Raw genomic sequence first — 57,014 nt, forward strand, 5'->3', positions numbered from 1 at the left:
AGGCGAAAACAGGCGAGGAAGCGGAGTTTGCTGGTTGCAAATGAGCATTCCGAGCCTGTTTTCAACGCAGCATGATCGTCGCGCAGGCACTTTTCCTAAAAAGCCTAGGAAGACATCACGGCAAACTGACAGGATCCCTTGATGGTCATCCCCACCGCTGCGCCCCATTCACCTGCCCCCAAACGCAAGCTGTGGCTGCGCTGGCCTGTCTGGCTGGGTGCCTTGGCAGTGATCGCCTACGGCGTGGCCATGGCCATGCACTGGGACGACCGCGGGTTGCTGTGGCTCAAGGAGCGCTTTCAAAGCGCTGCCGTGCGCCAGGAAAGCATCTGGCTGCCGGATTACGTGGTGGATATCGACGCCAAGCCGCTGCCGGGCATGGAGCGGGATGAAGCCTCGGACCTGTCGTTCAACCCGCATACCCGTACCCTGTTCGCGGTGATGGGCAAGCACCCCTTCCTCACCGAGCTCGACCTCGACGGCAACGTGCTGCGCAAGATCTCGCTGGAGGGCTGGTCCAACCCGGAAGCCGTGGCGGTGATGGAAGACGGCCTGATCGGCATTGTCGACGAGCGCCAGCACGACCTGGTGATGGTCAAGGTCGATGCCACCACCACCTCGCTCAAGCGCAGCGACTACCAAGGGTTCGAGCTTGGCGATGCCGGCAAGGGCAACAAGGGCTTCGAAGGCCTTGCCTGGGATGCCATGCGCCAGCGCCTGCTGGTTGGCGCCGAGCGCCCGCCGCAGCTGTATGCCTGGAGCAGTGACGGGCGCAGCCCGCCCAAGGGTGAAAAACAGGCCCTGCCCAGCGATCAGCTGGACCTGCGCAACCTGTCGGCACTGGCCGTCGACCCACGTACCGGGCACCTGCTGGCGCTGTCGGCAGACTCCAACATGCTGCTGGAGCTGGACGAAAAGGGCGACCAGGTCAGTTTCATGGCCCTGCTGGGTGGTTTCAACGGCCTGAAGGCCGGTATCCCGCGTGCCGAAGGCGTGACCATGGATGACCAGGGCAACCTGTATTTCGTCAGCGAACCCAACCTGTTCTATCGCTTCAGAAAGAACTGACAAAACTGCCAGTTGTTTCCCACGCAGGCTTTAAGCTTTGCTTCAGTCGTTAATGGTTAGATTCGCACCTTTACCAGTCCGAGCCTGCCCTGATGCGCCGAAGCTACCGCCTGATCATTGCTGCCCTGTTGTTTTCAACCCTGGCCCTGCTGGGCGTGGCGGGGCATGAGTTTCGCTTGTTTGAGCGTGGCTGGTTCAACCTCAAGGCCTGGTGGCAGCCGAGCGAGCAGGGCATCGGCCTGGATCGCTATCGGGTAATGCTCGAGGCGCAGCCCATCGACGGGCTGCATGACGATGTTTCGGCGCTGACCTACGACCCCGACCGCAAGACCCTGTTCACCGTGACCAACTCCAGCCCCGAGCTGATCGAGCTGTCGCTGGACGGGCGTATTCTGCGGCGCGTGCCGCTGACCGGCTTCGGCGACCCCGAAGCGGTGGAATACGTGGGCCCGGGCAGTTACGTGATCACCGATGAGCGCCAACAGCGGTTGATTCGTGTGCGCCTGGACGAAAACACCCTGTTCCTCGATGCCAGCGATGCCGAGCAGCTCACCCTGGGCATCGGCCTGAACGGCAACAAGGGCTTCGAAGGGTTGGCCTACGACTCGGCGGGCCAGCGCCTGTTCGTGGCCAAGGAGCGCGACCCGATGCTGATCTACGAGGTGCATGGGTTCCCCCACACCAACCCCGAGCAGCCGTATGCCGTGCATGTAGTGCAGGACCGCAAGCGTGATGGGCGGCTATTCGTGCGCGACTTGTCGAGCCTGCAGTACGACGAGCGCAGCGGGCACCTGCTGGCCTTGTCGGATGAATCGCGCCTGGTGCTGGAGCTGGATGTCGAGGGCCGGCCGCTGAGCACCTTGTCGTTGCGCAAGGGCTTTCAGGGCCTGAAGAAAACCGTGCCGCAGGCCGAGGGCATGGCCATGGACGAGGCGGGCAGGCTGTACCTGGTGAGCGAGCCGAACCTGTTCTACGTGTTCGAAAAGCCCCAGGACTGACGTACCCCAGGATATAAACCTGAAGGCTGACGCGACCCCTGTAGGAGCCGGCTTGCCGGCGATGGCGCCCGACCGGGCAACAACTTTGCCTGATCGGGCCCTATCGCCGGCAAGCCGGCTCCTACAGGGGGCTGTTTACTCGGCCTTGAGCGTCTTCACGCCTTCGGCAGTACCCAGCAGCAGCACATCGGCCGGGCGGGCGGCGAACAGGCCGTTGGTGACCACGCCGACGATGGCGTTGATCTGCGCCTCGAGCTCCACCGGGTTGGTGATCTGCAGGTTGTGCACGTCCAGGATCACGTTGCCGTTGTCGGTCAGCACGCCTTCGCGGTACACCGGGTCGCCGCCCAGCTTGACCAGCTGGCGCGCCACGTGGCTGCGGGCCATGGGGATCACCTCGACCGGCAGCGGGAAGGCGCCCAGCACCGGCACCAGCTTGCTGGCGTCGGCGATGCAGATGAAGGTCTTGGCCACTGCCGCGACGATCTTCTCGCGGGTCAGGGCCGCGCCGCCGCCCTTGATCAGGTTCAGGTGCGCGTCGCTCTCGTCGGCGCCATCCACGTAGAACTCCAGCTCGCTGACGCTGTTCAGCTCGTACACCGGAATACCATGGCCCTTCAGGCGCTGGGCGGTGGCCTCGGAGCTGGCCACGGCGCCGTCGAAGGCGGTCTTGTGCTGGGCCAGGGCGTCGATGAAGAAGTTGGCGGTGGAGCCGGTGCCGACGCCGACGACGCTTTTGTCATCCAGCTTGGGGAGGATGAGGTCGACAGCGGCCTGGGCGACGGCCTGTTTCAGTTGGTCCTGGGTCATGCGGGCTCCGGGAAGGGGCAGGGCGGATTGCAAAGTCGCCTAGTATAACGGCTTGCGCGGCTTTGCTGTGGTCGCCCGACAGCCCGCTGCGGTAGACTCCCAGCCCTTGTCCCGCGGCCCAGTGATGCTTTCCCGATGCTCGAACAGTACGTCAAGAAGATCCTCACCTCGCGCGTCTACGACGTTGCCGTCGAAACCCCGCTGCACAGCGCCGGGCAGTTGAGCAAGCGCCTGGGCAACAACGTGCTGCTCAAGCGCGAAGACCTGCAGCCGGTGTTCTCGTTCAAGATTCGCGGGGCGTACAACAAGCTGGCGCAGCTCAGCGCCGAGGAGCTGGCCCGCGGCGTGGTCACGGCCTCTGCCGGCAACCACGCCCAGGGCCTGGCCCTGGCAGCACGGGAGCTGGGTATCAAGGCCACCATCGTGATGCCCAAGACCACCCCCGAGATCAAGATCGAAGGCGTGCGCTCGCGCGGCGGCAAGGTGGTGCTGCACGGCGACTCGTTCCCCGAGGCCCTGGCCTACTCGCTGAAGCTGGTCGACGAAAAGGGCTTGGTCTACATCCACCCCTACGACGACCCGCACACCATCGCCGGCCAAGGCACCGTGGCCATGGAGATCCTGCGCCAGCACCCGGGCCGGCTGGACGCGATCTTCGTGCCGGTGGGCGGCGGCGGGTTGATTGCCGGCATTGCTGCCTACGTGAAATACCTGCGCCCGGAAATCAAGGTGATCGGCGTCGAGCCGGACGATTCCAACTGCCTGCAGGCCGCGCTGGCTGCTGGCGAGCGGGTGGTGCTGCCGCAAGTCGGGCTGTTCGCCGACGGCGTGGCGGTGGCGCAGATCGGCCAGCACACCTTCGATATCTGCCGCCATCATGTGGATGAGGTGATCACCGTCAGCACTGACGAGATCTGCGCGGCAATCAAGGATATCTACGACGATACCCGCTCGATCACCGAGCCTGCCGGCGCCTTGGGCGTGGCGGGCATCAAGAAGTACGTCGAGCTCAAGGGCGTGAGCGGGCAAACCCTGGTGGCCATCGATTCGGGTGCCAACGTCAATTTCGACCGCCTGCGCCACGTAGCCGAGCGCGCCGAGCTGGGTGAGAAGCGCGAAGCGATCATCGCCGTGACCATCCCCGAGCGCCCGGGCAGCTTCAAGGCGTTCTGCGAGGCCATCGGCAAGCGCCAGATCACCGAGTTCAACTACCGCAAGCACACCTCGGACGAAGCGCATATTTTCGTCGGCGTGCAGACCCACCCGGAAAACGACCCGCGCGCGTTGCTGGTGCAGCAACTGACCGAGCAGGGCTTCCCGGTAACCGACCTGACCGACAACGAACTGGCCAAGCTGCACATCCGCCACATGGTCGGCGGCCATTCGGCCGGGGCCAGCGACGAGATGGTGCTGCGCTTCGAGTTCCCCGAGCGGCCGGGGGCGTTGTTCAACTTCCTCAACAAGCTGGGTGGGCGCTGGAACATCTCGATGTTCCACTACCGCAACCATGGCGCGGCTGACGGGCGCGTGGTGGCGGGGCTGCAGGTGCCGGAGGAAGAGCGCCACCTGGTGCCGGCGGCGTTGGCCAAGATCGGTTACCCGTATTGGGACGAGACCGAGAACCCGGCTTACAAGCTATTCTTGGGCTGATGGCGCCATCGCCGGCAAGCCGGCTCCTACAGGTTATTCACGGGCATAAGGGCCTGTGCGGTCCCTGTGGGAGCGGGCTTGCCCGCGAAGAAGCTGCTGCAAAAAGGCCTGCTTAAGGACAACCAAGACATGGAACACCTGACCACCCTCAAGACCCTGCACATCGCCGCCACCGCCATCCTGCTGCTCGGCGCCTTGGGCCTGGCCATCTGGACCGTGCTGGCCCGCCGCAAGGGCGACAGCGAGGCCTACGCCAAGCTGCTGCGCCGGCCGCTGGTGTTCGTCTGGTTGCTGATGGGGCTGTGCCTGGTGAGCATGCCGTTCACCGGCTGGTGGCTGGTGCACCTGGTGGGCTGGCCGCTGGGGCAGACCTGGGTGTTGGCCTCCAGCGTCATCTATACCTTCGGCGCCTTTGCCGTATGGTGGCTGCTGGTGCGCCTGAACCGGCTGCGCAAGGCTGAGTTGGTGGGGCTGAAGTTCACCCTGGCGCTGGCGGTGTTCAGCGGGGTGTGCTTTTTGTCGATTGCCGGGCTGATGGGTGCCAAGCCGGTCTGACAGGCTGTTATCGCCTGGGCGGGCCTCTTCGCGGGTAAACCCGCTCCTACAGGGATCTCACAGGCTTGAAGGCTTGTGCAGTACCTGTGGGAGCGGGTTTACCCGCGAAAGGGCCGTAACAGGAAAGCCTCAATCCCTCAACGAAATCACCGGCCACCCTCGCATCTCGGCCTCGGCGCGCAGCTTCGGGTCCGGGTCCACGGCCACCGCGTGAGTGACCTGCTCCAATAAAGGCAGGTCGTTCATCGAGTCGCTATAGAAGTAGCTGTCCTGCAGGTCGAAGCCGTTCTCCAGCATCCAGCGGTTCAGCCGCGTCACCTTGCCTTCACGGAAACAGGGTATATCGGTACTGCGCCCGGTATAGCGCCCGTCGTGCATTTCGCATTCGGTGGCCAGCAGCACGCGCACGCCCAGGCGGCGGGCGATGGGCGCGGTGACGAAGCGGTTGGTGGCGGTGATGATCACCAGCTGGTCGCCCGCCTCGCGGTGCTGCTGCAGCAACGCCAGGGCCTTGGGCAGGATGATCGGCTCGATGCAGTCGCGCATGAATTCGCGGTGCCACCGGTGCAGCTGTTCAGGCTCGGTGGCGGCGAAAATTTCCATGGAGAAGGCCAGGTAGGCCTGCAGGTCCAGGGTGCCGTTGAGGTAGTCCTGGTAGAAGGCATCGTTGCGTGCCTTGTACGCGACCGGGTCGAGAATGCCCCGTTCGCACAGGTAGTCACCCCAGGCGTGGTCGCTGTCGCCGCCGAGGAGGGTATTGTCCAGGTCGAATAAAGCCAGGCGCATGTGCAAGTCTCGCGCAAATCTTCGGGAGGCCCCGCAGAATACGGCGTTTTCACCTTGCTGCACATAAGCTTGCGGGTGCGTTGCTGCGCTCGCAGGCTTTGTGGAACAATGCGGTGACATGCGTTTGCGAGGTTGCTGCCGTGATCGACCCGGATGGTTTTCGCCCCAATGTCGGGATCATTCTTACGAATGATGCCGGGCAGGTGCTATGGGCTCGCCGGATCAACCAGGATGCCTGGCAGTTCCCCCAGGGTGGCATCAACCCTGACGAGACCCCAGAAGACGCCCTGTACCGCGAGCTGAACGAAGAAGTGGGCCTGGAACGCCAGGACGTGGAAATTCTTGCCTGCACCCGTGGCTGGTTGCGTTATCGTTTACCGCAGCGCCTGGTGCGTACCCACAGCCAGCCGCTGTGTATCGGCCAGAAACAGAAGTGGTTTTTGCTGCGCCTTGTTAGCAACGAGCAACGGGTGCGCATGGACCTCACCGGCAAACCGGAATTCGACGGCTGGCGCTGGGTCAGCTACTGGTATCCGTTGGGCCAGGTGGTGACATTCAAGCGCGAGGTGTACCGGCGCGCCCTGAAAGAGCTAGCCCCGCGCCTGCTGACGCGCGACTGACGACGGAGTCCGACCCCGAGCCATGCTCAATACGCTGCGCAAGATCGTCCAGGAAGTGAACTCCGCCAAAGATCTCAAGACGGCGTTGGGTATCATTGTCTTGCGCGTCAAGGAGGCCATGGGCAGCCAGGTCTGCTCGGTGTACCTGCTCGACCCGGAAACCAACCGCTTCGTGCTGATGGCCACCGAAGGCCTGAACAAGCGCTCGATCGGCAAGGTCAGCATGGCCCCCAACGAAGGCCTGGTGGGCCTGGTGGGCACCCGCGAGGAGCCGCTGAACCTCGAAAACGCCGCCGACCACCCGCGTTACCGCTACTTCGCCGAAACCGGCGAAGAACGCTTTGCTTCTTTCCTCGGTGCGCCGATCATCCACCACCGCCGCGTGGTAGGGGTGCTGGTCATCCAGCAGAAGGAGCGCCGCCAGTTCGACGAAGGCGAAGAAGCCTTCCTGGTCACCATGAGCGCCCAGCTTGCCGGGGTTATCGCCCACGCCGAGGCCACCGGTTCCATCCGTGGCCTGGGCCGCCAGGGCAAAGGCATCCAGGAGGCGCGCTTCGTCGGCGTGCCGGGCTCGCCGGGCGCTGCCGTGGGCCGAGCCGTGGTGATGCTGCCGCCGGCCGACCTCGAGGTGGTGCCGGACAAGACCGTCGAAGACATCGACACCGAACTCAAGCTGTTCAACAACGCCCTCGAAGGCGTGCGCGAAGACATGCGCAAGCTGTCGGCCAAGCTGGCCACCCAGCTGCGCCCCGAAGAGCGCGCGCTGTTCGACGTGTACCTGATGATGCTCGAAGACGCCGCCCTTGGTGGCGAGGTGGTCGCAGTCATCAAGACCGGCCAGTGGGCCCAGGGCGCCCTGCGCCAGGTGGTCGGCGAGCACGTCAACCGCTTCGAACTGATGGACGACGACTACCTGCGCGAGCGCGCCTCCGACGTCAAGGACCTGGGCCGGCGCCTGCTGGCCTACCTGCAAGAGGCCCGCTCGCAGGCAATGGTGTACCAGGACAACACCATCCTGGTCAGCGAAGAACTCACCCCGGCCATGCTCGGCGAAGTGCCTGAAGGTAAGCTGGTGGGCCTGGTTTCGGTACTGGGCTCGGGCAACTCCCACGTGGCGATTCTGGCCCGGGCGATGGGCATCCCCACCGTCATGGGCCTGGTCGATTTGCCGTATTCGAAGGTCGACGGCATTGAGCTGATCGTCGACGGCTACAAGGGCGAGGTGTTCACCAACCCCGGCGAAGTGCTGCGCAAGCAGTACAGCGAAGTGGTCGAGGAAGAACGCCAGCTCGCTCAAGGCCTGGATGCGCTGCGCGAGCTGCCGTGCATCACCCCCGATGGCCACCGCATGCCGCTGTGGGTCAACACCGGCCTGCTGGCCGACGTCGCCCGCGCCCAGCAGCGCGGCGCCGAGGGCGTGGGCCTGTACCGCACCGAAGTGCCGTTCATGATCAACCAGCGCTTCCCCAGCGAGAAGGAACAGCTGGCGATCTACCGCGAGCAACTGCAGGCCTTCCACCCGCTGCCGGTGACCATGCGCACCCTCGACATCGGCGGCGACAAGGCGCTGTCGTACTTCCCGATCAAGGAAGAAAACCCGTTCCTCGGCTGGCGCGGCATCCGCGTCACCCTTGACCACCCGGAAATCTTCCTGGTGCAGACCCGCGCCATGCTCAAGGCCAGCGAGGGCCTGAACAACCTGCGTATTCTGCTGCCGATGATCTCTGGCATTCACGAGCTGGAAGAAGCCCTGCACCTGATCCACCGCGCCTGGGGCGAGGTGCGTGACGAAGGCACCGACGTGCCGATGCCGCCGGTCGGGGTGATGGTGGAAATCCCCGCCGCGGTGTACCAAACCAAGGAGCTGGCGCGCCAGGTGGACTTCCTCTCGGTGGGCTCCAACGACCTGACCCAGTACCTGCTGGCGGTGGACCGCAACAACCCGCGGGTCGCCGACCTGTACGACTACCTGCACCCGGCGGTGCTGCAAGCGCTCAACACCGTGGTGCGCGACGCCCATGGCGAAGGCAAGCCGGTGAGCATCTGCGGCGAGATGGCCGGTGACCCGGCGGCGGCGATTCTGCTGATGGCCATGGGTTTTGACAGCCTGTCGATGAACGCCACCAACCTGCCGAAGGTGAAGTGGATGCTGCGCCAGGTGAACATGAGCAAGGCCAAGGAACTGCTGGCCGACGCCTTGAGCCACGACAACCCGCAACTCACCCATAGCGCGCTGCAGCTGGCCCTGAAGAACCTGGGCCTGGCGCGGATGATCGGGCCTGGGGCCAACAAGAGCCTCTGAAGCCTGCACCGGCCCTATCGCGGGGCAAGCCCGCTCCCACGCTATGGCACACGGCGTGGGAGCGGGCTTGCCCCGCGATCAGATTTCCAGGCTGACCTCCCCCAGATGCCCCCCAAACGGCCCGAAGCTGCGCTCCAGCATGTGCCGCCGCCCTGACTTATCCACAATCAAAACCGTACTCGCCCGCGTGCCATAGTTCTGGCTGGCAATGAACACACTCGACAGCAGCTTCTCGGTAGCCAGCCCCACGCCGGTTTCCGGCAGTTCGCTGTCCGCCGCCGGCTCACCATCGGCCAGCAATTCCAGCAAGCGCTGCGGGTCGGTCGATTCAAGCAGCCCCTCCAGCCCCCTGCGTGCCTTCACAAGCTTCGGCCACGGTGTATCCAGCCCGGCATTGGACAACCCGTACACCCCAGGTGCCAGCAAGCGCGGCGCGGCTTCGCGGGCATGCAGGTAACCCAGCTGTTGGCCATCGCCCACCAGCAGGTTGAACCCGGAATACTGCCCGGCACGGCTGGCTACTTGGCCCAGGTATGCCTCGACGCCCAGCTCGCCGCTCAGAAAGCTGGCCACCAGCTCGCCCCGCGAACGCGGCCCCAGCGCCTGGCCCGGGTCGCGGATATTGGTCAGCGCCGCAAAGCGCCCCTGCGGCCCGACCCCCAGCCAGGTACCGCCGGCCTCCAGATCACGCCCGGCGTGCACCCCCGGCGTGTCTTCCCAGGCCGCCAGGGCCTGGGTGGGGCGGGCGTAGAACTCGTCACGGTTGGCCGCAACGATCAGCGGCCGGGCGGTCCCGGGCCGCCAGGCGAAGACGATCAGGCACATAGCTTGCCCCTTGTGTTTTTCGCCACTCTACCCGCGCCCCCGGCGCCAGGCCATCACCTGACACAGAGTTCACTAGAGCCACAGGCGCGGCTTCCGTTACCATGCCGCATCGTTTTCACTGGGGCGGCGAATGGAATTCGTACTCTACCTGCTGTTGGGAGCCTGTGCCGGCGTGCTGGCCGGGCTGTTCGGCGTGGGCGGCGGCATCATCATCGTCCCGGTGCTGGTGTTCAGCTTCACCCTGCAAGGCTTCGACCCCGCGGTGCTCACCCACCTGGCGGTCGGCACCTCGCTCGCGACCATCGTCTTCACCTCGATCAATGCCGTGCTCGAGCACCAGCGCAAGGGCGCGGTGCAGTGGCCGATCTTCGCCTGGATGACCCTCGGCATCCTGCTCGGCGCGCTGGTCGGGGCCAAGACTGCTTCGCTGATCCAGGGCCCGATGCTGCAGAAGATCATCGGCGTGTTCGCCCTGGTGATCGCTGTGCAGATGGCCCTGGACGTCAAGCCCAAAGCCAGCCGCGGCATCCCCGGCAAGCCGGCGCTGACTGCTGCAGGCGGGGTGATCGGTTGGGCCTCGGCGATTTTCGGCATCGGTGGCGGCTCGCTGACCGTGCCGTTTTTGACCTGGCGCAGCCTGCCGATGCAGCAGGCGGTGGCCACCTCGTCGGCCTGCGGGCTGCCCATCGCCGTGGCCAGCGCCCTGAGTTTCATGTGGCTGGGCTGGCACGAGCAGCACCTGCCGGCCCACAGCCTGGGTTACGTATACCTGCCCGCGCTGGTCGGCATTGCCGTGACCAGCATGTTCTTCGCCCGCTTTGGCGCGCGCCTGGCGCACAAGCTGTCGCCGCGCCTGCTCAAGCGCCTGTTCGCCGCGCTGCTGTTCTGCGTCGGCGCAAGCTTTCTGATTTGAACCAAGAGGACTAACCATGCTGCCTTACCCGCAGATCGACCCCGTGGCCGTGGCCCTCGGGCCGCTGAAAATCCACTGGTACGGCCTGATGTACCTGATCGGCATCGGCGGCGCGTGGCTGCTGGCTTCGCGCCGGCTGAACCGCTTCGACCCCACCTGGAACCGCGAAAAACTCTCCGACCTGGTGTTCTGGCTGTCGATGGGGGTGATCGTCGGGGGCCGCCTGGGCTACGTGCTGTTCTATGACCTGCACCAGTACCTGGCCAACCCGACCCTGATCTTCGAGGTGTGGAAGGGCGGCATGTCGTTCCACGGCGGTTTCATCGGTGTGATGCTGGCGGCGCTGTGGTTCGGCAAGCGCAACAACAAGTCGTTCTTCGAACTGATGGACTTCGTCGCCCCGCTGGTGCCGATCGGCCTGGGCGCCGGGCGTATCGGCAACTTCATCAACGCCGAGCTGTGGGGCAAGCCCACCGACGTGCCATGGGCGATGATCTTCCCGCCGTTCAGCGACCCGGCCCAGCTGCCGCGTCACCCGTCGCAGCTGTACCAGTTCGCCCTGGAAGGCGTGGCGCTGTTCCTCATCCTCTGGCTGTTCTCGCGCAAGCCGCGTCCGACCATGGCGGTTTCCGGCATGTTCGCGCTGTTCTACGGCATCTTCCGTTTCATCGTCGAGTTCGTCCGCGTACCGGACGCCCAGCTGGGTTATATCGCCTGGGGCTGGCTGACCATGGGTCAGATTCTCTGCGTGCCGATGATCCTGGCTGGCCTCGGCCTGATCTGGTGGGCTTATAATCGCAAGCCAACGGCGACACCCGCCCAATGAACCCACCACGGCAGGGGCGATCCCCCTGCCGTGTTCGCTACAGGTAAGCCATGAAACAGTATCTGGACCTGGTCCGTGACGTCATCGAAAACGGCACGCTGCAGGCAAACCGCACCGGTATCCGCACCATCAGCCTGCCGGGCGCCATGCTGCGTTTCGACCTGCAAAAGGGCTTCCCGGCCGTTACCACGCGCAAGCTGGCGTTCAAGTCGGCGATCGGCGAAATGGTGGGCTTCTTGCGCGGCGTGAAAAACGCCGGCCAATTCCGCGAGCTGGGCTGCAAGGTCTGGGACCAGAACGCCAACGAGAACGCCCAGTGGCTGGCCAACCCGTTCCGCCAGGGGCATGACGACCTCGGCGAGATCTACGGCGTGCAATGGCGCCAGTGGCCGGGCTACAAGCGCATCCCGCTGAGCAACCCGGCGGCTATCGAAATGGCCGAAAAGGCCGGCTTCCGGCAGATCGCCAAGGACGAGGAGGACGGCCAGGCGTTCGTCATCCTGTACAAGGCCATCGACCAGGTGCGCCAGTGCCTGGACACCATCGCCAACGACCCGGGCAGCCGGCGCATCCTGTTCCACGGCTGGAACTGCGCCCAGCTGGACGAAATGGCCCTGCCGCCGTGCCACCTGCTGTACCAGTTCCACCCGAATGTCGAGACCAAAGAGATCTCCCTGACGCTCTACATCCGCTCCAACGACCTGGGCCTATTATACCCCCTCGAAGAACCTGCACAGTACGCAATGGCTGCGTAGTAAGGCTTTACCTTCCAAGCTCATTTATTGTGCCCCAGTACGAAATGCACATTGTGTATAGTACGGGCCGCTTTGAAGAGAGAGGAAGCCGTGAAGGTCATTGCAGTTAGGGGCGCCCCCCTAGATTTCAGAGAGTCCCCAACCAGGCGGGACGACCCCTCCGAAGAATCCCCAATTCAGGAAGCCGTGAACGTCACAGGGACAGCCGTCTTTGATGACGATGAGCGCCTGATGCCCTTGATATCGGGTTACCTATCCTACGCGCTCCGGGAAGCCGATATATCCCAGCAGACGGCCATCACCTATGGTCGCAACCTCGGGTACACCTGCGAGTACCTGATGAACCGCCGTGAGTTCCGTGATTGCGAGCGTGACTCAGGGTTCTTGGAAATCCGCACCCACGTGATCGAGGAGTACTTCGCTCACCTGCGCGAGGCAGAAGGCCTTTCCAAGAAGACGGTGCGCAACCGGGATTCGGCTTTGATGGCGTTTTTCAACGATTCTCTATGCCGGGGAGTGGACGACGTACCCGCGCCTCGTACCGCGCCTAACCCTTACACTGCCGGGTACCTATCTCCCCGTCCTAACAAGAACTTGGTGGTGGCCTGTTCCCTGAATAATCTCAGAGAGCTCATCCTGGCCACGCAGAGTGAGCGTGAGCGTTGCTTGCTCCAGTTCATGTACGACGCAGGCGTGCGCCGCTCAGAAGTCCCGAGAGTGACCCTCAAGGCCATCGATGATGCCCTTCAATTCCAGGACACGTTGTTCATCTCACCTGGTGTCTCAGAACCGGTGAACGCGGACTACTGCCCGCTGCATATTGATGGAAGCAAAGGCCCTGCGGACTCCTTCAAGCCCCGCCAGACATTGGTCAGCCGCGCCACGCTGCTGCGCATCAAGAAGTACCATGCTTCGCCGCTGTACAAAATGACCAAGCGTCAATTCAAGGGAGCTGAGAACACCCCTGCTTTCCTGAATGCGGAGGGTGGTGAGTACACCCCTCGTTCGATCTCCAAGCTCTTGGAGCGCACATCCGAGCGAGCGCTGAACCTGCTGAAAATCGACAGGATGATCTCTCCCCACAAGTTGAGGCACGGGAACGCCTATGCCCTGTTGAGGACGCCAGACATTGGTAGTGATTACCTTGACCGGCTAGTGACCGTGCAAAAGACGCTGGGTCATTCGCGCCTCAGCACGTCGGAAACCTATACCCAGATCCCCTACGACCTCTACCAGAAGCTCGTACGCCCCGGAACTGAAACCAAGACGAAAGCAGGCGAGATGGCTGAGCTATCCCAACAGACGCGCCTGAAAATTGATGCGGGAGATATGAAATGAGTCGGCTGACTAGCGCTCAGGTAGATGCTGTCATTGAATCGTTTGTGGCCCGCGTCACTGATGATCGTGAATCATTGCTCAGGGTATGCCTAAGCAGGGGGGAGGACTTGGCCGTAGCTCCTAGCTACGTCATTGAGCAGACCAACCTCAGCCAAATGGCGATCTCCAAGCGCACTTCATACTTTGAGCCGATCTTCGATGCGATGCGAGCCGAAGGCATCATCATCTCTGGTCATCCCTCGGGCGCCTGTGAATGGCGTCGCCGGATCCTTGCCTGGTACGAAGGTATGTCTATGGAGGAGAAGCTGGCCATTCCGGTGTTTGGCAATAACATCAAGGATCGGGGCTACCTCAGCGAGATTCCAGAGTTAGCAGGCTTCAGTGGGGTGAGGACGAAATATGAGCTCGTGAGGATCACATTTGGGGAGATCCTTGACGACCTTCGAAAGCTCGGCGTACTCGATCCTGAATACCAAACTGTTGAACAACGGATTGCCTCTAAACCAGAGAGCAAACCCACGGAATCTTTGCGATACGCCTTCAACGCTTTGCGCTCAGTCCGCATCCATCGCCTGTCCGACCTCGTAAGTCCGGAACCGGAGCGCCCCTTCCAGCACCTGCTGCACCTCTTCAGTGCTTCATCAATGAAGAGCAGTAGTGCGTCAGGGCAGTCGAATTTCATCGAAGCTTTCAAATACTACCGAGCCTATCTCATAGAGGCCAACTACACAGGCATGGAGGATATCCGGGAGCTCGTAACCCCCTATACCCTTCCCAAGTTCAGAGCATATCTCCAGGACAAGATCCTTGAGCGTTCGCTGTCGACCAGCCACAGCAGTTCGATGATGAGCTCTGCACGGAAAATGATGGCGCGCGCAGTCCAAATCGAAGGACTCGGACTGACCAGTTTCGTCAACGCTGCGGGGTTCGATGCTGAGCGTGAAACTGATCAGTACAAGCCTTATCCCCAGGCTGTGAGAAACCGTATTTCGGAAGTCATTGAGCAAGAGATTGAGGAAACCAATCGCTTGGCCCAACCTTACGTCCTAAGCCGCGTAGGGGAAGACCCACTAAGCCCTGACGGGAGCATGCGCAGAGGCCTCAAAACCATGGATAACGCTCGGTGGATTTTTGAGAACAAACTCGACTGCAAGCCCCTGAGCTTCGAATCCGTAGATAGAAACGACCCTTATCAAAAGGCGTTTATGTCGATTATCTCGGCTTCGTCAATTTCGATCTTCGAGGTTTATAAAAGCTGGGGCGTGCAGTATCAGGTTGATGGTCGAGTCATTGCGCCATACATCGCTCGGCTTGCCCAAGTTACCGGGATGAACGCTGACTCGCTACTGGGACTGGAGCTGGATGATTTCATTGAGCGCCATGATTTAACCGATCGCCCTTGCTTGCTGTATTGGAAAGAGCGTTCGGAAGGCGCAAAGATGCTTCCCCTTGATATTTTTCATGCGGAAATCTCTTGGCTGACGAGCTCTCAAGGCCGTGTGGTCAAGCAGATCTTTGACGATGTGAAGCACCTGACCCGTGAGATCCGCTTGAATGCGCCTGTCGAGGCTCAGAACAAGCTCTTCATCTACCGCTCAAGCTCTCCCAGGAAATACGGAGTTGTAGATTCCTTTGAGAACTCAGGTTCCAACCGGCTCAATACGACCCTGGAGAAGTTCTCTCAGGATCACGGGCTGCTTGACGAAGATGGCAACCCCCTCAAACTCTCACCGTCACGTTTCCGACCGAGCTTTGTGAGCGAGTTGATCGAACGCGGCGTGTCTCCACGCGAGATTCAGGTGCTCCTAGGCCATAAGAGCCTTAGCACCACCATGGCCTATCTGGATCAGATGGACTTCAACCCCATGGCGCGCCGAATGCTGAATAAGGTTCTCCATGAAATGCAGCAAGACACGTTGCAGGAGGCTCCAAAGCTCATCCCGACTACAACTATCGAGTCGGCGCCAGAAGCGATCCCGCTTCGGTCTGGCCTAGCGACCTGCATGAACGTCTTTGATCCACCAGCATTCATCAAGGCTTTGGCAAGCTACGACCCTAAAAAGCCCTGCACGCTGTTCAACATGTGCCTTTCATGCAGCAACAGCATCATCACGGTGTCGCACCTGCCGGAGCTCTTCGCCATGCGGCGCGACTACCAGCGGATGATTGAGGTCAACCGGGTGCTCGATACGCCCTACGGAGCCGTCATCCTGGACAACCTTGATGTGCTCAACAACCTTCTAGATCCTGAGACATCGGACTTTTCCGCAGAGGAGCTGAACAAGGCTGAGCGCCTCTCTGAAAACCTGCAGGTCAGCATTCTGACCGAGGGAGTAACGCTGTGAACCACGCCCTGATCCCTGAACTTGCTGCGTACAAACAGTGGCGTACAGCTGCTCACACCCTGATGCTTGAGTTGCACAAGAACGTTGCCGTTCCGGCCCCTGTTTCGATGGAGGCCCTCTCTTGGTACCAGGCGCTGATGGCGTTGCCTGTCAGTAAGACTTCCGTCTTGGGCGACGCCGTCTGGGACTTCAATGACGATCATCCGAACGCCGCCAGGAACGTCCAGGGAGCCAAGCTACGGCTCAATTTTGAAGCATACCCATTGCTCAATCGGTCGGCGGTCTTGGAGATCAAGGTGGCCATGTATTGCTGGCTTAAAATGCCTTCGGCACTGCGCACGTTTGCCTCACCTAGAAGCATCAAGGCCAACACCGCCATTTCATGCATGAAGGCGGGATTGAGCTTTCTGGATACGATGTCAGGGCAGGCGCGTCAGCTGATGACGGATGAGTTCTTCGAGGTTGGATACCATGGTCTGACGTACTTCGACGCGGGCATGTACCGGGAGGCAGCGCTCATTCATCCCTACGCCTTTGGCCCTGATCTCAAGAAGTTCTTTACCTTGGTCAGGTCGCCATTTTTCGAGGAGCAGATTTTCGAAGAGCCACTGCCTTACGTTCAACTGGAATCGCTCGTCTGGGCCAAGGTACTCAAGCACGTCGCTGATTCTGAGCGCACATACCGTATTCTGCCGAACGATGTTTTTGAGAAGGCTTCTCGCGAGGCGTCGTTCGCAGTGGTCGATTTCCTAAGCACTATGGGGGAGCCTGTGGATGACCTGGTTGCCCTTACCCGCCAAAACGCTAGCGGCTACTCGTTAGCCAACGCTCAAGAGCTGTCGCGGTACAACTTCGATCTCTACGTGGCTCTGCGGCTCCGTAGGAAAGGCTACGAATCCAACGCGATGGCTGAGGCGTTAGATGAGGTTCGACCTGAATATCTGTCGGAGATCGGTCAGCATGATTTCAAGGCACCTGAAACCTTGATCAAGCTCACCAGTGCGAAATTGGACGATGAATTTCGTCGGTACATCAACTTCGTCTCGTACAGTGCCTGCTATCTCGTGGCGCAGTACACCGGCATGCGGCCCTCAGAGCTCTCCGAGATCCTGGTCGAGTCGTGCATGGAGCAAGAGAGCGACTACTGGTTGCTGATCAGCAATGTGATCAAACATCGCCAAGGCTTGGCCAAGCTGTTCGACGACAAGTGGATCGCGATCCCGATTGTGCGTGACGCTATCCGTGCGGCTTGCCTCATCGCTAAGGTAAAGCAGAATCCTTACCTATTCTCCAATGTGGATACTGTCGCGCAGGACGCCGAACCAAACTCAATGTCCTCGCTTGGAATCACTCACCAGTTCAGAGCTTTCTTCGAGGATATTCTGACGGACGAGGAGTTCGAGTCGCTGGAATTCTCGCCTTACACATTGCGGCACACGTTGGCCTATCAGATGGCTAGGGCAGAGCTTGGTCTTCCGTTCATCTCTCACCAGTTGAAGCATTTTGGTGACCTTATCGGTAGTGCTGGCCAGAACAAGGCATTCAGTGCGGTGACGCTTGGGTACGGAGCAATCGCTGAGATCTTGTCCAAGGGTGGGCGTTCATCTAGCAAGACGCCGACGCAAATGGCCGAGGAGGAGTACATCCAGAGCTACTGCGATCCCGACGGAAACTACGCCGGCCCCAATGCGGAGAGCCACAAGGCGCGGATGAAGAAGGTGTTCAGCGGGTACATGGCTGCTGGCTACACCAAGGAGCAAATCATCGCCCAGATGGCCAAGAAGCGCATGGCGATCATCAATGTGGGACAAGGCTTCTGCTATGGCGGTCAGCGCGAGGTATTTGACGAGTCTCTGCCCTGCATCGGATCACTGCGTTGCAATCCGAATCGGTGCAAAAACGCCGTGGTCACAAAGGCTCACGCTCCTAAATGGCGGGAGATCTATGTGCAGAACAGGTTGGCCTTGAGCTCTCCGAACTCAGCAGGCGCGGAGGAAGAATTGCGTGCGGCGATGGAGGAAGCCAAGGGTGTATTGGAGCACCTGGGTGAGGAGGTCGAGGTATGACAGGCCAGGCGTTTGATGCCAAAAATAAGCTCGACTATGACCGGAACACTGAGCTGCTGGCTCAGGGGCTCATGCAGATCGCCTCTGATCCGAAGTTGAAGCCGACGATGGCGGAGCTGAGCCGCATCACAGGCATTCATCGCAACACTATCCGGCAGCGCGACTTCCCGGCGCAGCGGCTTGAGGCGATCAAGGACAATCGCCGCATTGAAGTGCTCGCTCAGAAGGTCAAGGCTGAGAAGAAGCAGGATCCCAAGACGATTCTGATGCAACGCCTTGAAAAGAGTCGATTGGAAGTGCTTTATTGGTTCAATAGGTATCAGGAATCTGAGAACTCTTGTGCCACGCTAGACAAGAGATTGGACACTGTCCGCGAGTCTAGGGACTACTACGTCCAAGTCGCAGATGAGCTGCGCCGGAAGATCAAAGAGCAAGATGCCGAAATTTTGAAATTACGTGACGCGCTGGATTTGATCAGCGCGAACCTTGAGGAACCGAAATGAAGATGTACCACGATTTGCTGGCCGACGTGCTAGAGAATGGCGTCGAGAAAGGCGATCGCACCGGCACAGGCACGCTGAGTGTCTTTGGTCGCCAATTCCGCCACAACCTGGAGGATGGCTTCCCGCTCCTCACCACCAAGAAGCTGCATTTCAAGAGCATCATCAACGAGATGATTTGGTTCTTGAACGGTGACACCAACACCAAATGGCTCAAGGAGCACGGTGTCAGTATCTGGGATGAGTGGGCGACTGAAGACGGTGACCTCGGCCCGATCTACGGCAAGCAGTGGACGGCCTGGCCCACCCAGGACGGCAAGACCATCAATCAGATCGACTACGTCGTCAATACGCTTAAGACGAACCCAAACAGCCGTCGCATCCTCTTCCATGGGTGGAACGTCGAGTACCTTCCCGATGAGTCGGTTAGCCCACAAGAGAATGCACGTAACGGGAAGATGGCGTTGCCACCGTGCCATTTGCTCTATCAATTCTATGTGGCTAACAATAAGTTGTCGGCGCATCTATATATTCGGTCGTCAGATCTACTGCTCGGAAATCCCTATAATCTGGCTGGGGTTAGTTTCCTAACTCATATGCTCGCACAGCAGTGCGATTTGGGAGTTGGTGAAGTTGTAGTTACCATGGGTGATGCGCATATTTATTTGAATCATATTGAGCAAGTTAAGTTGCAACTAACTCGTGATCCTCGCCCTCTGCCTAAGTTGCAGTTTAAGCGTAAGCCAGACAGCATCTACGATTACAAGTTTGAAGACTTTGAGATTGTGGGCTATGACCCACATCCTCATATCCCTGCTCCCGTATCGATCTAACTGAGTCGATGCCTGGCTAGCCAAATTTTGGTTGGCCAGGATGGGGATGTTGAATGGCAAGTCTAGGCCTCGCCTCATCGCTTTAGGCTTCGGGTTTTGCAGGACGCAATCAGGCAACCGACAAGGAGTTCACATGTACCTCACGATCATGAAGCCACAAGCGCTTCAGCAAATCGCTGTCTTAGCCCGTGGATTATGGATCGTTGAAGGCCCTGAAGGCTTCGTGCTGGTAATCAAGGCCGGGAAAGAACTGATCCTGGCCGCTCAGCAAAGGCGTGAATTGAAGCTTTACCTCGCGCCATACAAGGCAGACGAAACGAAAGGGCTTACGCTTCTCACCGCCTGCTTTGATGACCCACAAAGTCCGCTATTGATCAAAACCCCACTCATCCCTGGTGACCCTCTCACCGAGGCACTGCAGAGCTTCCCTGACGAATTCAGTGTGTGCTTTTTCGACGAGCACAACCGTGAGCTGTTCAGTTGTAAGGGCCAGGCCAAGCTAGGTCAGCTCCGCAAGGAGCTCGGTACACTCAGCCCCATTGGAGCAGATCACTGGCCCAAGATGTATGAGCAGGCGGAAAGATGGTTCAGCCTCACGACCTATGAGGACGACGCTCGTGCCACAACGGTGTTCCTACAGGAGGATCTGTTCCCCTCGGACTATTTGATCACCGACCTGACCCGCCAGGACTTTCGAGGCTCCAAAGGCTTCTCCAATACACAGTTGGAGCGCACTGAGCCGGGCACGTTTCAGGAGTTGGACATCATCTATCTTCTCCAGCGCGCATACACCTCCGAGCGGATCATCCATGGCCCCTTGAAGGTCTCCGATGGCGAGGAGCTGGCTGACGTAGTGGTGATGGGCGATGAAGTGACTTTGCTGCTGCAGGCGAAGGACAGTCCCAATACGCCAGCAATGATGAACACAACGCTTGAGAGAAAGCGAAAGAAGGCCATAAGTCAGTTGAAGAACGGCCTGCAGCAACTACGTGGCGCCATCTCAACGATCAGGCGAGAAGGCAATCCAGCCTTAGCGCTTGTGGACGGCACGCCCTTGGACATTGATCTTGCTGCACGCCCCCTGGTGGGAGTTGTCGTGGTCAGAGAGCTTTTTATCGACAACTACGATGAATACAGCGCCATGATTTTGAAATTCATGGATGAGGTCGGCGTTCGCGTCCTAGCCTTCGATTACAACGAGTTCGAGGTCATGACCCGCCACTGCCCTTCGGAAGATGCACTGCTGTCAGCGTTCTTGCAGATTTCCAAATGCGCTGAGGAAAGGCGGATCTATCCCCGGCTGCGCTTCACGGATCTGCCGCCACGCTAAATCGAATCGGGCAAGTGGAGAGCTTCTCTGCTCTCACCCCACAACTCCCTTTCTAACCAGGCAGTTCTTTGAGCCAGTAACGCCTGACAGTCGCTTCAGGCAACCCCAGCGCTCGCCCCACTTCCGCCTTCGACATGCCAGTGGCCTTGAGCTCCAGTACCGCCCGGATTCGATCTGGGCTGCTGGGTTTGCCTCGCGTGCGCTTCACCAGCCCTTCACCAGCGTCCCAGTGCCTCTTCAGGCCCTGCAAGCCTCCCTGGGCTACGAAGCCTTCCAAGTCCTTTGAAGCCTTCGCCATGACATCGATAGGTGATGCCCCATTCTGGAGGGCCTGACATAGGGCGACGAGAGCGACGAGATCGAAATCCAGGGTGCGCGCAATCTTGCTCAGCTTGACCAAAGAGACCTGCGTTTTCCCCTGCTCCAATCGCGACAGATTGGCTTGGGAGCTGATCTCGGCAAGCTCCTCCTGGGCCGATCCTCTAAGGTCGCGCAGAGCTCGGACTATTGCTGCTATCTCGTTCTGCATGCTGAGCGCTCAAAACGAAGAATAGGGCCACAGCGCCATGCGTCGATAAATATCGAAAGCTAGCAATAATGGCGATCATCGTTTATCGTGGGCCTACTGATGGCAGCCTCGCCGCGTCCGAGCGACCGGGCCAGGGAATGATCAATTTATTAGAAAGTCGACGTCAGCAGGCTTGGGATGAAGCTTCATATACTGTCTGATCTACATTGTGAGTTCGCCGATTTCGTCCCCCCTGTGGTGGACTGTGACGTGGTCGTACTAGCTGGCGACATCCACGTGAAGTCCAGGGGGGCCAGATGGGCCAGCCTGACCTTCAGCACGCCTGTCATATATGCCATGGGCAATCATGAGCACTACAGCGGGAATATAGATCGAACCCACAGCAAGCTGCTTGACGCTGCTGAGGCGCACGTCCACGTATTGGAAAATCAGGTTTTAGAACACCGTGACGTGCAGTTTCTCTGCGCTACGGGTTGGACGAGCCTGGCCGCAACCGGAGACCCAGAAGCTGCTTCTTGGTGCGCTCGTAACTCACTGAATGACTTTCGCGCAATCCGTGTCGGTGAACAGTATCGGCGTTTGCGCCCTGATGATCTGATCGCGAGAAATCGAGAGACGAAGGAGTGGTTGGAGGGCCAGCTGTCGCTGCCATTCAACGGTAAGCGCGTAGTTGTAACTCACCATCCGCCCCTTATGAAGTTCGTGAGTGACCAAGGAGCCGATCTTCACTTGCGAGCAGCCTATGGCAACAATTGGGATGGCCTGATGGATTTTAAGATCGATCTATGGATCTTTGGCCATACCCACGAAGCCGTGGATGAGGTGGTTAATGGCGTCCGGTTTGTGAGTAATCCTCGTGGTTATCCCTCTGAACAAACTGGCTTCCGGCCAGACCTAGTTATCAGTGTATGAAGACTGATAAGGCTGCTGGTGTTTAGATTTGTTCAGCAGTGAGTAGGTTTCAAATTCGAACGTGATGGAGAATCCATGAGTTGTCTGAATTCCCAGGACTGGACGGCTGAGGGCGGGGTACGACTGCCCAGTCTGGTGTCAGCTAAGTTGGCGATTGCGCAGGCCCATGATTGGGGTGCGCTAGTGGACGCGTACCTGGTAGATGCAGCTGAAGTTGGCGATCGTTTCGTTGCGTATGTGTATGGCGATCTTTCAGGGCAACTGGTTGATGGGATGACAATTGTGACACCCCCTAGTGAGGTGATAGCGGAGGTCGAAGGCATGGCGTTATTGCGGACAGTGTCAGGCAACGATCATTACGTCATGGTCAGCCGATTGCCTGTCGCCGCTTGAGTGCCCCCGCGTCATTGAGGCCGCTGTCTCAGCCCGATTCATTAGGCCCCATCGTCATCTAAATCATTAATAGTTAACGTGTGTTTAAGGGAAGAAGCATGTCCGAGTTAAAGAAAATGACATTGACTGTTAAGAACTATGATGCCCAGGTGAGCGGTGATCTAGACGCTCTCTATCGACGTGTTAGATATGAAGATGAGCACGGCGCTACGCACTATTTCAAAGAGGTTGTGATGTTGAAGTATCTTGCGAAACATGGTGCTTTGGCGACTGATGTTCCGCGAACTTGGTACTATAAGCATGCCTCAAAGAAATCGATAATTGTTGTCGCTTTTGAGAAGGCAGGTGGAAAAGTTGAGTGCGACTTGGATGATCTGCGAATCATCGCAAGGTCGACTTTGATAAAGGGTGTAGTTGTTTCGCTAGCAGCGGTTCCGGCTGGAATTATTGCTGCGACGGCCACCTTTGGAGTTGGGCTTGTCATTATTCCTATGTTTTTGTGGTATGGGTACAGGAACGTCTTCAAGCTTCCGAAAATGCTGGGTCGAAAAACGCTGGTGGATGATTTTTCAAAGTTTGGCGTTACTCTTCGATAGCTTGGCTTTCCTCGTCAGATTGGCTGACTGTCTTGCGGACGCTGACCAGAGAAGGAAACTCAGATGAAGACCAGTGCTGTAATCTTTGATGCCTTCGGAACGCTGGTAGAGATACGGCAGCCAAAACACCCATTTCGACAGTTGCTTCGAGAGGGGCGACGCCAAGGCCGTCTGCCTCGCGCTGATGACATTCGAACGATCATGACCCGTTGCGTTTCTCTAAGCGAGGCTGCTCTGTCCTTTGGTATCAGGATCTCGCCCTCCCAACTGGCATTTCTCGATCAATGCTTGGAGGAAGAGCTGGCAAGCATCCGGCCCTATCCAGACGCGGTTGAGGCCGTTGGGCTACTGCAAGCTGCAGGGCTTAGACTGGCCGTATGTTCAAACCTGGCTATGGCTTACGGCCCCGTAGTGGAAAGGATTTTTCCGCACCTTGGGGCCTATGGTTTCAGCTATCGCATTGGCGTTATGAAGCCGCAAGCCGACATCTACCAGCGCACTTGCGATCTGCTCAATGTCCGGCCAGAAAAGGAGCTCAGTGGTGAGGGACGGATCGTCATGATTGGCGACTCAGAAAGGTGTGATCGGGATGGGCCTGGCCAGATTGGTATCAAGGGTTACCTGTTGCGCAGGAATGGAGGCGGGTTTTCCAATCTTTCCCATTTTGCACAATCAGTGCTGAGTGATAGGTAGCTGGGAGCAGCCCTTCAATTCGATGGTAAGCGTTGTGTCTGAGCTACTGGGTCGCGCCACGAGATGGCCCTGCTGGGCTGCCCGTGCGCAGAGTACGAGGGGCGATCAGATCAGTATCACCAGAGGGTGAAGCATGAATGAGCTTAGGATTGTCGGGCGATGCGTTCGCCCCCCGATTGGCTGCTGGAGTGCTACGCATCGCTGCTTTGAAACGCGTTACGAGCAGGTCTTCTCAATCGCACTTGAAGTGTTTGGAAGCCGAAAGAAGACGGAGCGATGGCTCGTAAAACCTGTAGGTGTAGGCCGTCAGGCACCCTGCAGGGTGCTGTGCACACCTATGGGATTCTCAATTATCCATGACGAGATTAGGCGGCTTGAACACGGCATCCCAGGCTACGAGGGGTAGCGACTGGCCGCGAATCATCTCCGCGAACTCCATGGGTGTGAGGGGGCACTTTCTTGTACTGCAAATGACCTCCGATAGCTCAAGCAGTGGCGCGCATTGCTATGTATCCGTCCGGCCAATACATCTTCCTGACGCAATCGCCGAAGGCCATGGTGTGTTCATCACCCGCTTACCGCGTGCGACCCCCTTCCCTCATAGCTGATTAATCTTTGCCGCCAACCCTCCACGGATCTGCTGCCAACCTGTCGCGGGCGCGAGTTAGGTGTCTTATAGGATGAGCTACTCGGCTCGACTGAATGGTAGGGTGATACCACCCGGATTCTTGATGGACAGCATGAAACGCAGCTCTTGATTCGCTACAATTACCCGCTTTTCGCACGACAGTAGGTCGTCAAAAAAAGACCCTGCCACGACGTACTCCTGATCAAAGGTATCGTTAGTCGCTTTCTGGGGGGTGTAGTTCTCAATACCTCCTTTTATTGCCCACTCCAAGCCATGGCGGACGAGAGTGAGGTAATAGCGGAAATATAGGGGATTACCTTTCAAGAACCGTTTGACGCGAACTGGCAGGTGTCCTCGCGCAACCAACTCATCCTTGGCCAGAATCGAGGCGATGAAGTAGACCAATGCCAGCCGTTCAATGGTTGGAAAATCTGGTTGTTTGACCACCTTCATTCCCGCTGGTTTCAAAAACTCTTTCACCTTAGTCGTCATGTCTTGCAAACGCTTCAGGTTTTTGCTGTGATCAAGCTCGTCGTGGCTTAGGTCATTCTGAACGGCAGGAAGCCGGGCACGGAACTGCCTGATGGTTGGCGCTGCGGGATCATTGGTCGCAAGTTCGGTCGCTAGGGCCCGTACGTAACGAGTCGACTCCTTGCAAATCATGTTGAGGGGCGCGCGATCCAGCGTTTCCAGTTCGTACCGCAGCGCCTCCCCTAGAGAGATTGAAGCCAAAATACGTCCGGGCCTTTTGCTCAAAATCTCCAATGAGCGCCGCATGATTTTCATCCACTCGTCCCCTTTAGCCATCTCCAGCAGCGCGATGTCCAGCACTACGAATTTTGCAGTCGGATCAGCCGCAATTAAAGATTCGAGCTTACCGCTTCGGAAGAAATTTTGGTCTAAAGCAAACACCTTCGCCATGTCCAACTCCTATGTACTGAGGGGGGTGGCCAACGCGGAGTGCTGAGCCTGCAGGTGGGTTGTTGGGAGCTAGCATAGCGGCTTAGGGCTTTGAAAGGAAAACTGGACTGACGATCTGGGCCTTAATTTGGGGATTCTGAAGGTGTGTTCGCCGGACGCTTACATTGCTACGGGTTAATCTTCCACTGATCTCAAAACGGAATCGAGCTCGTGACTAGAAATCCAGTTGAGCGGGCCCTCATGGCGCGAGGGGTAGACAGTGCGTTGGCCAGGAAGCTGAGGGAGGAGAAATGGACGCTCGCCAAGCTACAAATGCAACGTCCTGAGAAACTGCTGGAACTCGGCCTCAGTGAAGCCGTCGTGCCAAAGATCCTCGGGAAAGGCAGGCCACCTATACCACTGGATGTCCTCATCAAGACCCTTTACGACAATCGCTGGGTTTGCTGTGTCTGTCGAAACGCTGAGCGCCCGGTCATCGTTCATCACATCGAATCATGGGCAGAAAGTCGCGACCACTCGCCGGCCAACCTCGCAGTCCTCTGCTCTATCCATCATGGGGAGGCCCACTCCACGCATGCTCTGGAGCTTACGCTCACCGCTGATCGGCTCAAGGCGGAAAAGGCTGCGTGGGAACAGGAGGTGAGCCGGCTCGATCCTTTGGCCATATTCAAAGCCACTCAGCTAATGAGTTGCCAGTGGTGGTACTTCAATCACCTTAGGGTTTTCGAAATTGCCGAACACGTCGGAGTGGATGTTACGAAGCTCCAAGGATATCAAGCGGCTCTCCGCAATGGGGTCTGTGACGAGGACGGCTACCTTTGCACCAGAGAGGGTCTTTTGTACGTCGGCCAGGCACCATCGCACAGCCTGCACCGTTACATGAGCAACATGTTGCGGGCTGCCATGGGTCATGCCTTTGTCAGGAATATCTCGGATGACCTGGATCGGAGCACGCTCGATATTCTGGTCACTCCTGGTGACCTGGTGTTCGTGCAGGGCTCCTATCATTTCACGGATATGCCTCCTGACGGTTCCGGCGCCGACATGGTTCGAGGGCGACGACGCGTCAACAAAGTCGAAATCACGTTCGTGTTCGATAGGAATGAGGGAGCGTCCGGCTCAGCACGCACCGAATGGCTTCTTGGCGTGCACACATTGGGCTGTCTGTTGCGCGTGAACAAGCTACAGCGAGATCTCAACGGTGTGTTGCATCTCGGAGCTACCGTCTTGGCGATTCGCAGCGCTCATGAAGAGTTGAAGTCGAGGATGTATGAGATAGGCCTCTATCAAAGCGGCCTGATAGGTCATGAGGGCGAGGAGTTGGAAGATTTCGATCCTGGGTACGCTGAGGGTGAGAACGATGACTTACTTTACTCGTAGCTCGGGCATGACTTGAGTCCACGCTTTTGTGGCAAGCGTCCACGCTATTGTGACTGAGTGGATCGCTGTGCGTTGAAAGTGCCGGCTTCAATTCACGCCAGGTGTCGAAGCCCCTGTCCTATTCCCGCCGCGCAATGTCAGGCATTATCGAGCTGGCTGCTATGGCGATGTGCCAGTGGAGTAGGTCAGGCGGAGAGTAAGGATGAAGGATTCATTTTCAAGGCGTCACGGTTTCTCGCAGATCGACGAGGCCGAAATCACCGTACGAGAAGATGCACCGCAAGCGCTGCAGGAATACCTGATTCAGTTGAGCTACGAGTGTGGTCTCAAGCCCTCAGACCTGCGCCAAATCATCTGCCAGACCTTGAAGGTTTTGCCCGATAAGCAGAACTGGAGCGAGAGACCCAACATCCACGAGGAGAACGTCCAGCGGCTTGAGCAGTGCAAGTGGTTCAAGGTGTATGACGTCATCGAGCGGCTGGATGACTACTTCGGCAACCGTAACTACGACGGCGATGTGTACGAGCACTTCACGACTGAACTGAACGAGTTCTTCATCGAGCACGGCATAGGCTGGAAGCTGCTGGATGGTCGCATCGAGATGCGTGGCTCTGAGTCTTTTGAACAGATTCTGACCTCGGCGAAAGAAACTGAGCACCAACACGGTCACGTCACGGCCAGCAAGGAATTGCACCAGGCGATAGCTGACCTCTCACGCCGGCCATCCCCAGACCCGACTGGAGCAATTCAGCACGCCATGGCCTCGCTGGAGTGCGTCGCTCGGCAGGTCACTGGTGACCAACAGGCGACCCTGGGCAGGATCATGAACGATTGCCGGACGCTGATTCCAGCACCATTGGATCAGGCGGTTATCAAAACTTGGGCGTACGCCTCGGAGTTCGGACGGCACATTCAAGAAGGGCGCGAACCCTCTTTCGAGGACGCAGAGCTCGTTGTTGGCCTGTGCGCCTCGGTCAGCAGCTATCTGATCAAGAAGTCGAAGTGACGGAAATCGTTGCTTGGCCCTCGGGCGGGGGCTGGCGAGTATGTCGCGGAGGTGTTGGATGACGGGGGCCGCGATTTTTGCCGTCGCAGCAAGACCAGCTTCGGTTGCAAAGGCGGTGGCCAGGGCCCCAGGGTTTCACTTGATCGAAGCCGGAGCGTCCTAGCCGCCAAGCTGGCCAGGCATTATGATGGTGGGCTTTGCCGCCATCATTTGTTCACTTGTTTGGGGTAGACCTTTGGGACTTGTCGTCACGCAGAACCTGGTCACGGTTGACCACGCCGTCAGAGAGCATCTGATCACCACTGTGGATGGCAACCCTAAAGCGGACATCCGGGAGTGCGGGCTAAAGGTCACGTCCTTGTTCACACGGATCAAGTCCTCCGCTAAGCGGAGCCGGGATCGAAAGGCCAGTGTGATTGGCGATAACTGCCCGCTTCTGTACGCCCTCAAAGGCAAAGATGGCCTTACGACCAATATCACCTCCATCAAACGCCTGGCACAGAGCGGTAGCGAGATCCTGGCGGTGATTGCCGCACAAACCCAAGCCGACACGGTAGTGTATATGCCGTCAGGCTACAGTTTGAGCCGCATCGTGGCGTCGCGATGCGCCTCCGTGCTCAATGCTGAATTGGCCCATGATGTCTTCGTAAAGTCGACCAAGCTGGAAGCCTTTGACATGATCCGAAGAGCAGAGGACAACGGAGAAATCACCGGCGATGAACGCAAAGGCCTCCAGTTCAGGCTGAAAAAAGCTGATGGCTTTCCCTTGAAGGTGATCCCGGTGGATTATCGCCACCTGTTCACGCCGCTCCAACTCAACCCAGCTTTTCGTGGTAATGTTACTGGCCGCGTCGTGTTGGTTGACGACCTTCTGGCCACGGGGCGGACGCTCACGGTGGCCAAAGAGATCGTCCAGGCGATGAATGGCGTCACCTCGGTGGAAGCCATCTGCCTTTTCAGCGACGTGTGATGCTTTACAAGGGATAGCCCCTTCGCTACTATTGATTACGAGTGTGCATGAGCCTCCCCGCTCGTTAAATCCAGATGAGGCCCGCGTAGCACCTCCCAGGGTCAGTCCGTAAAGGGCAAGTAATGGGACGGTTAGGCAGCGGCTAACCCCTCAACCTTCTAGGTTGTTGAAGCTTCATAGGGCTCACGCCCTACCTCTTTCGAAGCCGAGCTCATGCTCGGCTTTTTCTTTGACGCTATACACGCGTCTTCTGGCCTACATCGCCCCGAGATGTGGGCTCCCCCCGGCCCGTCCGACCTCTCAAGAACTCAAGGTTCGAGCTCGACTGCTGGTTCTCCGCAGCCGAACATCCGGGGTGCATAACGCTGCGCTACTCGTATGCGCCCGGTGAGCACGCCTACCTAGCTCCAGCATTAAAGGCGAGGGGGATATCCAGGAATTCATGGAGGGTCGGCGCTTAAAGCTTCAAGCTCAGCAGCTGACGGAGTGAGAAATCTAAACTTTTTCTTAGATTTGGCGAGTTTTGGAGGCGCTGGCGGGAAATTCGAAGCTATAGCTTAGTTTTTCGTGCTTTGTACCCATGGTCTGCTGCGGATGTCCGGTCTGATGACTTGGCCCCATGATTAGCGTCCGGCGAACTCATCCAGATCGCTATTCGTCAGATCTGCATGTGCATGGTCTGGTGAGAGATCCCGGCGACCCTGAGGGCTTCGCGTTGCCCGACCGCCATGCTATATGGTGTCATCCTGCCAGTAGCTTGGCGTTGGATGAAGCAGTAGCCAGGCACATTTCACAAGGATAGTTTTGGTCATGACGTACATTAACTTGCCCAGTAATCAGCAAGCTGCAATCAGCGATGTTGATGAGACGGTGCTTCGGGCTGCAGTGCGCAAGTGCCTGGATGAAGAGCGCATAGGGCCGATTCAGGGCCTTGGGCTCAGTGACTGTGGCCCCTACGTGGGTACCAAGCTTCATGCGTTCCAACAAGCGATCGCTGAGTACAGTAAGGCCAAGGCCCATGCCAAGCGCGAACGCACTCGACAGGACGCACTGTATGCAGGCAATGACCTCATTCACGCTGTGCAGCAGATGAAGGGTCGGCTCGAAACTGAGCGCCAAGAGGGCGAACTGTTCTTCATTGATGATCAGATCAGACCGCCTTTCCATTTCAGCAAGCGACTGTCAGTGCAAGTGTCATTCCGCTGGCGAGCGTCGCCGTCTACGGACTGGAAGCATGGGCACCTGACGTTCGTCTACGATTTCTCCCCTCAGCCCAGCTACACCCTGCCGCAACCCAAGCGCAAACCCAGCGCAGCGCAGGCAGCCAGAGATCTTGAAGACAGTCGGTACCGAGAATGGGAACGCTTGAAGGCCCAGGCGCTCTTTTCTCTGAGAGAGTTCTTCCGCGATGGGGGCGATGGGGGTGCTGTGCCTGAGGTGTTCGCGGTGAGGCCTAGTCCCTATGGCGGGGGCCTGAATAACTTCAGCTGTAATTTTTGGCAGCCCGAGAGGCCGGCACTCTAAATTCGAGCAAGCATCAGTCTAGGTTGGGCGGCGAGTACTCCGGATGGAGAAGCTGAGCCGGGGTGACCCCTAGAATCGTGCAGGTGGCTCGACGGCTCAATAGGTGGGATACCTCAGAGGCCGCCGAGCACTGCTAACACGATAGCCATTAAGGCTTAGGTACTTTGCGGGCTGACTCGCAGGCCTCCATCGTCGAGTCGAGTATGAATTGGCGCGGAGTTTTGTTCAGCATGTTGGCCGCTTTGTTGACCTTGTCGGTCTGGTTGACCCCAAAGGTAACCAAAATGGGTTTGCCAGCGATGGCGGGTGGAGGGGATTTGCGGCTCATTCATTTTTCCCCTGTTCCAAAACCTGCTCTGCTTTCTGCAAAGTAGCCTGCTTAATGAGCTTGTTCACGGAAATACGTTTGCCGGTGCATCGCTCGATCAAATCAAGTTGGTGGTTTATCGAGTCGGCTTCCTCCTGGGTGAGTGACAGGCGTTGCTGGCGCTTCATTGTGTACTGCTCTGAGTATTCATCGGCAGCGGGGGCAGGCGCTGCTGCCTGTTGTGCTGCAGGATCTGCAGCGATGTGGGGGTTGAATGTCGTCATTCGTGAATTCCTGTATGTGGGCTTGGCCCAGTTATTTGCTGAATGGGTGAGCCAGTCCATGGGAGCTTGGCTCAGCTGGCCTGCCAGTGCGGCGACACATTTGCGGAGTGGGCTCGACAGCGGCGGGTGAAGCAACGATAATCGCTGCTCGTGGGTTTGTCACCTGTTTTGAAAAGTAAACGCCATGAGGTGTGTAAACGTGTCTGAGAGCAAGGTCAAAAAGGCAATCAGCGTCCGATTCGATCCAGTGGAGTACGCGAATTACTCAACTATGGTCGAAGATGCGGGGGTGGCCGTAAGCGACGGCCTTCGCTACCTAGTGACGGAGAAGCTGCAGCAAGCGAAAAGAGCCGACATGAAGAATTTTCATATCAGCTTCGATTTTCGATGGAAGGATCGTGACGTTGCTTTTCCTGAGCACATCGGGAATATGCTGGTGACGGTAACCCCTCCCCGCGAGGTATCGGACGATTTCTTGCAGCGTCTCATTTTTGTCATTCCAGAGTTTTGGGATGACGCAGGGTCGGGATTAATGGAGATGTTCCGCATCGACTCAGCCTATTTCCACAGAGTCACGGCAGAGTCCCACCATAGGACGAGCGCCAAGGTCTCAAGAAATGTCCTGAGCTTCCATCTCCTCAAAAGCCGATGGAGAGCTGCCATATTCGACTATGGCAGCGGGTACGAAGCAGAGGAGCTAGAAGATCGAATTCGCTCAGCGGTTACGTCTCACTTTACCCAGACTATCCGGCTTTACCTCATCGATCATCTTCCAGCGTCTCGGGTACTGCCAGAGGAGCTTTTCAACGAGATGATGAGTTTCCGCGACGAAAGCACCCTCGATCAGATGATGGCTTTAGGCTAGATGTCGTTGTCGCGAGAAGGCGTCCCCGGCCCGCGGGGTGTTTGACCCGTGCCAAGGATGCATCGAGTCTCTCTAGTGTATTAAGCGCCCCTGCAAGAGGCTGCGTGAGGCATCCCTAGTCTAAAGGACGCCGGCACCAGCTAAGTTCATTTGCTATACAGCCGGGCATCAATCTGGCGGTGAAGCGGCGACAGCGGGGTGCCAATAGGGGATCTGTGAGGCCCCTGGCTTATCCAGGACAATCGCTACGCTTTGCTCGGCCCGTGTGACCGCCACATAAAAATCGGCTGCGGAGAGGGGCAGGAGATACTCCCCTTTGCTGATGAACTTGCCGATAGGCTCGGTCGGATAAATCAGCACGCGGTTGAAGGTCTGTCCTTTGGACACCCCGAAGTTCATGTAGTCGAGGTCGAACTCCTTGCCCGAGCTGATGCTATTGCGCAGGCACTGGGGTTGGAATGTCTCAACGTACTGACGGACGTGAGTCTTTCTCACGAGGAAAACGCCGTCGTGGGGTGTGATGACGTGATTCTGTGAGGTCGTTTCCGGAAACTCCCAGCTCGCCTCGAAGATAGTGTCGGAAAAGGTAGCGATTGTCTGGCAGCACCTCCATGTGACAGAGCTGTAGTTGATTTCCAAGCGGCCAGCTTTCTGCTGTTTCTTGAACCATGCAATGGATTTCGAGTAGGCAAAGGCCTTCTTCATTTGACCACGAGGATTGGTGGACAAGACGGCCTGACGGACGTCCCCGACCAGTCGTATCTCAATGCGTGTGCCGAACAGCGCCTCCAGGATGTCCCAGTCGTAACCCGAAAGATCCTGAACCTCGTCGATGAGTATTTCGTCGTAAAGGCATTCGAGGCGTTGAATCAGGGCCCCGCCGCTTTGGCCAATCAATTGATGGGCCAAGCGTGCTAATTCCTTCGCATAGACACTGTCCGAAGAGTCGAAAAATCGATCCTCACCGCTGGAGTATCGTCCCGGCTCACCTTCGAAGTTGAAGCCCCTGCAGCGCTTGCCGGGGAATGCGAACGGGACGAAGGGTTTGACGAAATGACGCAGTAAAAAGCTGAACCAGCCAGAGACCTCCAAGCCGGGTCGGTCACCGGCATACCGCCTTACACGCTCGCGCAGCTCGATTTGGTTCGCCTGTGCGAAGGTGATGAGCAGAACTTTGCGATCTGCTGGTAACGCCTTGCAATGCTCCACCAGGCCTTGTGTCTTGCGAGCGCCCGCAACTGCCAGGGTCAGGTAATTGTTAGCCATGAATGAACGCCGCAGCCGCAGCCATATACGGTGGCGGTGTGACCGCCTCCTTGGATTTGGCGATGAGAAGTGCTGCTTCCGTTTTCTCTCTCGACATCCATTTCTCAAGGCTGGCCCGATCAGTGGCCCCGAGAATCTTGCGCAGAGACTCTTCGCTGTTGCACGCCCTCAATTGTGGCTCCAATGTCTTGCCAGCTTCCTTTGCGCCAATGAAGAGTTCTCGCTTTCCTGTTTCTAGTAGTTCGTTGACGGTTTCCTTAAGGGTTTCTGGGTCTTCCCCGTCGTTGTCTCGAAGCACTGCAACTGGGCGATCGATGGCAGTACAGAGTTCCAGGCAGCGCTTCAACGTCAGCCCGTGCATGCTCATCACATCAATCCCCAGCTCCATCGGGTGCTTACCGTAGAGGTCTTTGAAGAAGCGCTCAAACAAGATCTCGTCCGAAGGGCCTTCCACCAGGACGAGCTTGTGAGCCAGCACCATCCGCAACGTGTCGAAGCCTGGGAGCTTTTGGAAATAGCCGACCGTGTCCGGATCAAGCGTCTCGATGTGAGATGCCTTGCCGCGATGCAGGAGGAGCAAGGAACTCAGGCCGAGGCGGTTTAGCACGTAGGCACTGTGCGTCGAGATGAACAACTGCCGTTCGCCAGCAGCCTCCTCAATGCGCGACAGCAGCGTGGTCAAGCTGGTATGTGACAGATGATTCTCTGGCTCTTCAATCATCACAATGCTGGTTTGCTCGGACAGGCGCTGCATGGCCAGCGAGATCTTGATCGAAGCCTGCTGCCCCTGGCCAGCCAAGGCGAACGGCACATGATCCACGTGTGGTGTGACCGACCCCTCCCAGGAGGATTGAGCGCTTTGATCCATGGCCAAGGCCATCACCTGGTTATCCAGTGGCGCCCGAATATCTTTGAGGCGATCATTTACGCCTCCCAGGGAGTTGGAGGTCATGGACTCTTTGATCTCGCGGTAATGCTGAGAGATCTTGGCTTTCTCGCCCGGCTCCAAATGGTCACTTAGGATTTGGCGCAGGTGGTAGTCGACGCCTGAGGTCGAGCGGACGGTACGGGAATCGATAGTCGCAACGGCGAGCTGACGGGGGCGCCTAGTCAGTACCTCGTCCCCAAAGGTTCGCCATTCAATCTTGTAGTACTCGACGGGGATCAGCGCGCTGGGGTTGATACGCCACTGGGTCAGCTCCTCGTCATACTCAGGGTTGGGGATGACCTTGAATGAGATGCCAGGGCAGGCATTTGTCTTCCTGTCGCTATTGATCGCGCCACAGAGGAATTGCAGCTCTGGCCGATTTTCGAGGAATAGCTCAATCAGAACTTCTGGAAGAGCTGGGGTTTCATCCCAATCGCAATTCTCTAGAAATTGGTTAACCAGCTCTTTGTTGAACCAGTACGGGTTCAACTCCTCCTGAGCGGAGCGGCCACCGATACGCCCGTTTAGTGCGAGACCGATCGCCTCCATGAGGGTCGACTTGCCCGCGTCATTACCGCCCACAAGGATGTTGAGATCCTTGTTTGGCAGCAGCGTGAAGTCGCCGTAGATCCGATAGCCCTGGATTTTGATCTTCGTGATCATCTGCTGTCCTTAGGTGGAAGGTATGTCCGGTTAGTCGGTACATTGGTCGGTGCATTACTCGGTGCATTACTCATAGTGGAGCTCACCAAATAGTCCAATCATGAGGTCGCCGTTCAGAATCTCAAAAGGCAGGGTGACGTACTGGTCAGAGTGCCGAGGCATGGCCTTTCCATCGTGTGGTGCATTCTTTGTGTGCCCTTGAACCTTTTCGCCGTTCTCCTTGATGTAGGGAAGCACGACGATCCGGCCATGGTTCTTGGATAGGATCGTGCCCTCGTACCACAAGGTGTTTCCATCATCGCTGCTGGACTCGCCACCCGTGTTTTTCACCACCCACCGTGGTACCCCATCGTCCTCATACCAGAACACGAAGCCACCGCAGACCAACACCCTCTGGCCGCGCATCCTTGCCTCGGCGAGCATTTGCTTGACGCTCGCTAACTGCAGCAGCTGGTTGGCTCGGGGGAGTAAAAGTGCGCGTATCTGCGCCTTGGTTCTTCCCCAGTGGTCGGCTCCCGAAAGACCAAACCCTTTGGCTGTCACTTCGCGCAGACAGGTCTGCGAGCGTTTGGGAGACAAGGCTCCGATCTGTTCCCATGTCTGGCCATCGACACGACGAAGGCACATGTTGAATCTCGGCACGGCAACTATATCTAGGTAAGGCGCACGCTCAAGCTCCTCATGGAGCGGTTGGCGCAAGCTCTCCATCGTATTGTGCAGTATTAGCTCTTGCACTGAGGGCCGGGGCAGATGGGCGTTCAGCTTGATCGCCTCGCGCTCCATGAGCTCTTCTTCTGCGTGGATGCGGCGTGCTGCTGTCAGGGCCTTCTCGACTTTCAGGGTGGTCGAGCTCTGAAGCACAGGATCCGATACCGCCTGTGTTACAAGCTCGCTGGTGCGCCTGTTGAATTCGTCGGCAGATTCCATGGCCTCCTCGTAGGAGGTGAAAACAGCCGCCCTCGCATGGCCGCTGCCGTTATCGTAGAAGTAGCGCTTCCAGGACAGCTGAGACTCGGGAAAAAGCTTGAGTGCCCGTAGGTGCCACGTCCATCCAATGCCGAATTGGCGGAACGGAAGGACAGCCAGGGTAGGCATGGAGTGGTATGGCATCTGATCTAGGCGCATCGATTCTCCCTGCTGTTTGCGTCATAGCGGCTGCGGAAGCGCTGGAATTGTTCCTAGGGCGATTGATTCCCCCGAAACCATGGATAGCACATTGCCAGGATGAGTCAATTTCTTGGCTACAGGCCTCGTATTTCGGGGGCTTCAGGAGAAAGGGAGCTATCTTGGGGCTTAAAAAGCTGGTGGTTTATCCAGTATTAGAGGTTGCGCATGTAATGTGCAAAAGCTATAATGCACATATACCAAGTCGCTTGGAAGGCATTACAAGTCAGCGTAATGTGCAGTAAAGGTGGGGGGTGAATTTCCTGGGCACGCCGTTCAACCTCACCGAAGGCGCCGCGCTGCTGTCGCTGTTCGGCCGCCTGACCGGCTACACCCCGCGCTGGTTCACCTACTTCATCGGCGATGCCCATGTGTACGAGAACCACTTGGACATGCTGAACGAGCAGATGAAGCGCGAGCCGCTGGCCGCGCCCAAGCTGGTCATCAGCGACCGCGTGCCGGCGTTTGCCGATACCGGCAAGTACGAGCCTGAGTGGCTGGAGAAGATCGAGCCGAGCGACTTCTGGCTGGAAGGCTATGAGCACCATGCGCCGCTGACGGCGCCGATGGCGGTGTGACCCTTTAGATGGCCGGGGCTGCTGCGCAGCCCTTTCGCGACACAAGGCCGCTCCTACAGGGGGACGCGTTCATCTGTAGGAGCGGCCTTGTGTCGCGAAAGGGGCGCGCAGCGCCCCCTGCATTCTCAATGCCCATGGCTACGCCCCACATGGGAATGCTCCACCTCCGGCACCGTCACCGCCCCGTTGGTCTCCAACTGCTGCAAGATCGCGCACTCCGCCCCCTGCGCCGTGCACTGGCGGCGCAACTCCACCAGTTGCGTCTGCAACGCCATCAACCCGTCGATCCGCGCCTGCACATGCTCGATATGCTCGTCGATCAGCGCATTGACGCTGCCGCATGAGCCATCCGGGCTGTCGCGCAGGCGCAGCAGGCTGCGGATTTCATCCAGGGTCATGTCCAGGGTGCGGCAGTTGCGGATGAAGGTCAGCCGCTCCACGTGGGCCTGGGTGTAGAGCCGGTAGTTGCCCTCGGTGCGGGCCGGCTCCGGCAGCAATTGCTCGCGTTCGTAGTAACGGATGGTTTCCACCGCACAATCGGTGGCCTTGGCCAGTTCGCCGATCTTCATGGCACGCCTCTCCAAAACAGGGCTTGACCCTATAGTGGCTACAGGGTGTTCACTTGGCAACACATACCCCTGTAGGAGCCGGCTTGCCGGCGATGAGGCCCGATCAGGCAACGGCGTTGCCCTTGCTGACGCCATCGCCGGCAAGCCGGCTCCTACAGGGGCCAGTGCTCATTAAAGGACGATGCCATGACCCACATGCACGACCACTCCCACAGCTGCTGCGCCAGCAAGGCTGCGCCCGCCAAGGTGCAACTGACCGCCAAGGCCAGTGCTGATGCGCGCCTCAGCCGCTTTCGCATCCAGGCCATGGACTGCCCCACCGAGCAGACCCTGATCCAGGACAAGCTCGGCAAGCTGCCGGGCATCGAGCAGCTGGAGTTCAACCTGATCAACCGCGTGCTGGGCGTGCACCACACCCTCGATGGCACCGCCGCGATCGAGCAGGCCATCGACAGCCTGGGCATGAAGGCCGAGCCCATGGCGGCTGAAGACGACAGCGCCCCACAGGCCGTGAAGAAAAGCGTCTGGCCACTGGCGCTGTCGGGTATTGCCGCGATTGCCGCCGAGATCGTGCACTTTTCCGGCAAGGCGCCGGAGTGGGTGGTTGCCTTGCTGGCCCTGGCGGCCATCCTCGGCTGTGGCCTGGGCACCTACAAAAAGGGCTGGATCGCCCTGAAAAACCGCAACCTCAACATCAACGCGCTGATGAGCATTGCCGTGACCGGCGCCGTGCTGATCGGCCAGTGGCCCGAGGCGGCCATGGTTATGGTGTTGTTCACCATTGCCGAGCTGATCGAAGCCCGCTCCCTGGACCGGGCGCGCAATGCCATCGGCGGCCTGATGCAACTGGCGCCGGACATGGCCACCGTGCAGCAGGCCGACGGCCAGTGGCACGAAGTGCAGGTGCGTGACGTTGCCATCGGCGCCCTGGTGCGGGTACGCCCGGGCGAGCGCATCGGCCTGGACGGCGAAGTGCTCAGCGGGCAATCCAGCGTCGATCAGGCGCCGATCACCGGCGAAAGCCTGCCGGTAGAGAAGGCTTCCGGCGACAAGCTGTTCGCCGGCACCATCAACCAGGCCGGCTCGCTTGAGTACCGCGTGACCGCCGCCGCCGGCCAGTCGACCCTGGCGCGCATCATCAAGGCCGTGGAAGAAGCGCAGGGCGCTCGCGCCCCGACCCAGCGCTTCGTCGACCAGTTCTCGCGCATCTACACCCCGGCCGTATTCGCCGTGGCCCTGGCCGTGGCGTTGGTGCCACCGCTGTTCATGGCCGGCGCCTGGTTCGACTGGGTGTACCGCGCCCTGGTGCTGCTGGTGGTGGCCTGCCCGTGCGCCCTGGTGATCTCCACCCCGGTGACCATCGTCAGCGGCCTGGCGGCCGCTGCGCGCAAGGGCATTCTGATCAAGGGCGGCGTGTACCTTGAGGGCGGCCGCAAGCTGGACTTCCTGGCCCTGGACAAGACCGGCACCCTCACCCACGGCAAGCCGGTGCAAACCGACAGCCAGGTGCTCGACCCGTTGTTCGAAGGCCGCGCCCAGGCCCTGGCTGCAAGCCTTGCGGCCCGTTCCGACCACCCGGTGTCCGGCGCCATTGCCCAGTTCGCCAAGGCACAGAACATTGCCCTGAGCGACGTTACCGAGTTCGCCGCCCTGGCCGGTCGCGGTGTGCGTGGGGATATCAACGGGCAAACCTACCACCTGGGCAACCATCGCCTGGTGGAAGAACTGGGCCTGTGCTCCCCCGAGCTAGAAGCGCAACTTGACCTGCTTGAGCGCCAGGGCAAGACCGTGGTGCTGCTGCTCGACCGCAGTGGCCCGCTGGCCCTGTTCGCCGTGGCCGACACGGTCAAGGACAGCAGCCGCCAGGCCATCGCCGAGCTGCACGCACTGGGCATCAAGACCGTCATGCTCACCGGCGACAACCCGCACACCGCCCAGGCCATCGCCGCCCAGGTGGGCATCGACCGCGCCGAGGGCAGCCTGCTGCCGGCCGACAAGCTCGCCAGCATCGAGGCGCTGTACGCCCAGGGCCACCGCGTGGGCATGGTGGGCGACGGCATCAACGACGCACCGGCGCTGGCCCGCGCGGAAATCGGCTTCGCCATGGCCGCCGCCGGCACCGACACCGCCATCGAGACCGCCGACGTGGCGCTGATGGACGACGACTTGCGCAAAATCCCGGCCTTCGTCAGGCTGTCGCGGCAAAGTGCGGCGATCCTGGTGCAGAACATCGTGCTGGCGCTGGGGGTGAAGGCAATCTTTTTGGCAATCACCTTCGCCGGCATGGCCACCCTGTGGATGGCCGTGTTCGCCGATATGGGGGTGAGTTTGCTGGTGGTGTTCAACGGCCTGCGCTTGCTGCGTAAATAAACCCTGACGCGCCCCTTGTAGGAGCGGCCTTGTGTCGCGAAAGGGTCGCGCAGCGGCCCCGGCGATTTTGCATCATGCCGAGATCTTGGGGCTGCTGCGCAGCCCTTCGCGACACAAGGCCGTTCCTACAACAGCGCGCGCAGGTCTGTTCAACTAGAGGTTATCCACAATGCTCAGCGCCGAGCTCAAGGCCTTCTACATGGTGGCCCGCCAGGGCAGCATCACCCTGGCGGCGAAAAAGCTCGGCCTCAGCCAGCCCACGGTAACCACGCAAATCCGCAACCTCGAAAGCCAGTACAACGTCGAGCTGTTCTACCGCGGCGGCCGGCGTCTGGTGCTGAGCGAGGAGGGCGTGCGCCTGCTGCCGATGGTCAAGGCGCTGCTGCAGCAGGAGGCCGATATCGAGTTCGAGCTGCGCAACAGCGGCCAGGCCCAGGGCAGCCTGCGCATCGCCGCCACTGCGCCGTACTACATCCTCGACCTAGTGAAGATCTTCCGCGAACGCCTGCCCCAGGTGGAGGTGGCGGTGGAAATCGGCAACTCGCAGCAGGTGCTGGAAATGCTCGAGGACTACCGGGTGGACATTGCCGCCTCCTCGCAACTGCTGGAGGACGCCCGCCTGGTACGCCGGGTGCTGGGCACCGACCCGCTGGTGCTGGCTGTGCACCGCAACCACCCGCTGGCCCAGCGCCAGGCGGTGTCCATCGAGGTGGTGGCCGGGCATTGCCTGCTGATGCGCGAGAAGGGCTCGACCACCCGCAAGCTCACCGAGCAGATGATGCAGGACGCCGGGGTCAAGGCCGGGGCGCTGCTGGAAATCGGCAGCCGCGAGTCGATCCGCGAGGCGGTGCTGCGCAATATCGGCATCAGCATCATCGCCCGCCACGAAGTGCCGCATAACCCCGAGCTGCGGGTGCTGGCGCTGGACAATGCGCCGGTGATGCACGAGTACCTGTACTGCCTGAAGGAGCGGCGCCAGGCCCGGTTGCCGGCGGCCTTCCTCGGGGTGGCGCAAGAGGTGGTGGGTTCGCAGTTCTGATGGAGCACGCGCCCCTGTAGGAGCGGCCTTGTGTCGCGAAAGGGCTGCGTAGCAGCCCCAGCAATTTATGCGGCGAAGCTGAAATCCTGGGGCTGCTGCGCAGCCCTTTCGCGACACAAGGCCGCTCCTACAAGGCCTGCATAAACCTGCCGGGCCATTACAAAATCCGCCAATACCACTATCACCGGCTTTTGCCCAAACGCCACAGAACCTTCGCACTGCCTTCCTAGCATGGGCCCCATCTCTTCGATGAGGCCCTGCCATGAACCACGCAACCCCTGGCGCACAGATGAAAGTGCGCGGCATCCACAAGCGTTTCGGCGCCTTCACCGCGCTCAACGACGTGTCCCTGGACATCGCCGCCGGCGAGCTGGTGTGCCTGCTGGGCCCCTCGGGCTGCGGCAAGACCACCCTGCTGCGCTGCATCGCCGGCCTGGAGCGCCAGGACCGTGGCGAGCTGTACATCGGCGAGCGCGACATCTCCGAGCTGCCACCCCAGGCCCGTGACTACGGCATCCTGTTCCAGTCCTACGCGCTGTTCCCCAACCTCAGCGTCGAAGCCAACATCGCCTACGGCCTGACCGGCAGCAGCCGCGACGAGGCGCGCCAGCGGGTGCGCGACATGCTCGAACTGGTGGGGCTTGTAGGTAGCGAAAAGAAATACCCCGGCCAGCTGTCCGGCGGCCAGCAACAGCGCGTGGCCCTGGCCCGGGCGCTGGCACCGTCGCCTTCGTTGTTGCTGCTCGACGAGCCGATGTCGGCCCTCGATGCCCGGGTGCGCGAGCACCTGTGCACCGAGCTGCGCCAACTACAACGCCAGTTGGGCATCACCACGCTGATGGTCACCCACAACCAGGACGAGGCCATGCTGATGGCCGACCGCATCGCCGTGATGAACAACGGCCAGGTCGAGCAGTACGCCACGCCCCAGCAAATCTACGATCAGCCGGCCACGCCGTTCGTCGCCGAGTTCGTCGGCCAGGGCAACTGGCTGCCGTTCCAGCGCAGCAGCGCCAGCCACGCCCAGGTTGGCGGCATGCACATGCGCCTGGGCAGCAATGCCGGCAGCGCCAGCAGTGGCCGGCTGTTCTGCCGCCCCGAGGCGATCACCGTCAACCCGGTCGTGCATGAAGAAAACCTGTTCCCGGCCAAGGTTCGCGAGATCACCTTCCTTGGCAACCGCTGCCGCATGAGCTTCGAACTCAAGGCCCTGCCGGGCCACGCGCTGCTCGCCGAACTTGCGCCAGAGGCCATGCCGCGCCTGGGCTCGCAGGACATCTGGGTGGCCCTGCCGCCGCAGAGCCTGCAGGTGTTTGCCTGAGATGGCCGCGCCCATGACCCTGCCGCTCAGCGCTGCCAAGCCCGTACCGCGCAACGGCGCCGCCCTGGGGGACCGCTTGTTCGTGGTCGGCGGCAAGAGCCTGTTGCTGCTTGTGCTGGTGCTGGCGGTGCTGCTGCCGTTGCTGGCGATCTTCTGGAAAGGCTTCAGTGGTGAGGCTGGCCAGGGTGGTGGCCTGCTGGCCGCCCGCGAACTGTTCGCCAGCGAGAACTTCCACTGGCTGCTGGGCAACAGCCTGTCGGTGGCTTTCACCGTGGCCGCCATCGTGGTGCCGCTGGCCTACCTGTTCGCCTACGCCCTGCAACGCACGCTGATTCCGGCCAAGGGCGTGTGGCGCGGTATTTCACTGCTGCCGCTGCTGGCGCCGTCGATGCTGCCGGCCATCGCCCTGGTGTACCTGTTCGGCAACCAGGGGCTGTTGCGCGGGCTGCTCAGCGACAACATCTATGGCTTTTGGGGCATCGTTGTTGGCGAGGTCATCTACACCTTCCCCCACGCGCTGATGATTCTGCTGTCGGCCCTGTCGCTGGCCGATGCGCGGCTGTTCGATGCCGCCTCCAGCATGGGCGCCGGCCCCGCCCGGGCGTTTTGCAGCATCACCTGGCCGGCCACGCGCCAGGCGGTGTTCGCGGCGTTTTGCCTGGTGTTCACCCTGACCATCACCGACTTCGGTGTGCCGGTGGTGGTGGGCGGCGACTACCAGGTGCTGGCGCTGGAAGCCTACAAGGCGGTGGTCGGCCAGCAGCAGTTCGGCCGCGGCGCGCTGATCGGCATGGTGCTGCTGGTGCCGGCGCTGCTCAGCTTTGCGGTGGACGCCTGGCTGCGCCGGCGCCAGGGCGAGGCCATGAGCGGCCGTGCCCAGGTGTTCGAACCCAAGCCGTGCAAGCTGCGCGACGGTTGTTACCTGGCGCTGGTGCTGCTGGTGTGCGCCGCGTTGCTGGCGGTGATCGGCATGGCGGTGTACTCCTCCTTGGTCAAATTCTGGCCGTACAACCTGTCGCTGTCGCTCAAGCACTATATGTTCGATGACACCGCCGGCGGCGGCTGGCTGGCCTACCGCAACAGCGTGACCATGGCCCTGTGCACCGCGCTGATCGGCAGCGTGGTGATCTTCACCGGCGCCTACCTGATGGAGAAAACCTCCGGCCAGCGCCTGCTCAACCAAAGCCTGCGCCTGCTTAGCTTCATCCCCATGGCCGTGCCCGGGCTGGTGCTGGGCCTGGGCTACGTATTCTTCTTCAACCTCACCGGCAACCCGCTGCATGTGCTGTACGGCAGCATGGCGCTGCTGGTGCTGTGCACCATCGCCCACTACCTGACCACCGCGCAGATGACCGCCACCACCGCCCTGCGCCAGCTCGACGGCGAGTTCGAGGCCGCCGCACTGTCGCTCAAGGCGCCGCTGTACAGGCACTTTTTGCGGGTCACCGTGCCGATCTGCCTGCCGGCGCTGCTGGACATCATCCGCTACCTGTTCGTCTCGGCCATGACCACGGTGTCGGCGGCGATCTTCCTGTACAGCCCCGACACCATCCTTGCCGCCGTCGCCGTGCTGAACATGGACGATGCCGGCAACGTCGGCGGCGCTGCCGCCATGTCCACCTTGATTCTGCTCACCAGTGCCGGCGCCTCGCTGCTGCTGGCCGCAGCTTCCCGCGGCCTGTTGCGCCGCTCCCAGGCCTGGCGCCAGCGCGCGCCCGGCCATTGACCGACTGCCCACCCCATAGGAAACGCATCATGTTCAAGCCTTTTGCACTTGCCGCTGCCGTATCCGCCGTGTTCAGCCTGCAGGCCTCGGCCGCCACCCAGCTGACCGTCTACACCGCCCTGGAAGCCGAGCAGCTCAAGAGCTACAAGCAGGCCTTCGAAAAGGCCAACCCGGACATCGAGATCAAGTGGGTGCGCGACTCCACCGGCATCATCACCGCCAAGCTGCTGGCCGAGAAAGACCGCCCGCAGGCCGACGCAGTCTGGGGCCTGGCCGCCTCCAGCCTGGCCATCCTCGACCAGAACGGCATGCTCGAAGCCTACGCGCCGAAGGATTTGGGCAAGATCTCCGGCAACTACCGCGACGCCGCCAACCCGCCGGCCTGGGTGGGCATGGACGTGTGGGCCGCGACCATTTGCTTCAATACCGTCGAAGCCGAAAAACAGGGCCTGAGCAAGCCGGTGAGCTGGCAGGACCTGACCAAGCCTGAGTACAAGGGCAAGATCGTCATGCCCAACCCGGCCTCGTCGGGCACCGGTTTTCTGGATGTGAGCGCCTGGCTGCAGACCTTCGGCGAGCCCCAGGGCTGGGCCTACATGGACGCCCTGCACCAGAACATCGGCCAGTACGTTCATTCCGGCTCCAAGCCTTGCAAGCTGGCGGCTGCCGGCGAGTTCCCGATCGGCATCTCGTTCGAGTACCCGGCGGTGCAGCTCAAGCGCCAGGGCGCGCCGCTGGATATCGTGCTGCCCAAGGAAGGCCTGGGCTGGGAAATCGAGGCCACTGCGGTGATCAAGGGTTCGCCCAAGGCCGATGCGGCCAAGCGCCTGGCTGATTTTTCGGCAAGCCCCACCGCCATGGAGCTGTACAAGGAGAACTTCGCCGTACTGGCCGCCCCAGGCATCGCCAAGCCGCAGACCGAGCTGCCGGCGGACTACGAGCAGCGCCTGATCAAGAACGACTTCGCCTGGGCCTCGAAGAACCGCGACGAGATCTTGAGCGAGTGGCGCAAGCGTTATGACGGCAAGTCGGAGAAAGTCGCCCAGCAGTAACCTTCCACTTGGCAGGGCTGGCCCTTTCGCGGGTGAACCCGCTCCCACAGGTACGTTGCAGGGCTAAAGGCCTGTGATATCCCTGTGGGAGCGGGTTTACCCGCGAAGAAGCAAGCATGCCATCAAGCCAGGACACCATCTTGATGCCCACTCCAACCCAGATCATCGACATCACGTTCGCTTTATATGAACTGCACGGCAGCGCCGACTACATCGGCGAAGCCATCACCCAGCTCGAGCACATGTCCCAGGCCGCCCAGCTGGCCATGGTCGAGGGCTATGACGACGAGGTGGTATTAGCGGCGTTCTTCCACGACATCGGCCACCTGTGCGAAGGCGAGCAGATGGGCGGCTTTGGCGTGGCCAGCCACGAGCGCATCGGCGCCGAGTACCTGCGCCGGGCGGGCTTCAGCGAGCGCCTGGCGCGGCTGGTGCAATACCACGTCGAGGCCAAGCGCTACCTGACCTTGCGCCAGCCCGGCTACTACCAGCGCTTGAGCGAGGCCAGCCGGCGCACGCTGGCGTATCAGGGCGGGGTGATGAACGACGCCGAGGCCGATGCGTTCGAGCGTGACCCGCTGTTTGCCGTGAGCCTGCGCATGCGCGAGTGGGATGAAATGGCCAAGGAGGTGGGGGTGGCGTTGGTGGATCTTGAAGTGCTGAAGGCCAAGGCTTTGGCGTTGCTTTGATTTTTGCTCGCAGGGCTTGCCGGCGATAGGGCCCTAAAGGTCATACCTTTCAAGGTGTTCGCGTCAGGGCTGCCAGGTGCTCGCCACAACCCTTGCAGCGCCTATGAGATCGAGCGCCGCCCGCGCGGCGCATCGCGACACAAGGCCGCTCCTACATCTGTTTCGGGCCAGTCTGTTCTGTGCCATCACCTGGTCCGCCTTGTTGGTACGACGCGGTTTCAGCGTGGGCATTGTCGCCACTCCACATGACTCAAGACATGCACCAAGGCAGGCGCCGATACTTTCACAGACGTAACTGGCCCGAAACAGATGTAGGAGCGGCCTTGCGTCGCGATGCGCCGCGCGGGCGGCGCTCGATCTGATAGGCGCTGCAAGGGTTGTGGCGAGCACCTGGAGGCCCTGACGCGAACCCTCGGCGAGCACCTGCCAGCCCTGACGCAAACACCTTGAAAGGGATGGCCCTAAAGGTCCCCCACCAGTTTCTCCAACTGCTCCTGGCGCTCCGCCTGATTCACCTTGGCTCCCGGGTCCAACGTCGACCACTGCGGATGCGCCCGGGCCTTGCCCAGCGCCTCGGGCAACTTGCCCTCGCGCCAGGCCTTCTCATCCACGGCCCCCAGCCGGATGCTGTCCTGCGCCGCATGCCCACGCCCATCCAGCGCCACCATCAACTGCTGCTGACGCAACGCCAGCAAGCGCAGCACGGTGTCGTCCACGGTCAGCTCGCGCTTGCCCTTGAGCTTGCCCAGCAGCCGCGCGCCATAGTTGCGCGCGGTCTGCACCGCGCCCCCGGCAATCGCTCCGGCCAAGGCCGCGGCGCCCAGCGTCAGGCCACCCACCAGCAGGTCTACCCCGGCGCCCGCCGCCGCACCGGCCGCCACTCCGCTGCCCAGGCGCACGCCCAGCAGCTTGAGGGTTTCCGGGTTGAACAAGTCATCGCCCCAGCGCCCGTCGAGCAGCGGCAGGTCGCAGGCATTGGCGTCCTCGCGGCGGAACGCATACAGCTTGAGCAGCGCCTCCACGCAGCGTTGCTCGCGCTGGCGCACGTCCTGGCGCAGCGCCTCGACGGCACGGGCCTCGGCGGCAGGCTCGGCCTCGACGCTGCGCCGGCAGGCGGCGCAGTCCAGCAGCAGTTCGGCGATCAGCCGCCTGCCGCTGTGCCGGCGCGCCTCGCGCTGGGCCTGCTGGTCGTCGATCAGCCGTTGCAGGGCCGGGCGGGCGTCTTCCAGCAGCAGCGCCAGGCTTTCGTACAGGCGCCGTTCGCCATCCTCGGGCGGCGCCACGCTGTCGAAGCGCACCAGCGCATGCAGGCCCAGACGGGCCAGGGCCTCGCGCCACTGCGGTTCGCGGTGCGAATCGCTGGCAACGAAGTTGAGCACCGGCAGCAATGGCTTGCCGCAACTGGCCAGCACTTCCAGCTCGTCGCGGTACTTGGCCAGCACCGGCTCGCGGGCGTCGATCACGTACAGCCCGGCATTGCTTGCCAGCAGCTGGCGCAGCACCTTGGCCTCCTGCTCGAAGCGCTGGCGCGCCTCGCTGCCCTGCAGAAAGCGTTCAAGCCGGGCCGGGCCGTCCAGTCGCTCGCCGGGGCGCTCCAGGCGTTCGAGGTAGTCGAGCAGGGCGATGGCGTCTTCCAGGCCCGGTGTGTCGTACAGCTCCAGCAGCGGCTCGCCGTCCACCGACAGCCGCGCCCCTTCGACATGCCGGGTGGTGCTGGGGCGGTGCGACACCTCGCCAAAGCCCACATCGCGGGTGAGGGTGCGCAGCAGCGAGGTTTTGCCGACGTTGGTGTGGCCGACCACGGCCAGTTTCAGCGGCTCAGTCATGGCCATGCTCCAGCCAGGTCAAAGGCGAGGTGTCGGCGTGGGGCAGGCCGAGGCGGTCGAGGGCTTCGTGCCAGTCACCCAGGCGCGCGGCGTCGATGGCTTGGCCGGGCTCGGCCTGCAGCAGCCAGATGCGCGTGGCGCCGGCATTGCGCGCCAGCTCCGCCAGCAGCGCCAGGCTGCCACGGTCGGGCGAGCGGCGCGGGTCGCAGGCAATCGCCAGGCGCGCCGGGGGGAAGCGGCTGAGCTGTTCCAGCAGCTTGTTGCGCGACTCGCGGCTGTCGAGCACGCCGGCGTTGGTGATGCCGTGGGGTAGCGCCGGCGGCCAGGGGCGCAGCTCGTCCAGCTCCAGGCCTACCAGCAGGGCGCCAGTGCTGGCGCTTTCCAGTTGGCCGGCGGCGAAACACGGCAGGCTGTCGGGGGCGGCGTCTTGCACGCCGATCCGCTCGCTGCGCGGCATCAGCGCCTCACGCAGTTGCGCGTAGCCGGGCAGGCTCAGGTCCAGCGTCAAGCGCTCGCGCCCTTGGCGCCAGCGCCACAGGCACAGCGCCGCCAGCGTCAGGCGTGGCAGCAGGCCGTATACCAGCACCACACCGAGCAACCAGCTGGCCCAGGCCTGGCGGGCGATATCCAGTGCCGGCAGGCCGGCGCCGCTGGCGCGGATCATCGCCTCGTCCGGCACGGCAAAACCCAGCAGCGAGGGCAGGGCGCCGAGGGCCTGGGTCAGGGTGATGAACGGATCGGCAGCCAGCAGGGTGGTTTCCCAGACGAAGCCATAGCGCCGGGTGGCCAGCAGCGCCAGCAACATGCCCAGAGCTGCCAGCATCGCCAGTAGCCACAGGCCGTGTACCAGCAGGCCCAGCAGCCAGCGGTTCAGGCGCTGGCGCTGCAACAGCACCAGCAATGCCGGTGCCAGTTGCGCGGCCTTGGCATCGCGGGCCAGGCGTTCGCTCAGCCACAGCCACACTCGGCCCAGTGCCGCGCCCTGTTCGCCTGCGAAGAAAAAGCCCAGGGCCCAGCCGACCAGCAACAGCAGGTTGAGCCCCAGCAGGCTACCCAGGGCCCAGAACACATTGACCGGCCGCTGCCCGTCGCCCAGCGCCGCCAGGCCCAGGCCGGCGCCGCTGAGCACCGCTGCGATCATCAACGCCAGCAGCGCCAGGCGTGCGCCCTGCTTCCAGTGGCGCAGGGCCTCGGCCATGCCGTCGCGTTCGGCCAGCCACAGGGCGCGGGCCTCGATGCGCGCCGCCAGGTCGCCGCCCTGCTGGCGGGCGTGGCGGTTGGCCTCCTGGTCCTCCAGGGGGCCGGCGTGTTCCTCGCGCAGGCGCACCGCTTCGGTGAGCCAGCGTTTGTCCAGTGGAGTGGGTGCAGTCACAAGGTCTTCCAGTGCACAGGTCAGGGGGCAAGCATAACCCACGTGCCCGGTGCTATCCTCGCCGGCATGACTACCTCACTCCCCCTCAGCCTGATCGCGGCGCTCGCCGAGAACCGCGTGATCGGCATCGACAATTCCATGCCCTGGCACCTGCCGGGGGACTTCAAGTACTTCAAGGCCACCACCCTGGGCAAGCCGATCATCATGGGCCGCAAGACCTGGGACTCGCTGGGCCGGCCATTGCCCGGGCGCTTGAATATCGTGGTCAGCCGCCAGGCCGGGCTGCAGTTGCAGGGGGCCGAGGTGTTTGCCTCGCTGGAGGCCGCGCGGGTGCGGGCCGAGCAGTGGGCGCGCGAGCAAGGCGTCGACGAACTGATGCTGATCGGCGGGGCGCAGCTTTATGCACAGGCGCTGGAAAAGGGGCTGGTGAGCCGCATGTACCTGACCCGGGTCGAGCTGTCGCCCGAGGGGGATGCGTGGTTCCCTGAGTTCGACAAGGGGCAGTGGACGTTGGCTTCGAGCGAGGCGCAGGCTGAGGAAGGCAAGCCTGCGTATCACTTCGAGGTGTGGGACAAAGTTTGAGATTGTCGGGGCTGCTTTGCAGCCCTTTCGCGACACAAGGCCGCTCCTACAGGTACAGCGCAGATTTGAAGGCTGTGCGATCTCTGTAGGAGCGGCCTTGTGTCGCGATAGGGGCGCATAGCGCCCCCCTGATACACAGCAATTGCGAATACATCTCATCTTCTGCTAGCGTGCGCACCTCTTGAGACCTTGAGCCAGGACGTGCCGTGTCTTCATGGAACAAGCAGATCGCCCGGCTGTTCACCGAGCACAAGAAGGCCCTCGAAGCCTTCGTCGCACGGCGCACCGGCAACGCCCAGGTGGCCGCCGACCTGACCCAGGAATCGTTTCTGCGCCTGGCGCGGCTGCCGGCCGACAAGCAGATCGACAACCTGCCGGCGTTTCTCTTCACCATCGCCAGCAACCTGGTGCGCGACCATCAGCGCCAGGTCATCCGCCGCGAGCGCCTGGATGGCGGCGAGCCCAGCGAAGCCCTGGCCTGCAACGCCCCCGGTGCCGACGAGCAACTGGCCGCGCAGCAGGAGCAGGCGCTGATGCAGGCGGCCATCCAGGCGCTGCCTGAGGCGACCCGGCATATCTTCCTGCTCTATCATGTCGACGGCTGCACCTACCGCGAGATCGGCGAGCGCATGAACGTCACCCCGCGCAGCGTCGAGTACCAGCTGCGCTGCGCCCTGCTCGACTGCCGTGCGTTCATCAAAAAGCGCCTGGCCGGCGACACGCGGGGGCCGCGCCCATGAGCCGCGAACCTGGGAACACCGACACATCGATGAGTGACCTGCCCGACAGCGAACGCCTGTTCGCCGACGCCACCGCCTGGTACTACCGCCTGCACGCCGAGGATGTGACCGAGGCCGAGCGGCTGGCCTGTGCAGCCTGGCAGGCGCAGGCCCCAGGCCATGCCCAGGCCTGGGCCGAGGTGATCGCCTTGCTCGGTGCCTTGCAGGCCCCGGCGCAGCAGTTGCGTGAACAGCAACGCCAGCAGTGGCGCCTGCGCCGCGCCTGGCCCCGGCGGCTGGGCGCGGTGGCTGCGGCGTTGCTGCTTGCCGTGCTGGTCAGCCAGACGCCGTGGCTCGACCGCTGGCGCGCCGACTACGCCACTGGCACCGGGCAGTCGCGCACGGTGCTGCTGGCCGATGGTTCGCGTATTCAGCTGAACACCGACAGCGCCGTGCAGGTGGAGCTGGCGCCAGCCGAGCGCCGGGTGCGCCTGCTGCGCGGCGAGGCCTGGTTTGAGGTCAGCCGTGACCCCGGGCGGCCATTCGTGGTGCGTGCCGGCGATGGTTGGGTAAAGGTGGTCGGCACCCAGTTCAGCGTCGCCCGCGAAACCCGCCAGACCCGCGTGCAACTGGCCCAGGGCAAGGTTCAGGTGCAGGCCGGCAGTGGCCCCGGGGTGTTCCTGCAGCCGGGCCAGGCGGTGGAGTACGCCGCCGCCGGCGCCGGTGCCGTGCACCCGTTCGAGCCTGCCCGGGCCTTTGCCTGGCGCCAGCGCCAGCTGGTGTTCAGCCAGCAGCCGCTGGGCGAGGTGGTGGCCGAGCTCAACCGCTATTGGCCCGGGCAGACCCTGGTGCTCGGTGATGCCCTGCGCCAGCGCAAGGTGTCCGGGGTGTTCGAGATCGACAAGCCCGAGGCCGTGCTCAAGGCCCTGGCCCACACCCTCGGCGTGCACAGCGAGCAATTCACCCCCTGGCTGCGCATCCTGCGCGAAAGCTGAAAAAAGTTTCGGGGTTTGCGGCGACCCCGTCGTCCTTGAATGGGCAGGCGCAAATAATAAGCACTCTCAAGCAGTGCAGCGCCACCCATGACTTGGATGATTTCGGGGAGCTCCACTGATGAAAACCACTGCCACTCGGACCGTGCTGGGCCTTGCCATCGCCCTGGGCAGCACGGCGCTGGCCGCGCCCATGCAGGCCAAGGCTGCCGCCCAGGCGCAGCTGTACCGTTTCGAGATCCCGGCGCAATCGCTGGACTCGGCCCTGGCGGCCTTCAGTGCGGTCACCCGGGTGCAGGTGCTGGTGCCGGGCGAGTTCACCCAGGGGCTGCGCTCGCCGGGCCTGAGCGGTAGTTATCCACAAGACCAGGCGCTGGCCCGCCTGCTCCAGGGCACCGGCCTGAGCGCCGCCTACATCGACGCCGACAGCGTCACCCTGCAGCGCCAGCGCGATGCCGGCGACAGTTCGCTGCAACTGGGCGCCACCAACATCAACAGCCGCCAGCTGGGCGCCACCACCGAGAACAGCGGCTCCTACACCACCGGCGCGCTGACCCTGGGCAAGGGCGAGCAGAAGCTCAAGGATATCCCGCAGTCGGTGTCGGTGCTTACCCGTCAGCGCCTCGACGACCAGAACATGAACAGCCTGCAGGACGCCATGCGCCAGGTGACCGGGGCCACCATCAAGAGCTACAACACCGGCTCCAACCTCAACGATGTGTACATGCGCGGCTTCCCGGTGGACCAGGTGCAGGTGGACGGCGTCACCCAGCCGACCGGGCAGGGCGACATGGCCACCGCCTTCGACCTGGCCATGTACGACCGCGTCGAGGTGCTGCGCGGGCCCGGTGGCCTGTACCAGGGCGCGGGCGAGCCGGGTGGCACGGTCAACCTGGTGCGCAAGCGCGCCCTGGGCCAGTTCGCCCTCGCCGGGGAGTTTTCTGCGGGCAGCTACGACCGCTACCACTCCATGGTCGATGTCGCCGGCCCCCTGAACAGCGATGGCAGCCTGCGCGGGCGCTTCGTCACCGCCTACGAGAACAACCAGGCGTTCGTCGACTATGCGCAGAACGAGCGGCCGATGGTGTACGGGCGCCTGGAATACGACCTGTCGCCGGCCACCACGCTGTCGCTGGGCGGCGCTTACCAGCGCAACAAGTCCACCCCGGCGTTCGGCCTGCCGGCGTATGCCGACGGCAAGCTGCTGGATGTCAGCCGCTCGACCTTCGTCGACGCCAAATGGAACGAAATGGACGAGCGGGTGTGGGAGGGCTTCTTCGAGGTGGACCATGCGCTGGATGATGGCGGCCAGTTCAAGAGCTCGCTGACCTACCGCGACGCCGAGGCGCCGATCCGCAACTTCACCTGGACCGACGATGCCGTCAACCCGGCGACCGGCGCCAGCTCGGCGGTGGCCTACAAGTACTACACGCACATCAAGACCCTGGGCCTGGACAGCTTCGTCACCCGGCCGGTCGAAGCATTCGGGCGTACCCACGAGCTGACCGTGGGCGCCGACTACCAGCATGTCGACAAGGACTTTTTGTACGGCGGGCGCGAGTGGTTCGACATCAACGTGTTCGACCCCGGCAGCATCGACATCCCGCGCATCGACTACGCCCTGGACAACGGCAACTCGTCGAAATCCAACCAGTACGGGCTGTACGCACGCACCAAGATCAGCGCCAACGACTGGCTCGATGTGATCCTTGGCAGCCGGGTGATCTGGTTCGACAGCGACGGGCACAACTTCAACACGTTCTTCAACGAGTTCTCCGACCCGCACACCAGCATTCGGCGCAAGGTCATCCCTTACGGCGCGGTGGTCGCCAAGCTCACCCCGGAGCTGTCGGCCTATGCCAGCTACACCACGGTGTTCAAGCCACAAACCCAGCTTGCGGCCGAAGGTAACGACGGCACGGTGGCGCCCCGGGAGGGCAAGCAGTACGAGATGGGGCTCAAGCGCGAGTTCTACGACGGGCGCCTGAACGCCAGCGTGTCGGTGTTTCGCATCTATGACGAAAACCGCGCCGAGCAGATCGGCCAGACCCCTTACTACGAGGCCCAGGCCAAGGTGCGCAGTCAGGGCTGGGAGACCGAGCTTGCCGGCAACCTGACCGACAACTGGAGCATCAGCACCGGTTACGCCTTCACGCGCCTGGAGTCGGCGAACGAAGGCGGCTACCAGGGCATCAGCATCACCCCCAAGCACAACTTCAACCTGTGGACGCGCTATGGCTTCAGCGACGGGGTGCTCGAAGGGTTCAGCGTGGGTGGGGGCGTGCGGGTGGTCAGCGCCACCTATTACACGCGCAACTCGATCGACTTCGTGCAGGGCGGCTACAGCGTGGCCACGGCGCAGGTGGGGTACCGCTTCAACAAGCACCTGTCGACCACGCTCACGGCCAACAACCTGTTCGATCGCAAGTACTACGAGCGGGTGGACAGCGCCTGGGGCTCGAACTTCTATGGCGAGCCGCGCAACCTGACGTTGTCGGTGCGGGCCAGTTATTGAGTGACGCCCATCGCGGGGCAAGCCCGCTCCCACGCAGGTCGTGGGAGCGGGCTTGCCCCGCGATTGTCTTCAGGTATGGCTCAACGCGGCATGCTCATCCCCGGCCAGCACCTGCTGGTCGGTCTGCTTGAGCAACTGGCTGGTCACCACACCCGCGGTCATCGAACCGTTCACGTTCAACGCCGTGCGGCCCATGTCGATCAACGGCTCCACCGAAATCAGCAGCGCCACCAGCTCCACCGGCAGGCCCATGGCCGGCAGCACGATCAGCGCGGCGAAGGTGGCACCGCCGCCCACGCCGGCCACACCCGCCGAGCTCAGGGTGACGATGGCCACCAGGGTGGCGATCCACAGCGGGTCGAAGGTATTGATACCCATGGCCGCCGCGACCATCACCGCCAGCATGGCCGGGTACAGGCCGGCGCAGCCGTTCTGGCCGATGGTGGTGCCGAACGAGGCACTGAAGCTGGCAATCGACTGCGGCACGCCCAGGCGCTGGGTTTGCGCCTCGATGTTCAGCGGGATGCTGGCCGCGCTGGAGCGGCTGGTGAAGGCGAAGGTCAGTACCGGCCACACCTTGCGCAAGAAGCGCAGCGGGTTGACCCCGGTCATGGCCTGGATCACCCCGTGCACCACGAACATCAGGCCCAGGCCGATGTACGACACCAGCACGAAGCTGCCCAGCTTGAGGATGTCTTCAAGGTTGGAGCTGGCCACCACCTTGGTCATCAGCGCCAGCACGCCATAGGGGGTGAGCTTCATCACCAGGCGCACCAGGCGCATTACCCAGGCTTGCAGCACGTCGATGGCCGACAGCGCGCGCTCGCCCTTGTCCTTGTCATCCTTGAGCAGCTGCAACGCGGCCAGGCCCAGGAACACCGCGAAAATCACCACGCTGATGATTGAGGTCGGTTTGGCCCGGGCCAGGTCGCCCACCGGGTTGCTGGGGATGAACGACAGCAGCAGTTGCGGGATGTTGAGGTCGGCGACCTTGCCTGCGTAGTCGCTGTGGATGGCCTGCAGGCGTGCGCTTTCCTGCGCGCCGGCCACCAGGCCCTCGGCGCTCAGGCCGAACAGGTTGCTCAGCACAATGCCCAGCAGCGCGGCGATGGCGGTGGTCAGCAGCAGCGTGCCGATGCTCAGCACGCTGATGCGGCCCAGGCTCGAGGCGTTGTGCAGGCGGGCCACGGCGCTGAGGATCGAGGCGAAGATCAGCGGCATGACGATCATTTGCAGCAGGCCGACGTAGCCGTTGCCGACCAGGTCGAGCCAGCCGATGGTGGCCTTGAGTACCGGGTGGCCGGCGCCGTAGATGCTGTGCAGCACCAGGCCGAAGCCGACGCCCAGGGCCAGGCCCAGCAGCACTTTCTTGGCCAGGCTCCAGTCGGTGCGGCCGGTTTGCGACAGGCCCAGCAACAGCGCCAGGAACGCCAGCAGGTTCAGAGACAGGGGCAGGTTCATTGCAGCTCCAGAATTCAAAAGTGGCATCGCTTCTGTGAGCGATTGCGAACGCAAATGCTAACAGCCTGAAAACAAACGAATTTATACCCAAAAGTAATGTGCATAGTCGTTTTTGGCATAACGCGGTGTCGCTATTGGATATGCCGGGGGCGTTGAGGGCTTTTTCAGCGTCGGTCACAAGCGACCGTTTGTCACCAAAGGGGTCTAGGGTTGAACGGCCACGTCTTTGGAGAACTGCCCATGAAGTCTGTTCCAAGCCTCGTTGCCGGCGGCCTGGCCCTGTTGCTGAGTGCCAGCAGCTGGGCAGCCACCGAGCTCAAGCACTGGCCGGCCGAAGCCGCCAAGCAGCTGGACGCGATGATTGCCGCCAATGCCAACAAGGGCAACTACGCGGTGTTCGACATGGACAACACCAGCTACCGCTACGACCTCGAAGAAGCGCTGTTGCCGTACATGGAGAACAAGGGCCTGCTGAGCCGCGACAAGCTCGACCCCTCGCTCAAGCTGATCCCGTTCAAGGATACCGCCGGGCACAAGGAAAGCCTGTTCAGCTACTACTACCGCCTGTGCGAACTCGACGACATGGTCTGCTACCCCTGGGTGGCCCAGGTGTTCTCGGGCTTCACCCTCAAGGAGTTGAAGGTGCAGGTGGACGAGCTGATGGCCTCGGGCAAGCCGGTGCCGGCCACCTACTTCGAGGGTGACCAGGTCAAGAGCACCGAGGTGCAGCCGCCGAAGGTCTTCGCAGGCCAGGCCGAGCTGTACAACAAGCTGATGGAGAACGGCATCGAGGTGTATGTGATCTCCGCCGCCTCCGAGGAGCTGGTGCGCATGGTCGCCTCGGACCCCAAGTACGGCTACAACGTCAAACCGCAGAACGTGATCGGCGTCAGCCTGCTGCTCAAGGACCGCCAGAGCGGCCAGCTGACTACCGCGCGCAAGCAGATCAGCGCCGGGCACTATGACGCCAAGGCCAACGAAAACCTCGAGCTGACCCCCTACCTGTGGACCCCGGCCACCTGGATGGCGGGCAAGCAGGCGGCCATCCTCACCTACATCGATGAGTGGAAGAAGCCTGTGCTGGTGGGCGGCGATACGCCGACCAGTGATGGCTACATGCAGTTCCATGGCGTGGACGTGAACAAGGGCGGCATCCACCTGTGGATAAACCGCAAGGCCAAGTACATGGACCAGTTGAACGGGATGATCAGCAAAAATGCTGCGGCCCAGGCCAAGGAAGGGTTGCCGGTGACTGCGGACAAGAACTGGGTGATTGTGACGCCGGAGCAGATTCAGTAACAGCCTGCGAACGCATCCCCTGTGTAGGAGCGGCCTTGTGTCGCGAAAGGGCTGCGCAGCAGCCCCGCCGAACCTGCATGCGGCCGATATCCTGGGGCCGCTACGCGACCCTTTCGCGACACAAGGCCGCTCCTACAGAACCCGCGACCCTCATTGCCCAGACTTATCCACAGCCATAAAAAAACCGGCGCTCAAGGCGCCGGTTCTTGTGTCACACCCTCAAAGCCTCACAGCCCTTCGAGCATCGCCTTGTTACGCACCGCACCCTTGTCGGCACTGGTGGCCAGCAGGGCGTAGGCCTTCAGCGCGGTGGTCACCTTGCGTGGGCGTACTTCGGCCGGCTTCCAGCCCTTCTTGTCCTGCTCGACACGGCGCGCGGCCAGCTCTTCGTCGCTGACCAGCAGGTTGATCGAACGGTTGGGGATGTCGATCAGCACCTTGTCGCCGTCCTGCACCAGGCCGATGGCGCCGCCAGCGGCAGCTTCCGGCGAGGCGTGGCCGATGGACAGGCCCGAGGTGCCGCCCGAGAAGCGGCCGTCGGTGAGCAGGGCGCACGCCTTGCCCAGGCCCTTGGACTTCAGGTACGAGGTCGGGTAGAGCATCTCTTGCATGCCCGGGCCGCCTTTCGGGCCTTCGTAGCGAATGATGACGATGTCACCGGCCTTCACTTCGTCGGCGAGGATGCCGCGCACGGCGCTGTCCTGGCTTTCGAAGATCTTCGCGTTGCCCTCGAACACATGGATCGACTCGTCCACGCCAGCGGTCTTCACCACGCAGCCATCCAGCGCGATGTTGCCGTACAGCACAGCCAGGCCGCCCTCTTGCGAGTAGGCGTGCTCGAAGCTGCGGATGCAGCCGTTTTCACGGTCGTCGTCGAGGGTTTCCCAACGGGTCGACTGGCTGAATGCGGTTTGCGTCGGGATGCCGGCCGGGCCTGCCTTGAAGAAGGTGTGCACGGCTTCATCATCGGTCTGGGTGATGTCCCACTTGGCGATGGCTTCTTCCATGCTGGCGCTGTGCACGGTCGGCAGGTCGGTGTGCAGCAGGCCGCCACGGGCCAGCGAGCCGAGGATGCTGAAAATGCCACCGGCGCGGTGCACATCTTCCATGTGGTACTTCTGGATGTTCGGCGCCACCTTGCACAGCTGCGGCACCTTGCGCGACAGGCGGTCGATGTCACGCAGGTCGAACGCCACCTCGCCTTCCTGGGCCGCGGCCAGCAGGTGCAGGATGGTGTTGGTCGAGCCGCCCATGGCGATGTCCAGCATCATGGCGTTCTCGAACGCCTTGAAGTTGGCGATGCTGCGCGGCAGCACCGACTCGTCGTTTTCCTGGTAGTAGCGCTTGCACAGCTC

General features: G+C 61.2%; 49 protein-coding genes and 2 pseudogenes (1 of these 51 running past the window's edge). 36 read left to right on the top strand and 15 right to left on the bottom strand.

The features are described from left to right. Positions 1-141: 141 nt before the first annotated feature. Together ACI2KK_RS17480 and ACI2KK_RS17485 are read left to right on the top strand one after the other, a co-directional pair. Positions 142-1,068 carry an SdiA-regulated domain-containing protein gene (locus tag ACI2KK_RS17480; protein WP_404669842.1) on the top strand — a complete coding sequence of 309 codons (927 nt, stop codon included), beginning with the start codon at positions 142-144 and terminating at the stop codon, positions 1,066-1,068. Between the two features lie 92 nt (positions 1,069-1,160). Continuing rightward, positions 1,161-2,066: an SdiA-regulated domain-containing protein gene (locus tag ACI2KK_RS17485; protein ID WP_404669843.1), complete on the top strand. Its 906-nt coding sequence runs from the start codon at positions 1,161-1,163 to the stop codon at positions 2,064-2,066. 135 nt (positions 2,067-2,201) lie between these two features. Here the strand turns inward: ACI2KK_RS17485 and rpiA are convergent, their stop codons facing one another. Continuing rightward, complete coding sequence (rpiA, locus tag ACI2KK_RS17490) at positions 2,202-2,876, bottom strand: ribose-5-phosphate isomerase RpiA (protein ID WP_404669844.1); 675 nt, start codon at positions 2,874-2,876, stop codon at positions 2,202-2,204. 135 nt (positions 2,877-3,011) lie between these two features. Between rpiA and ilvA the strand changes: the two genes are divergently transcribed. Both ilvA and ACI2KK_RS17500 read left to right on the top strand, forming a co-directional pair. After that, a complete protein-coding gene (ilvA, locus tag ACI2KK_RS17495) occupies positions 3,012-4,526 on the top strand; it encodes a threonine ammonia-lyase, biosynthetic (RefSeq protein WP_404669845.1) in 1,515 nt (504 codons plus the stop codon). A gap of 129 nt (positions 4,527-4,655) precedes the next feature. Further along, the gene (locus ACI2KK_RS17500; RefSeq protein ID WP_404669846.1) at positions 4,656-5,081 is read left to right on the top strand and encodes a DUF2269 domain-containing protein; all 426 of its coding nucleotides are present in this window, start codon (positions 4,656-4,658) and stop codon (positions 5,079-5,081) included. A gap of 129 nt (positions 5,082-5,210) precedes the next feature. Here the strand turns inward: ACI2KK_RS17500 and ACI2KK_RS17505 are convergent, their stop codons facing one another. After that, on the bottom strand, positions 5,211-5,867 hold the full coding sequence (locus ACI2KK_RS17505) for an HAD family hydrolase (RefSeq protein ID WP_404669847.1): 657 nt from the start codon (positions 5,865-5,867) through the stop codon (positions 5,211-5,213). Between the two features lie 140 nt (positions 5,868-6,007). Here ACI2KK_RS17505 and ACI2KK_RS17510 point away from each other — a divergent pair, with 140 nt between their 5' ends. Beyond that, entirely contained in the window at positions 6,008-6,487 is a 480-nt protein-coding gene (locus ACI2KK_RS17510; protein WP_028688498.1) for an RNA pyrophosphohydrolase, read from the top strand. A gap of 22 nt (positions 6,488-6,509) precedes the next feature. After that, positions 6,510-8,789, top strand: a complete 2,280-nt coding sequence (gene ptsP / locus ACI2KK_RS17515) for a phosphoenolpyruvate--protein phosphotransferase (protein ID WP_217841304.1) — start codon at positions 6,510-6,512, stop codon at positions 8,787-8,789. 78 nt (positions 8,790-8,867) lie between these two features. Here ptsP and ACI2KK_RS17520 read toward each other — a convergent pair whose 3' ends face one another. Further along, positions 8,868-9,614 (bottom strand): NRDE family protein, encoded by a 747-nt coding sequence (locus ACI2KK_RS17520; RefSeq protein ID WP_404669848.1) that lies wholly within the window; start codon positions 9,612-9,614, stop codon positions 8,868-8,870. 130 nt (positions 9,615-9,744) lie between these two features. Between ACI2KK_RS17520 and ACI2KK_RS17525 the strand changes: the two genes are divergently transcribed. The 9 genes and pseudogenes from ACI2KK_RS17525 (at position 9,745) to ACI2KK_RS17565 (ending at position 20,520) form a co-directional block, all read left to right on the top strand. Beyond that, a complete protein-coding gene (locus ACI2KK_RS17525; protein ID WP_404669849.1) occupies positions 9,745-10,527 on the top strand; it encodes a sulfite exporter TauE/SafE family protein in 783 nt (260 codons plus the stop codon). A 16-nt stretch (positions 10,528-10,543) separates the two neighbouring features. Then, complete coding sequence (gene lgt, locus ACI2KK_RS17530) at positions 10,544-11,353, top strand: prolipoprotein diacylglyceryl transferase (protein ID WP_217841307.1); 810 nt, start codon at positions 10,544-10,546, stop codon at positions 11,351-11,353. A 50-nt stretch (positions 11,354-11,403) separates the two neighbouring features. After that, positions 11,404-12,072, top strand: a pseudogene (locus ACI2KK_RS17535) (thymidylate synthase); the annotation flags it as partial. A 222-nt stretch (positions 12,073-12,294) separates the two neighbouring features. Continuing rightward, a complete protein-coding gene (locus ACI2KK_RS17540) occupies positions 12,295-13,446 on the top strand; it encodes a tyrosine-type recombinase/integrase (protein ID WP_404669850.1) in 1,152 nt (383 codons plus the stop codon). Beyond that, complete coding sequence (locus ACI2KK_RS17545; protein WP_404669851.1) at positions 13,443-15,791, top strand: site-specific integrase; 2,349 nt, start codon at positions 13,443-13,445, stop codon at positions 15,789-15,791. The genes ACI2KK_RS17540 and ACI2KK_RS17545 overlap by 4 nt, the downstream gene beginning before the upstream one ends. Continuing rightward, a complete protein-coding gene (locus ACI2KK_RS17550) occupies positions 15,788-17,857 on the top strand; it encodes a tyrosine-type recombinase/integrase (protein ID WP_404669852.1) in 2,070 nt (689 codons plus the stop codon). The genes ACI2KK_RS17545 and ACI2KK_RS17550 overlap by 4 nt, the downstream gene beginning before the upstream one ends. Next, the gene (locus tag ACI2KK_RS17555; RefSeq protein WP_404669853.1) at positions 17,854-18,360 is read left to right on the top strand and encodes a hypothetical protein; all 507 of its coding nucleotides are present in this window, start codon (positions 17,854-17,856) and stop codon (positions 18,358-18,360) included. The genes ACI2KK_RS17550 and ACI2KK_RS17555 overlap by 4 nt, the downstream gene beginning before the upstream one ends. After that, the gene (locus tag ACI2KK_RS17560; protein WP_404669854.1) at positions 18,357-19,190 is read left to right on the top strand and encodes a thymidylate synthase; all 834 of its coding nucleotides are present in this window, start codon (positions 18,357-18,359) and stop codon (positions 19,188-19,190) included. Before ACI2KK_RS17555 ends, ACI2KK_RS17560 begins: the two co-directional genes overlap by 4 nt. 133 nt (positions 19,191-19,323) lie before the next feature. Next, positions 19,324-20,520: a hypothetical protein gene (locus ACI2KK_RS17565; RefSeq protein ID WP_404669855.1), complete on the top strand. Its 1,197-nt coding sequence runs from the start codon at positions 19,324-19,326 to the stop codon at positions 20,518-20,520. Between the two features lie 52 nt (positions 20,521-20,572). Here the strand turns inward: ACI2KK_RS17565 and ACI2KK_RS17570 are convergent, their stop codons facing one another. Then, positions 20,573-21,049 carry a helix-turn-helix domain-containing protein gene (locus ACI2KK_RS17570; RefSeq protein WP_404669856.1) on the bottom strand — a complete coding sequence of 159 codons (477 nt, stop codon included), beginning with the start codon at positions 21,047-21,049 and terminating at the stop codon, positions 20,573-20,575. Positions 21,050-21,226: 177 nt separating this feature from the next. Between ACI2KK_RS17570 and ACI2KK_RS17575 the strand changes: the two genes are divergently transcribed. From ACI2KK_RS17575 to ACI2KK_RS17590, 4 genes are all read left to right on the top strand, one after another. Continuing rightward, entirely contained in the window at positions 21,227-21,961 is a 735-nt protein-coding gene (locus ACI2KK_RS17575) for a metallophosphoesterase (protein WP_404669857.1), read from the top strand. A gap of 75 nt (positions 21,962-22,036) precedes the next feature. After that, positions 22,037-22,354 carry a hypothetical protein gene (locus ACI2KK_RS17580; RefSeq protein ID WP_404669858.1) on the top strand — a complete coding sequence of 106 codons (318 nt, stop codon included), beginning with the start codon at positions 22,037-22,039 and terminating at the stop codon, positions 22,352-22,354. A gap of 98 nt (positions 22,355-22,452) precedes the next feature. After that, complete coding sequence (locus ACI2KK_RS17585) at positions 22,453-22,950, top strand: hypothetical protein (RefSeq protein WP_404669859.1); 498 nt, start codon at positions 22,453-22,455, stop codon at positions 22,948-22,950. A gap of 63 nt (positions 22,951-23,013) precedes the next feature. Further along, positions 23,014-23,643: an HAD family hydrolase gene (locus ACI2KK_RS17590; protein ID WP_404669860.1), complete on the top strand. Its 630-nt coding sequence runs from the start codon at positions 23,014-23,016 to the stop codon at positions 23,641-23,643. A 685-nt stretch (positions 23,644-24,328) separates the two neighbouring features. On the opposite strand, the gene ACI2KK_RS17595 is transcribed toward ACI2KK_RS17590, so the two are convergent. Continuing rightward, positions 24,329-25,192 (bottom strand): hypothetical protein, encoded by an 864-nt coding sequence (locus ACI2KK_RS17595; RefSeq protein WP_404669861.1) that lies wholly within the window; start codon positions 25,190-25,192, stop codon positions 24,329-24,331. A gap of 210 nt (positions 25,193-25,402) precedes the next feature. On the opposite strand from ACI2KK_RS17595, the gene ACI2KK_RS17600 reads away from it, so the two are divergent. The 4 genes from ACI2KK_RS17600 (at position 25,403) to ACI2KK_RS17615 (ending at position 30,072) form a co-directional block, all read left to right on the top strand. Continuing rightward, positions 25,403-26,572: a hypothetical protein gene (locus ACI2KK_RS17600; protein WP_404669862.1), complete on the top strand. Its 1,170-nt coding sequence runs from the start codon at positions 25,403-25,405 to the stop codon at positions 26,570-26,572. Positions 26,573-26,774: 202 nt separating this feature from the next. Further along, entirely contained in the window at positions 26,775-27,578 is an 804-nt protein-coding gene (locus ACI2KK_RS17605) for an AbiJ-NTD4 domain-containing protein (protein WP_404669863.1), read from the top strand. 184 nt (positions 27,579-27,762) lie between these two features. Continuing rightward, positions 27,763-28,548: a hypothetical protein gene (locus ACI2KK_RS17610; RefSeq protein WP_404669864.1), complete on the top strand. Its 786-nt coding sequence runs from the start codon at positions 27,763-27,765 to the stop codon at positions 28,546-28,548. An 810-nt stretch (positions 28,549-29,358) separates the two neighbouring features. Further along, a complete protein-coding gene (locus tag ACI2KK_RS17615) occupies positions 29,359-30,072 on the top strand; it encodes a hypothetical protein (RefSeq protein ID WP_404669865.1) in 714 nt (237 codons plus the stop codon). Positions 30,073-30,220: 148 nt separating this feature from the next. Here ACI2KK_RS17615 and ACI2KK_RS17620 read toward each other — a convergent pair whose 3' ends face one another. Together ACI2KK_RS17620 and ACI2KK_RS17625 are read right to left on the bottom strand one after the other, a co-directional pair. Continuing rightward, a complete protein-coding gene (locus ACI2KK_RS17620; RefSeq protein ID WP_404669866.1) occupies positions 30,221-30,400 on the bottom strand; it encodes a hypothetical protein in 180 nt (59 codons plus the stop codon). Next, positions 30,397-30,663 carry a hypothetical protein gene (locus ACI2KK_RS17625; RefSeq protein WP_404669867.1) on the bottom strand — a complete coding sequence of 89 codons (267 nt, stop codon included), beginning with the start codon at positions 30,661-30,663 and terminating at the stop codon, positions 30,397-30,399. The genes ACI2KK_RS17620 and ACI2KK_RS17625 overlap by 4 nt, the downstream gene beginning before the upstream one ends. A gap of 199 nt (positions 30,664-30,862) precedes the next feature. On the opposite strand from ACI2KK_RS17625, the gene ACI2KK_RS17630 reads away from it, so the two are divergent. After that, positions 30,863-31,528 carry a hypothetical protein gene (locus tag ACI2KK_RS17630; RefSeq protein ID WP_404669868.1) on the top strand — a complete coding sequence of 222 codons (666 nt, stop codon included), beginning with the start codon at positions 30,863-30,865 and terminating at the stop codon, positions 31,526-31,528. A 168-nt stretch (positions 31,529-31,696) separates the two neighbouring features. Here the strand turns inward: ACI2KK_RS17630 and ACI2KK_RS17635 are convergent, their stop codons facing one another. The 3 genes from ACI2KK_RS17635 to ACI2KK_RS17645 form a co-directional block, all read right to left on the bottom strand. Continuing rightward, the gene (locus ACI2KK_RS17635) at positions 31,697-32,794 is read right to left on the bottom strand and encodes a UvrD-helicase domain-containing protein (protein ID WP_404669869.1); all 1,098 of its coding nucleotides are present in this window, start codon (positions 32,792-32,794) and stop codon (positions 31,697-31,699) included. Continuing rightward, positions 32,787-34,385: an ATP-dependent nuclease gene (locus ACI2KK_RS17640; protein ID WP_404669870.1), complete on the bottom strand. Its 1,599-nt coding sequence runs from the start codon at positions 34,383-34,385 to the stop codon at positions 32,787-32,789. The genes ACI2KK_RS17635 and ACI2KK_RS17640 overlap by 8 nt, the downstream gene beginning before the upstream one ends. Before the next feature lie 66 nt (positions 34,386-34,451). Beyond that, positions 34,452-35,510 carry a hypothetical protein gene (locus tag ACI2KK_RS17645; RefSeq protein WP_404669871.1) on the bottom strand — a complete coding sequence of 353 codons (1,059 nt, stop codon included), beginning with the start codon at positions 35,508-35,510 and terminating at the stop codon, positions 34,452-34,454. 302 nt (positions 35,511-35,812) lie between these two features. On the opposite strand from ACI2KK_RS17645, the pseudogene ACI2KK_RS17650 reads away from it, so the two are divergent. Further along, positions 35,813-36,127, top strand: a pseudogene (locus ACI2KK_RS17650) (thymidylate synthase); the annotation flags it as partial. Positions 36,128-36,252: 125 nt separating this feature from the next. Here ACI2KK_RS17650 and cadR read toward each other — a convergent pair. Next, on the bottom strand, positions 36,253-36,696 hold the full coding sequence (cadR, locus tag ACI2KK_RS17655; RefSeq protein WP_217841309.1) for a cadmium resistance transcriptional regulator CadR: 444 nt from the start codon (positions 36,694-36,696) through the stop codon (positions 36,253-36,255). 186 nt (positions 36,697-36,882) lie between these two features. Here cadR and ACI2KK_RS17660 point away from each other — a divergent pair, with 186 nt between their 5' ends. From ACI2KK_RS17660 to ACI2KK_RS17685, 6 genes are all read left to right on the top strand, one after another. Further along, complete coding sequence (locus ACI2KK_RS17660) at positions 36,883-39,066, top strand: heavy metal translocating P-type ATPase (protein WP_404669872.1); 2,184 nt, start codon at positions 36,883-36,885, stop codon at positions 39,064-39,066. 169 nt (positions 39,067-39,235) lie between these two features. Next, a complete protein-coding gene (locus ACI2KK_RS17665) occupies positions 39,236-40,105 on the top strand; it encodes a LysR family transcriptional regulator (RefSeq protein ID WP_369989145.1) in 870 nt (289 codons plus the stop codon). A 262-nt stretch (positions 40,106-40,367) separates the two neighbouring features. Next, complete coding sequence (locus tag ACI2KK_RS17670) at positions 40,368-41,426, top strand: putative 2-aminoethylphosphonate ABC transporter ATP-binding protein (protein ID WP_404669873.1); 1,059 nt, start codon at positions 40,368-40,370, stop codon at positions 41,424-41,426. 1 nt (position 41,427) lies between these two features. Next, positions 41,428-43,152, top strand: coding sequence for a putative 2-aminoethylphosphonate ABC transporter permease subunit (locus tag ACI2KK_RS17675; protein ID WP_404669874.1), 1,725 nt, complete (start codon positions 41,428-41,430; stop codon positions 43,150-43,152). Between the two features lie 29 nt (positions 43,153-43,181). Then, on the top strand, positions 43,182-44,204 hold the full coding sequence (locus ACI2KK_RS17680; RefSeq protein WP_404669875.1) for a putative 2-aminoethylphosphonate ABC transporter substrate-binding protein: 1,023 nt from the start codon (positions 43,182-43,184) through the stop codon (positions 44,202-44,204). A gap of 143 nt (positions 44,205-44,347) precedes the next feature. Continuing rightward, positions 44,348-44,893: a phosphonate degradation HD-domain oxygenase gene (locus ACI2KK_RS17685; RefSeq protein WP_404669876.1), complete on the top strand. Its 546-nt coding sequence runs from the start codon at positions 44,348-44,350 to the stop codon at positions 44,891-44,893. Between the two features lie 461 nt (positions 44,894-45,354). Here ACI2KK_RS17685 and ACI2KK_RS17690 read toward each other — a convergent pair whose 3' ends face one another. Together ACI2KK_RS17690 and ACI2KK_RS17695 are read right to left on the bottom strand one after the other, a co-directional pair. Continuing rightward, on the bottom strand, positions 45,355-46,719 hold the full coding sequence (locus tag ACI2KK_RS17690) for a GTPase/DUF3482 domain-containing protein (RefSeq protein WP_404669877.1): 1,365 nt from the start codon (positions 46,717-46,719) through the stop codon (positions 45,355-45,357). Beyond that, positions 46,712-48,103 (bottom strand): DUF2868 domain-containing protein, encoded by a 1,392-nt coding sequence (locus tag ACI2KK_RS17695; RefSeq protein WP_404669910.1) that lies wholly within the window; start codon positions 48,101-48,103, stop codon positions 46,712-46,714. The genes ACI2KK_RS17690 and ACI2KK_RS17695 overlap by 8 nt, the downstream gene beginning before the upstream one ends. A gap of 54 nt (positions 48,104-48,157) precedes the next feature. Between ACI2KK_RS17695 and ACI2KK_RS17700 the strand changes: the two genes are divergently transcribed. The 4 genes from ACI2KK_RS17700 (at position 48,158) to ACI2KK_RS17715 (ending at position 52,899) form a co-directional block, all read left to right on the top strand. Continuing rightward, positions 48,158-48,673, top strand: coding sequence for a dihydrofolate reductase (locus ACI2KK_RS17700; protein ID WP_404669878.1), 516 nt, complete (start codon positions 48,158-48,160; stop codon positions 48,671-48,673). Positions 48,674-48,879: 206 nt separating this feature from the next. After that, positions 48,880-49,413 (top strand): RNA polymerase sigma factor, encoded by a 534-nt coding sequence (locus ACI2KK_RS17705; RefSeq protein WP_404669879.1) that lies wholly within the window; start codon positions 48,880-48,882, stop codon positions 49,411-49,413. A 29-nt stretch (positions 49,414-49,442) separates the two neighbouring features. Further along, positions 49,443-50,387, top strand: coding sequence for a FecR family protein (locus ACI2KK_RS17710; protein ID WP_404669880.1), 945 nt, complete (start codon positions 49,443-49,445; stop codon positions 50,385-50,387). Positions 50,388-50,502: 115 nt separating this feature from the next. Then, positions 50,503-52,899, top strand: coding sequence for a TonB-dependent siderophore receptor (locus tag ACI2KK_RS17715; protein WP_404669911.1), 2,397 nt, complete (start codon positions 50,503-50,505; stop codon positions 52,897-52,899). A gap of 69 nt (positions 52,900-52,968) precedes the next feature. Here ACI2KK_RS17715 and ACI2KK_RS17720 read toward each other — a convergent pair whose 3' ends face one another. Beyond that, the gene (locus tag ACI2KK_RS17720; RefSeq protein WP_217841319.1) at positions 52,969-54,360 is read right to left on the bottom strand and encodes an L-cystine transporter; all 1,392 of its coding nucleotides are present in this window, start codon (positions 54,358-54,360) and stop codon (positions 52,969-52,971) included. 240 nt (positions 54,361-54,600) lie between these two features. On the opposite strand from ACI2KK_RS17720, the gene ACI2KK_RS17725 reads away from it, so the two are divergent. Continuing rightward, complete coding sequence (locus tag ACI2KK_RS17725) at positions 54,601-55,659, top strand: haloacid dehalogenase-like hydrolase (RefSeq protein WP_404669881.1); 1,059 nt, start codon at positions 54,601-54,603, stop codon at positions 55,657-55,659. Between the two features lie 227 nt (positions 55,660-55,886). On the opposite strand, the gene ilvD is transcribed toward ACI2KK_RS17725, so the two are convergent. Further along, positions 55,887-57,014 carry the 3' portion of a dihydroxy-acid dehydratase gene (ilvD, locus tag ACI2KK_RS17730; RefSeq protein WP_404669882.1) on the bottom strand. The gene runs 714 nt beyond the window's last position, so the window shows 1,128 of its 1,842 coding nt (coding positions 715-1,842); its start codon lies off the right edge, out of view; it ends in the stop codon at positions 55,887-55,889.

Source organism: Pseudomonas sp. NPDC089406, assembly GCF_044900265.1.
GTDB lineage: Bacteria > Pseudomonadota > Gammaproteobacteria > Pseudomonadales > Pseudomonadaceae > Aquipseudomonas > Aquipseudomonas fakonensis.

What these genes read in the sequence shown, in the direction of transcription:
- ACI2KK_RS17480 (WP_404669842.1), top strand. Translation starts at nt 142, where the DNA reads ATGGTCATCCCCACCGCTGCGCCCCATTCACCTGCCCCCAAACGCAAG.
- ACI2KK_RS17485 (WP_404669843.1), top strand. Translation starts at nt 1,161, where the DNA reads ATGCGCCGAAGCTACCGCCTGATCATTGCTGCCCTGTTGTTTTCAACC.
- rpiA (WP_404669844.1), bottom strand. Translation starts at nt 2,876, where the DNA reads ATGACCCAGGACCAACTGAAACAGGCCGTCGCCCAGGCCGCTGTCGAC.
- ilvA (WP_404669845.1), top strand. Translation starts at nt 3,012, where the DNA reads ATGCTCGAACAGTACGTCAAGAAGATCCTCACCTCGCGCGTCTACGAC.
- ACI2KK_RS17500 (WP_404669846.1), top strand. Translation starts at nt 4,656, where the DNA reads ATGGAACACCTGACCACCCTCAAGACCCTGCACATCGCCGCCACCGCC.
- ACI2KK_RS17505 (WP_404669847.1), bottom strand. Translation starts at nt 5,867, where the DNA reads ATGCGCCTGGCTTTATTCGACCTGGACAATACCCTCCTCGGCGGCGAC.
- ptsP (WP_217841304.1), top strand. Translation starts at nt 6,510, where the DNA reads ATGCTCAATACGCTGCGCAAGATCGTCCAGGAAGTGAACTCCGCCAAA.
- ACI2KK_RS17520 (WP_404669848.1), bottom strand. Translation starts at nt 9,614, where the DNA reads ATGTGCCTGATCGTCTTCGCCTGGCGGCCCGGGACCGCCCGGCCGCTG.
- ACI2KK_RS17525 (WP_404669849.1), top strand. Translation starts at nt 9,745, where the DNA reads ATGGAATTCGTACTCTACCTGCTGTTGGGAGCCTGTGCCGGCGTGCTG.
- lgt (WP_217841307.1), top strand. Translation starts at nt 10,544, where the DNA reads ATGCTGCCTTACCCGCAGATCGACCCCGTGGCCGTGGCCCTCGGGCCG.
- ACI2KK_RS17545 (WP_404669851.1), top strand. Translation starts at nt 13,443, where the DNA reads ATGAGTCGGCTGACTAGCGCTCAGGTAGATGCTGTCATTGAATCGTTT.
- ACI2KK_RS17555 (WP_404669853.1), top strand. Translation starts at nt 17,854, where the DNA reads ATGACAGGCCAGGCGTTTGATGCCAAAAATAAGCTCGACTATGACCGG.
- ACI2KK_RS17560 (WP_404669854.1), top strand. Translation starts at nt 18,357, where the DNA reads ATGAAGATGTACCACGATTTGCTGGCCGACGTGCTAGAGAATGGCGTC.
- ACI2KK_RS17565 (WP_404669855.1), top strand. Translation starts at nt 19,324, where the DNA reads ATGTACCTCACGATCATGAAGCCACAAGCGCTTCAGCAAATCGCTGTC.
- ACI2KK_RS17570 (WP_404669856.1), bottom strand. Translation starts at nt 21,049, where the DNA reads ATGCAGAACGAGATAGCAGCAATAGTCCGAGCTCTGCGCGACCTTAGA.
- ACI2KK_RS17575 (WP_404669857.1), top strand. Translation starts at nt 21,227, where the DNA reads ATGAAGCTTCATATACTGTCTGATCTACATTGTGAGTTCGCCGATTTC.
- ACI2KK_RS17580 (WP_404669858.1), top strand. Translation starts at nt 22,037, where the DNA reads ATGAGTTGTCTGAATTCCCAGGACTGGACGGCTGAGGGCGGGGTACGA.
- ACI2KK_RS17585 (WP_404669859.1), top strand. Translation starts at nt 22,453, where the DNA reads ATGTCCGAGTTAAAGAAAATGACATTGACTGTTAAGAACTATGATGCC.
- ACI2KK_RS17590 (WP_404669860.1), top strand. Translation starts at nt 23,014, where the DNA reads ATGAAGACCAGTGCTGTAATCTTTGATGCCTTCGGAACGCTGGTAGAG.
- ACI2KK_RS17595 (WP_404669861.1), bottom strand. Translation starts at nt 25,192, where the DNA reads ATGGCGAAGGTGTTTGCTTTAGACCAAAATTTCTTCCGAAGCGGTAAG.
- ACI2KK_RS17605 (WP_404669863.1), top strand. Translation starts at nt 26,775, where the DNA reads ATGAAGGATTCATTTTCAAGGCGTCACGGTTTCTCGCAGATCGACGAG.
- ACI2KK_RS17610 (WP_404669864.1), top strand. Translation starts at nt 27,763, where the DNA reads ATGATGGTGGGCTTTGCCGCCATCATTTGTTCACTTGTTTGGGGTAGA.
- ACI2KK_RS17615 (WP_404669865.1), top strand. Translation starts at nt 29,359, where the DNA reads ATGACGTACATTAACTTGCCCAGTAATCAGCAAGCTGCAATCAGCGAT.
- ACI2KK_RS17620 (WP_404669866.1), bottom strand. Translation starts at nt 30,400, where the DNA reads ATGAGCCGCAAATCCCCTCCACCCGCCATCGCTGGCAAACCCATTTTG.
- ACI2KK_RS17625 (WP_404669867.1), bottom strand. Translation starts at nt 30,663, where the DNA reads ATGACGACATTCAACCCCCACATCGCTGCAGATCCTGCAGCACAACAG.
- ACI2KK_RS17635 (WP_404669869.1), bottom strand. Translation starts at nt 32,794, where the DNA reads ATGGCTAACAATTACCTGACCCTGGCAGTTGCGGGCGCTCGCAAGACA.
- ACI2KK_RS17640 (WP_404669870.1), bottom strand. Translation starts at nt 34,385, where the DNA reads ATGATCACGAAGATCAAAATCCAGGGCTATCGGATCTACGGCGACTTC.
- ACI2KK_RS17645 (WP_404669871.1), bottom strand. Translation starts at nt 35,510, where the DNA reads ATGCGCCTAGATCAGATGCCATACCACTCCATGCCTACCCTGGCTGTC.
- cadR (WP_217841309.1), bottom strand. Translation starts at nt 36,696, where the DNA reads ATGAAGATCGGCGAACTGGCCAAGGCCACCGATTGTGCGGTGGAAACC.
- ACI2KK_RS17660 (WP_404669872.1), top strand. Translation starts at nt 36,883, where the DNA reads ATGACCCACATGCACGACCACTCCCACAGCTGCTGCGCCAGCAAGGCT.
- ACI2KK_RS17665 (WP_369989145.1), top strand. Translation starts at nt 39,236, where the DNA reads ATGCTCAGCGCCGAGCTCAAGGCCTTCTACATGGTGGCCCGCCAGGGC.
- ACI2KK_RS17670 (WP_404669873.1), top strand. Translation starts at nt 40,368, where the DNA reads ATGAACCACGCAACCCCTGGCGCACAGATGAAAGTGCGCGGCATCCAC.
- ACI2KK_RS17675 (WP_404669874.1), top strand. Translation starts at nt 41,428, where the DNA reads ATGGCCGCGCCCATGACCCTGCCGCTCAGCGCTGCCAAGCCCGTACCG.
- ACI2KK_RS17680 (WP_404669875.1), top strand. Translation starts at nt 43,182, where the DNA reads ATGTTCAAGCCTTTTGCACTTGCCGCTGCCGTATCCGCCGTGTTCAGC.
- ACI2KK_RS17685 (WP_404669876.1), top strand. Translation starts at nt 44,348, where the DNA reads ATGCCCACTCCAACCCAGATCATCGACATCACGTTCGCTTTATATGAA.
- ACI2KK_RS17690 (WP_404669877.1), bottom strand. Translation starts at nt 46,719, where the DNA reads ATGACTGAGCCGCTGAAACTGGCCGTGGTCGGCCACACCAACGTCGGC.
- ACI2KK_RS17700 (WP_404669878.1), top strand. Translation starts at nt 48,158, where the DNA reads ATGACTACCTCACTCCCCCTCAGCCTGATCGCGGCGCTCGCCGAGAAC.
- ACI2KK_RS17710 (WP_404669880.1), top strand. Translation starts at nt 49,443, where the DNA reads ATGAGTGACCTGCCCGACAGCGAACGCCTGTTCGCCGACGCCACCGCC.
- ACI2KK_RS17720 (WP_217841319.1), bottom strand. Translation starts at nt 54,360, where the DNA reads ATGAACCTGCCCCTGTCTCTGAACCTGCTGGCGTTCCTGGCGCTGTTG.
- ACI2KK_RS17725 (WP_404669881.1), top strand. Translation starts at nt 54,601, where the DNA reads ATGAAGTCTGTTCCAAGCCTCGTTGCCGGCGGCCTGGCCCTGTTGCTG.